This window comes from Streptomyces purpureus, from assembly GCF_014648195.1.
In the GTDB taxonomy this organism is placed as follows: domain Bacteria; phylum Actinomycetota; class Actinomycetes; order Streptomycetales; family Streptomycetaceae; genus Streptomyces; species Streptomyces purpureus.
In genome coordinates, this window is record NZ_BMQQ01000002.1 from 343,063 (window position 1) to 400,733 (window position 57,671).

Genomic DNA, 57,671 nt, shown 5'->3' on the forward strand with positions numbered 1-57,671 from the left:
CCCCGTCCAGACCGAACGCGGCCGGGTCGAAACGGAACCGCAGGATGTGCCAGGCGTGGGTGGTGTCCGGCAGTGCGGTCGGCACCCGCAGACCGGGCAGCTGGGCGAGCCGCGCGAGGAACGCGGTGACGTTGCCCTGCCGCGCCTGCTCGTACGCGTCGAAGCGGGCGAGCTGCGCGTCGGTGAACGCGGCCTGGAGGGCGTTCATCTTGTGGTTCCAACCCAGGCCGTAGGAGACGTAGTCGCGCTCGCGACCGCTCTCGATCACCTCGCCGAACTGCCTGCCCCGGCGCATCGCCTCGGCCAGCTCGGCGTTGCGGGTCACCAGCAGGCCGCCTTCCCCACAGGTCGGGATGTTCTTGCTGACCTGGAGGCTGAACGCACCCGCGTCGCCGATCCCGCCGACCGGCCGGCCCCGGTGGGTCGCCCCGGGAGCCTGCGCGGCGTCCTCGATCACCGCGATGCCGTGCTTGCGCGCAATCTCGGTGATCCGGTCCATGTCGGCGGGCGCGCCGTGCAGATGCACGGGGATGATCGCCCTGGTCCGATCCGTGATGCGGCGTTCCACGTCGTCCGGATCGATGTTGAAGGTGACCGGGTCGATGTCGGCGAACACGGGCACGGCCATCTGGTGCACCGGTGCAAGCCCCGTGGCGATGAAGCTGAGTGCGGGCACGATCACTTCGTCCCCCGGTCCGACGCCGAGCGCGGCCAGCGCGAGGGACAGTGCCGCGGTTCCGTTGGACACCGCGATGCAGTGCTCGAAACCGAAGCGACGGGCCCAGTTCTCCTCAAGCGCGGACACGGGGTTCACACCGTCCGTGTCGGACACCAGTCGCGCGCCGTCGAGCGCGTCGAGGACGGCCTTGCGGTCCTCGTCCTGGACCAAGGGCCACTGCACGTGGCGCCGGTCCTTCGGCACGGCCGCCGTGCCGCCGAACGCTGCCAGCTTGCTCATTTCTCCCCACTCCACAGAGTCACGGTGGTCGATGCGGGTGCGGTCACAGCAGCGCCGCCGCCGCGCCCACGGCATCGACCGCACGTGCGTACGTGCCGCGCAGCACCGTGGCGTGGTGCGCGATGTCGGCCTCGACCGCGCGCGGGTCCGCGAGCCCGTGCGCGCCGGTGAACCGCAGTCCGGTCCACGCGTGGGCGACGGCCTCGACGGCACGTCCCGCTCCGGCGAGCGCCGGATCCTCCCATCGGCGGCCACAGCGGCGCAGCAGTTCACCGTGGAGTGACGCCTGCGCCTGCATGGCCCAGCCGAACGGGTACAGCTCGCGCAGCGCGCCGGCGTCCCCGGCCCGGCACCGGTCGAGGAGTTCCGCGGCGAACTCGTCGTATCCGGCGAGTCCGGTACGGGCCGAGCCGACTGTGGTGAAGCCGTCGACGTCGGTGCGCAGGAAGCCGCCGAGCAGCGCCGGGGTCAGGGGCGGGGGCGGGGCGTCGAGGCGGACGTCGAGGCAGCGCCGGTCGATCCGCGAGTCGCTGAAAAAGGCGTCCTGGACATCGGTCGGGTTCGCCGAACCCCAGCTCCGCAGGAACTCCTTGATCGGGACGGCACCGCGGAACGAGGGCGGCATCGCGTCCGAGACGTGGACCACGCCGCGGGTCTCGTCGAGGCCGTAGACCACCACGAGGTGTGCGGCGTGCACGTCTCCGTACGCCGGCCGGAACGGCAGGTGGTAGTTGTCCACGGCGGCGATGACGAGCCGGTCCTCGGCCAGCGTCTCGCGCACCTCCCGCCAGACGTCGTTCTCGTCGGCGGGCTGCCACCACCGCGCGTGCAGTTCGTGGTGCGGGGCCAGTGCGGCTCCGAGGTCGGCGGCCTCGGACTCGCCGGGCGGGCAGGGGTAGTAGAACTCCTCGGACCGCACGTCGCCCGGCAGGTGCAGAAAGCGCCAGCCCGCTCCGAGCACCTCCAGCGGATCGGCGCCCGCCCGGGTCAGCACCGAGCCGAACGTGGCCTGGAGACAGCTGATGAGGTCGCGGTACCACAACTCGGGTTCCGGACCGATGATCATGTATGTGCGTGCCGTCGCGTCGACGGTCATGTCTCAGAGCTCCGTCCGCTGGAGGGTGACCGCGAAGACATGCACCGCGACGTTGCGGGGCAGCAGGATTCCGGTCAGGTCGGCGCGCCGGGTGACCGGCACCCGCTGCGCCCACATGACCGCGGGAATGCCTCGTTGCACGTGGTGCGGGTAGTGCATGACCAGGCTCTCGAACGCCCTGACCTCGCCGAACCAGGCGGGTGCCGCCCAGAAGTCGGAGATCCGCAGCGATTCCGCGTCGACCGAGCTGTCGGCGAAGTTCAGCTCGACGGTGTCCTCGCAGCGCCGTTCGGACGCCGCCAGGACATGGATCCAGTCGTAGCGGCCCACGGGGACGCGAATGAACTGTCCGGCGCAGCGCACGTTGTCCGGTCCGTCGCAGACCGGAGGAAACTCGAAGGGAACACCGTCCACGTGGACGAGACTCTGGCCCGCCGGCAGGTATTCGGCCGCAAACGAGTTTCTCCATACATTGAACGCCCCCGCCCTGGTCTCCGTCGCTGCGGAGATGGCTGTGTTGTTGCGATGGTCGGATATGTCGACCGGATCGCACAGTCTGCCTCTGGCGGAGGACACCGAAATGCCCGTCAAGTGACCCACCTCGCTGGAACGGCAATTTACATTTCAAACCTAGCCCGCTGATTCGCCCGCCTCGTCCGCATGGCGATTACCTTGAGAGCCCGAATTCTGGTCCGGCGTACTCGCCGGGTAATCATGCTGACGATTCCGCTGGGCCTCACGGCCGGAGCGCGGCGGCGCGCAGCTTCTCGTAGTACGGCAGGTGGTAATCGCGGTAAGCCCGCAGCACCGGGTCCGCCTCGACCGCCGCGGCTCCGCCGCTCCTGCCGCGCGTGAAGCCGGCGGTCTCACTGGTCGACTTGTGCCACTTGCTGGTCGACTGCCATTCCGACCGCATGCCCGGCTCCCAGCTCAGCGCATCCGGGAGGAAGGGAATGCCCACCGCCGAGCAGTACGCCCGAACGGTCTTCGCCGGCCGGTCGAGCAGGTCGTCGGAGTCGACCACGACGGGCGTGGTGCCGGTGGCGGCCTGTACGGCGGTGAAGATCTCGTACAGCCGGGCGAAGCCGATCTCGTCGCGGCCGAGGTCCGGGTTGAGCGCATGGTGCGACGCGATGGCCTCGGACGGGTCGCGGATGATGAAGGTGTGCGTCGCCGCCGAGAGGAAGGCCTCGTCGGCGAGGAGCGCCGGGTAGTGGAAGTCCGTGGTGTCCTTGAAGAACACCGGCTGCCGATTCGCCATGGCGCGCAGCGTCGCGAGCACGTCCTGCTCGCTGCGCGCGACCCGGTCGCCGACCTCCACCTCACCGAAGTCGACGACGCGGGAGAACGGTTCGTGCACGACGACCCGGTCGCCCCGCTCCGTCATCATCCGCGCGAACGCGGTGGAGCGGCAGCGCGGCGCGCTCCACATGGCGATCACCGGAATCCGCTCCTGTGTGTGTCCCACGATTTCCCCCTCTTCGCCGGCGGCAGTGAGCTGTTGCGGCAGATATTCGAATCCGGTCAAGAATGACACGATGGTTGCCGGATTCGGGTAATCAGAATTCGCAGCCGGAAGGGGGAAAAATGTCAACGTAATGCGTCCTCGCAAATGAACTTGTCGCGGACGCGCCAGGCTCCGGCGTGCTCGTAGTTTCTTTTCCACTCGGCGGGCCGGCTGTGCCGTCCGTCAACCAGTGGTCCTATGACGGAGGTCACGTGTCAGCGACACCATTGCGCTCAGGTGACGGCAGGATCGCCGTACTCGCCAGCAGGATCGGTGCGGACGAGAAACGACTCTTCGACGCATTCGACCGGCGCGGTGTCCCCTTCGAACATGTTGATACGCGCCGGCAGTGGTTCCTGGCCGGGCAGCGTGACCTGCCGTGGAGTCTCGCCCTGAACCGGGAGATCGGTCAGGTGCGCGCGGCGTACGCGGCCCGCTGTCTCGCTTCGGTCGGGGTCGACGTGGTCAACAGCGCGGACGCGACCGAGGTGTGCGGCGACAAGTGGCGCACCACGCTTGCCCTGGAGGCGGCCTGGGTGCCGACACCGCGCACCGCGCTCGGTCTCACTCCGCAGGCCGCGCTGACCGCCCTGGACTCCATCGGCTACCCGGCGCTGATCAAACCGCTGGTCGGCTCGTGGGGCCGGCTGGTGGCCCACCTGCCCGACCGCGCCGCCGCGGAAGGTGTGCTCGAGTACGCCGCGGCGCTGTCCGGGCCGCAGTCCCACCTCGGGTACGTGCAGGAGCTGATCGACAAGCCCGGCAGGGACATCCGGGTGATCGTGGTCGGCGGTCAGGTGCTGGGCGCCGTCTACCGGACCAGCGAGTCCCTGCGTACCAATGTGGCACTCGGCGGGCAGGTCCGGCCGTGCGAGGTGACACCGGAGATCACGAAGCTCTCCCTCGACGCCGCCGCCGCCGTCGGCGCCGACATCGCCGGTGTCGATCTGATCGAGGACCTCGAGGGCCGGCTGCTGGTCCTGGAGGTCAACCACCGGGTCGAGTTCACCGGTTTCCAATCCGCACTCGGCGACCAGGTCGATGTCGCGGACCTCATCGTCGACCACCTACTGGAACGAGCGCAACGATGAACTGGGCGTTCACCTCGTCCGGCAACGTCACCGAGACGTACGCCGTCGGACTGCTGCGCAAGATGCTGGAAATCCCCTCCTCGTCCTACCAGGAGCGCGCGCTGGCCGACTACTTGGCCGAAGTGCTGACGGACCTGGGCTTTCAGGCGCACATCGACGGCGTGGGCAACGTGATCGGCGTGATCGAGCGCGGTGCCGGTCCGACCCTGATGCTGCTGGGGCACATGGACACCGTCTCGGGCCACCTCCCCGTCCGCTCCGAGGACGGCAGGCTCTACGGCCGCGGCGCGGTGGACGCGAAGGGACCGCTCGCCGCGATGATCTGCGCCGCGGCCGGCGCGGTCGACTTCCCCGGCCGGATCGTGGTGATCGGCGTCGTCGAGGAGGAGACCCCGCGCTCCCGTGGAGCGATGGCGATCCGCGCCACGCATCAGCGGCCGGACGCCCTGATCATCGGCGAACCGAGCGGTTGGTCGAGCGTGGTGCTCGGCTACAAGGGCAAGCTCGACCTGCGCTACACCGTCAAGTGCCCCGCCACCCACCCGAGCAACCCCGTGCCCAAGGCGTCCGAACTGGCCGTCGCCTGCTGGGACGCGCTGGTCGAGCTGCTCGGGCCGGACGCGAGCCACGGCGTGTTCGACCAGCCGGGCGCGACCCTGTGCCGACTGAACGCCGATCTGACCACGGCTACGGCGGACCTCAGCGTCCGCATCCCACCGGGGTTCGACGTCGACGAGCTGGTGCGCGAGCTGCGCGACCGCCTGCCGGCCGGCAGCCTCGACGTGCTGAACTCGGTGGCGGCCTGCCGGGTGGGCAGGGCCGACCCGGCGGTTCGCGCGCTGGTGTGCGGCATCCGGCAACTGCACGCCAGGCCGCGGCTGGTGGTGAAGACGGCCACATCGGACATGAACACCCTCGCCGAGGTCTGGGACATCCCGATGGCGACCTACGGCCCGGGCGACAGCACTCTCGATCACGCCGACGACGAGCACATCGTGCTGTCGGACTACCTGCGCGGCATCGACGTGCTGACGATCGCCATCTCGGAGCTGGCACACCTGCCCGTGCGCGCGGACGACCGGGTGAGCGACGCGCCGCTGCGCGTGAGGAGTCTCAGGTGACCGACATGACCCAGCGTCTCGCCGCGCTGCCCGCGGAACGCCGCACGCGGTTCCTCGTACGGCTGAGGGAGCACGCGGAAGCTGTGGCGAGGCGCGGTCCGACGCCGCGCGGTGACACCGGTCCGACGCCGCTGTCGCACGCGCAGGAGAGCCTGCGCTTCCTCGACCGCGCGGCGCCGGGCAGCCCCGCCTCCGGCACGCCGCTGTGCCTGCGTCTGCGGGGCGGACTGGACGCGGACGCGTTGCGCTCGGCGCTGGCCGCGGTCGTCGCCAGGCACGACGCGCTGCGGACCGCGATCGTGGCACGCGAGGGCGGCCCGATGCAGGTGGTCGCGCCCGAGGTACGGATCGACCTGCCGCTGGTCGAAGCGGAGGGCGACGACCACGAGAAGCGGCTCGCCGCCGCACGGGCCCTGGTCGAGCGGCAGGCCCGGGAGCCGTTCGACCCGAGCAGAACGCCGATGTGGCGCGCAATGCTGATCAGAGTGGCGCCGGACGACCACCTCTTCCTGTTCGACGTACCCCCCGTCCTCTGCGACGCCTGGTCGCGCGGACTACTGCTGCGTGACCTCGGCGAGTTCTACCGGTCGTCGATCGAGGGCGACGCACCGCGGTTGCCCGCCCTGCCTGTGCAGTACCCGGACTACGCGGTGTGGCAGCGCGACCGGCTCGCCGGCGGCGACCTGGACAGGCTGGCCGCATACTGGCGGGAGAGGCTGAAGGGCGTCGAGGTACTGGAGTTCCCGACCGACCGGCCACGTGGTGAGACCCGGACCTTCGCGGGCGGCAGCGGCAGCTTCACCGTCGGGCACGAGGGCCTGGAGCGGGCTCGGGAGCTGGCCCGGGAGGATGGCGCGAGCCCGTTCGACGTCCTCGCCGCCGCGTTCTTCACCCTGCTGCACCGCTACTCCGGCCAGGACGACCTGGTGATCGGCGCGCCGGACGCGAACCGGCGGCACGACGCCGTGTCCTCGGTCGTCGGACTCTTCGCCGACCTGCGCGTCCTGCGTGCGGACCTCTCCGGCGACATCACGTTCCGCGAGCTGGTCCAGCGGGTCGGGCGCGTGTCGTCCGAGGCGTACGAGCACGGCGGCCTGCCCTTCGACAGACTGGTCGACGCGGTGGATCCGGTCGTCGACCCGTCGCACTCGCCGATCTTCCAGATCGTGTTCGGCGTGACGAACGCGGACCTCACGACCGGCCTGCCCGGCGTCGCCACCACGCACGAGGCCGTACGGACCGGCGCCTCCCGGTTCGACATGAGCTGGAGCCTGGCGGAGCCGACGGCTCCCGGCGCCGACGCGTCCCTGGCCATCGAGTTCGACACCGACCTGTTCGACGCCGAAAGCATCGCCAGATTCGCCCGGCACTACGACGAGCTCCTGCGCACCCTGACCGCCGCCCCTGACGCTCCGTTGTCCGCCGCCGAGATGCTGAGCCCGGCGGACCTGGCGTTCCTCACCGAGGTCGCCGAGGGACCGATGCGACCGATACGCGAATCCACCGTCGTGGCGGAGTTCGAGGCGCGCGTCCGGGAGTTCCCGGACAACGTGGCGGTCGTCGTCTCGGGTGTCGAGACCAGTTACGCCGAACTCAACGTCCGGGCGAACCGGCTCGCCGCCCTGCTGCGCGAGCGCGGCATCGAACCGGGCACGAGGGTCGGCCTGTGTCTGCGCAGGAACGTGGACCTGCCGACCGCGATCCTCGCGGTGCTGAAGACCGGCGCGGCGTATGTGCCGCTCGACACGGGGCATCCGCCCGCGCGGGTCGCGGAGATCGCCGGCGACGCGGGGGTGTGCGTCGTGATCGCGCACACCGAGGCAGGCAAGGCCTTGGGCGAGGTCGCCGCGCCCGTCGTGGCGCTGGACGACGTCCGCGAGGAACTCGCGGCGATGCCCGCCCACGACCCGCCGCTCGCGGCGCGGCCCGGCGACGTCGCCTACGTCATCTACACCTCCGGCAGCACTGGCAAGCCGAAGGGTGTGCTGCTCGAACACCGCGGCGTGGTCAACTTCATCGACTCCACGCGCGACCTGTTCGGTCTGGTACCGGCCGACCGGGTGCTCGGCTTCGCTTCGGCGACCTTCGACGTCTCCGTGTTCGAGACGTTCTCGGCACTGCTCACCGGAGCCCGCCTCTGCCTGGCGACCGACGGCGAACGGCTCTCCGTCGACCGGCTCCAGTCGCTCATGGAGCAGGCCGGCATCACCGTCGTCGACCTTCCCCCGACGGTGATGCCGCTGCTGACGCCCGAGAAGTTCACCGACCTGCGGATCGCGTTCGTCGGCGGCGAGGCCTTCAGCGGTGAGCTGGTGAACCGGTGGAACCCGGGCAGACGGCTGTTCAACGGCTACGGTCCGACCGAGTGCACGGTGACGATGATCGTGGAGGAGTGTCCGGGCGCCTGGGACACCTCGCCGCCGATCGGCCGGCCCATGGCCAACCATGTGGCGCACGTGCTGGACCGCGACCTGCGCCCGGTGCCGGTCGGTGTGCCGGGTGAACTGGTCATCGGCGGTGCCGGGTTGGCGCGCGGCTACCTCAACCGGGACGAGCTGACCGCGGAGAAGTTCATCGCCGACCCGTTCGGCACCGCGCCCGGCGGGCGGTTGTACCGGACCGGAGACCTGGTGAAACGGCTGGCGGACGGACGGCTGGTCTTCGTCGGCCGGCTCGACCAGCAGGTGAAAATCCGCGGACTGCGCATCGAACTGGGCGAGGTCGAGTCTGCGTTGACCGGCTTCGAGGGAGTCGGACCGGTCAGCGTGCAGCCGTGGGCCGACGACAATGGGGACAGGCACCTGGTCGGCTATGTGACGGGCGTCGCCGAGCAGCAGGTGGCCGCGGTGCGCGAGCATCTCGGCACGCTCCTGCCGACGTACATGATCCCGTCGTATTTCGTCGTCCTCGACGAGCTTCCGCTCACCAGCAGCGGCAAGATCGACCGGCGCAGGCTGCCCGCGCCGGACCTGAGCCGGGCGGGCGAGGGGGTCGGCGACGAGTCGCTCACCGCGACGGAGCGCGGACTGCTGCGCGACGTGCTCCGTCCCCTGCTGCACAACGACCGGCTCGGCGTGCGCGACGACTTCTTCCTGTCAGGCGGCAACAGCCTCCAGGTCGTTCGGCTGCTGTCGGCAATCAACCGCAGGTTCGGGGTTGAGATTTCGCTGACCGACTTCTTCGTCTCCCCCACCGTCGCGCACCTGGCCGCCACCGTCGACACCGTCCGCGCCGCGCGGCGCGACCACGACGATCCGCTCGACGCGCTGGCGAGCCTGTCCGCGCGGGACACCGCCCCGACCGGCTCGCCCGGTGACGACCGGCCGCCGGTGGTGATGCGGGCGTCGGGCCCGGCGCAGGTGATCCTGCTGCACCCGTCGGGCGGTGCGCTGTTCTGCTACATGCCGTTGATCAGGGCGCTGCGCGCGGACCTCGGTGTGATCGGCTTCGCCGCCGATCCGCGGGACGCCGCCGCGGCTCCGCGGGACGGGATGGCGGCGACCGCCGCCAGGATCGCGCGGACCCTGACAGAGAGCGGCCTGCCGGAGTCGTGCTGCCTGGCCGGCTGGTCCTACGGGGGTGTGCTCGCCTTCGAGGTGGCCAGGCAGATCGAGCGGAGTACCGGCCAACGGCCGCCGGTGGTCCTGCTGGACGCCGCCCACGACGAGGACACGGTCCCGCTCGACGAGCCGACGGTGCGGCAGCGGTTCGTCCACGACGTCGCCAGGCTGACGGGACGGGACGGCCGGTCGGTGCGCACGGCCCTCGACGACCCGGCTGCCGGGGTGGCCGACGTCAGGGAGACCCTGACCGGTCTGGGCGTCGAACTGGAGCTCACCGAGGAAGAGTTGACTTCGCGCTTCCAGACCTTCCGAGCCGCCGCCCTGTCGATGCAGGCCTACCGGCCGGGGCCGTACGGCGGACCGGTCACCGTCCTCACCGCCTCGCCCCACATCGCCATGGAAGAGCAGTGGCGGAGGGTCTGCACGGGTCCGTTCCGGGCCGAGAGCGTGCCCGGCGACCACTACACCCTGTTCACCGAACCGGCATTGAGCCGGGTCGTCGCAGCGATCGAAGAGACGCTCGCGTCGTGAGGAGACGTACATGCGGTTCGGATTCACCGAGGAACAAGAACGGTTCCGGGCGAGCGTGCGGAAGATGCTGCGCTCCGCCGAGGTGCGTGCCGCGGCGGCGGAGGCCACCGGCGCGGACGGTGTCGAGCCGGACGCCCGCCCGCTCTACCGTCTGCTCGGAGAGCGGCGACTGCTCGCCGTGCACTGGCCCGTCGAGTACGGCGGAGAAGGCCGCCCGCTCACCGACGCCGCGATCGTCGCCGAGGAGCTGGTCCATGCGGGAGTGCCGGACACCCTGCACGTCAACACCATTCAGATCGTCGGCCAGTTCCTGCTGATGGCGGGCAGCGACGAGCAGAAGCGGCGGTACCTGCCCGCGCTGGCCCGTGGTGAGGGTTTCGCTTCGGTGCTCTACACCGAACCGGACGCGGGATCGGACCTCGGTGAGCTGCGGGCCGTGGCCGAACCGGACGGCGACGGCTATCGGATCACCGGCACGAAGGTGTTCAGTCTCAAGACCCGGTTCGTCGACCTCGGACTGTGCGCGGCCCGGACGACCCCGGGTACCGGGAAGTACCAGGGAATCAGTCTGTTCCTGGTCGACATGGCCGCTCCCGGGGTGACGGTGTCGGTGATCCCCAGTGTTGGCGACGAGCACTTCCACCGGGTGGACCTCGACTCGGTCCCGGTGTCGGGCGACAGCCTCCTCGGTCCGCGCGACGAGGGGTGGCCGCTGCTCAACGAGGCACTGGCCATCGAGCGCACCGGTCTCGACTACCACCTCAAAGCGGAGCACTGGCTCAAGGCCGCGCTGGACGCGCTGATCGACGGCGACCAGGACTCCGCGCACGACGCCCACCTGGAACGGATCGGCCGCTGGCACGGGGCGCTGGCGGCCGACCACGTCCTCGCCTGGGAGGTGCTCACCGGGCTGGCCACGGGCCAGGTCGATCAGGTGTCGGCCGCCGTCGCCAAGTACCACAGCAGCGAACTCGCCCAGTCCATCGCGGTGTGGGCTGCCGACGTCCCCAGCCCCGGGCAGCGGGCGCACCGCAGCCGGGCGGCTCTGACCTTGGACTCCGCCTACCGGGAGGCGCCGGGACTCACGCTGTCGGCCGGTACCTCCGAGGTGATGCTCCAGATCATGGCCGCCGCGTTCGACTCCATCGGACAGGAAGAGCATTGACATGGACCTCACCCCCGATCCACTCGTCATCCAGTTGCGCAAGGCACTTCGTACGGGCCTTGCCGGCGTCCCCTCCCGGATGGACCTGCACGGCGCGCCGGTGGCTGACGGAGCCTTCGGTCCCACGCGGGCGGTACTCGACGAGCTGGGCGCGGCCGACTTCGAGCGGCCCGTCTCCTCCGGCGGCCTCGACCTCGGCCTGACGGCCGGAGTGCTCGTCAGCGAGGAGCTCGGTCGCGCGGCACGCGGCAACTCCTACCGGGCCGACGCGCTGGCAGCCGACATGGGCGGTCCGGCGGGCGCGGCACTGGCCGGACTGGAAGTCCTGCCGATCGGCCACGGGGTCACCGCCGCCCCTCGAACGGGTGGCTGGGAGCTGACCGGCACCGTCACGGTCGACGCCGCTGACGCCGGGACGCTGCTGGTGGCCACCAGGACAGGCGGCGCGCCGGTGCTCGTCGCCGTAGCGCGCGGGACGGCCGACCGCGTCACGGTGAGCGGGTGCTGGCCGCCGGTCGTCCGGTTCGAGGCCACGCCGGTCTCCGCGGCGGATGTGATCGGGACCCTGGGCGGCTCGCCCACCGGTCCGCTCGCCAGGGCGCGGCTGCGGCAGGCCGCCTACCTGCTGGGCATCGCCGACGGCGCGCACCGGATTGCCCTGGGATACGCCGGATTCCGGAGGCAGTTCGGCGCCAGGTTGCGCGATCTGCCCGCGGTCTCGTTCCCGCTGGCGCGAGCCCTGGTGGCGCTGCGGGCGACCAGGGGGGCGGTGTACCGGGCGGCCTGGCTGGTCGACTCCCGGCCGGACGCAGTCGGCACCGCGCCGGTCGAGGCGCTGGCGATGGCCGCCGAGACCGCGCGCACCGTGGTGCGGCTGAGCATGCAGAGCTGCGGGGTGCGCGCGATGACGGCGGAACTGGGCCTGCACCGGTACTTCCGGCTGACCGCGGCCGAGTCCGCCCGGTATGGCGACCCCGCCGCGCTGTGGCGGATGGTCGGCGCCGATCGCATCCGGACGGCCCGGCACGCCGCCGCCGCCGACACGGAGACTCCGGTCGCGGCGACGACCCGGTCGTAGGCGGTCAGCTCGCCCGCAGGCCCTTCCCCGACACGACCCGCTCGTCGCCCAAGGGCTGTCCGGCCGAGTGGATGAGTCCGGTCCGGTAGGCCAGTGACACGAGCTCGGCGCGGTCGCGTACACCGAGCTTGGTGCGTACGCGATAGAGGTGGGTGCGGACCGTGGCCTCGCCGATGATCAGTTCGCGGGCCACCTCCTCGGTGGACATACCCCGTGCCACCATCTTGGTCACTTCCCGTTCCCGCGGGGTCAGCTCGGTCACCTCCGGGCACGCCGCGGCGGCCTGGGGCTCGGGCTGCGCGCGGAACCAGGTGACCAGGCGTTGGGCGATGTTCGGCGCGAGCATGGTCTGCCCGGCGGCTGCCGCCTGGATCGCGGTGATCAGCTCCTGCGGGCTCGCGTCCTTGCCGAGCAGACAGCTCGCCCCGGCATGCAGCACGTCGCTCACCGTCTTGTCGGCGTCGGACGCGGTGAACACGACGACGTTGGGCGGCTCGTCCTCCTTGCCGAGCCGGCGGATCATCTCAAGTCCGGATATTGTCTGGAGGTTCAGGTCCGTGACCACGACATCGGGCCGCGTGGTCCGCACGAGAACGATGGCTTCCATGCCGTTCTGGGTCGTACCGATCACGTCGATGTCGGGCACCGCGTCGAGGAGGGTCTTGAGACCGGCCGCGATGACGGGCAGATGGTCACAGATGAGCACCCGGATGGGCATGGTGTTCCCCTCGATGAGGATTGGGCGGAAGGGACGCGAGTCCACCGCCCGATGCGGTGTCGACTCTCAGCGGTGACTCTTGCGGGCTGCTGGACTGCTGGACCGCAGCCGGTGGCTGCGGCCCACCGGCTCAGCCGTTGCCGTTGTTGTCACCCGGCCCGCCGGTCTCCTCGTCCGTCGAAGAGGCGAAGGCGACTATGCGCGGCTGGACCGTGTCCGAGGCGCCGGCATCGGCGGTGGCCGCGAATCCTCCCAGAACTGCCCCGAGAGCGATGGCAGCGGCGGCGACAGGAGTGAAGCGCATGAGTGAACTCCTCCGGAAAGACAGATCATTTCGACTCCGCTGATGCTCCCGATCCGTCTTCCCGGTCCGTTCCCCTCTGGACACCCGCCCGGTCCCCGAGGCGTGGACCGGCCGACGACCGGGAGTCACCGTGCAGAATCCGGCACGTTCATGAGAGCGAAGAGCTCCCCCGCGGCCGAGCGGTGCTGCCGGGCCACCTGCGGAAGTCCCTGAGCCTCGGTGGTACGGGCGAGACCCCACAGCGCGCTCGCCTCGTCGTAGCGCAGCTCCATACGGCAGGCGATCTCGTGGGCCAGGAGCTGCTGAGCCTGTGCGCTGTCCAGGTCCCCCTGCGCGTACAGCACGCGCCCGACCGAGAGGTGTACGGCGGCACGGTGGATGTCGTCGGTGCTGCTGGCGGCCTTGACGAGCGCGTGTCCCGCACTGTCCGCCGCCTCGTCCAGCTCACCGAGGCGCACCAGCACGTCGGCTCTGCGGGCGAGGACCAGCGGCAGCACGGAGGGCATGCTCATGCGCTGACACCGCTCCAGCGCCGCGTCGGCCCGGGCGAGCGCCTCTTCGAAGCGGCCCAGTCCTTCGATCGCCTGCGAGAGATTACTCAGCGCGTCCACGGAGAGCTGGATCTCCTTGATCGAGTCGAAGATGGCCACCGCCCGCTCCGCCGACTCGACGGCCTCCTCGAACCGCCCCAGCCGCACCTGGATCAGGCTCAGCGTGCTCAACGACGAGCCGTCGAGCCGGGTAAAGCCGAGTTCCTGCGCGACCGCGTTGGCCTCCTGACACAGCCGCAGCGCGCGCTCCAGCTCCCCCATGCTGTTGTACGCCTGTCCCAGCCGGGCCCGGCACTCCGCCTCGCTGTGCACGTCCTCCATCAGCCGGGACAGCTCGACGGCCTCCTCCAGCCGGTCGACCGCGTCGCGCAACTGCCCCAGCCGCCACTTGCCCATGGCCAGGTTCATCAGATTCAGCCGGGTCAGGGAGCGGTCTCCGAGCTGCCGTGACGCGCTGACGCCTTTCTCCAGAGCCACGTTGGCACTGGCGTCGTAGCCGCGAATGCTGGAGTGGAAGCCCAACTCACGAGGCAGCCGTGCGGCATGCCACAGCAGTCCCGCGTCGTATGCGGCGTCCACCGCCGCCAGCAGGCTCTCGCGATGCTGGTCGAGCCACTGGAGCGCCTTCTCCTTGCGGTCGAATTCGTCACGGACCCGGCCTTCTCCGCCGTCCTCCCCGAAGCGGCGCCGTCCGGGGAACAGCGTGTCGCAGGCACGTTCCGCCGTGCTCAAGTAGTGATCCAGCAGTCGCCGCACCGCCTGCCCGTCCTCCGGCGCCCGCTGCCCCTGCGCGACACGTTGCACGAAGCTGCGCACCAGATCGTGCAAGGCGTACACCCCCGGCTCCCGGGCCTCCAAGAGCCGTACGTCGACAAGTTCTTCGAGCACGTCCTCGGCCGTCATGACATCGGTGTCCAGCAGCGCGGCGGCTTCCTCGGTGTCCAGATAGCGTCCGGGGTGGTGTCCCAGAAGCCGGAAGGCAGTCCGCTGGTCGGGTGGCATGGACTGGTACGACAGCAGCAGCGCGCCCGCGACTCCGCGGCCCTCGCTGGTGAGCTCGTCCAGGCGCCGGTCGTGGTCCCGCAGCCGTTCGACGAGTCGCTGGACGGTCCAGTGGGGACGGTTCGCCAGCCGGGCGGCGGCGATCCTGACCGCCAGCGGGAGTCCTCCGCACAGCCGCAGCAGCTCACGGGCCGCCTCCGGCTCCTTCGCCACGCGCGCGGCGCCCAGGGTGTTGCGCAGGAGCTGGTGGCTGTCCAGCTCCGGAAGGGCGCCCACGGAGTGCCACTCCACACCGTCCAGTCCGGTCAGCCGTGGGCGGCTGGTGATCAGGACCAGGCTGTCGGACGAGGCGGGGATCAGCTCCCGCACCTGCTCCGAGGCGGCGGCGTTGTCCAGCACCAGGAGCATGCGACGGCCTCGCATGTAGGACTGCCACCGCGCGGCACGTCCCGCCGGCACCGTGGGTATCTCGTCGCTGGGGGTGCCGGCTGCGGCGAGCAGGTCTCCTTGCGCCTGGAACGCGCTGAGCGGCGTCTGGCCGGGGGTGAAGCCGTGCAGGTCGATGAAGAGGCTGCCGTGCGGATACCGCTCGGCGAGCTGATGGGCGGCCCGGACGGCGAGGGCCGTCTTGCCGCCACCGCCCATGCCGTCGAGTGCCAGGACCGTCGGCGCGCCCTCCGGGGTCCGTCTGGCCGCTTCGCAGATCCACTCCAGCTCGGAGCTGCGGCCGGAGAAGTCGGGCACGTCGAACGGCAGCGCGTGCGGAGCCTCGGTCACCTGGCGCGCGACACGGGACACGGCGCGTTCCGGGCGGGTGAGCGAAGGGTCCTGGCGCAGGATGCGTTCGTGCAGTCCGGTCAGATCGACGCCGGGATCGATGCCGAGTTCGTCCGCGAGGTAGCTTCGGGCGCGGACGAACTCGTCCAGTGCGGCGGCCTGTTGCCCGGAGTGGTAGAGGGCGAGCATCAGCCGGCTGCGCAGGGTCTCGCGCAGCGGGTGCTCGTCGACGAGCACCCGCAGCTCACCGGTGATCTCGGCGGCCTCGCCCGCGTCGATGCGCAGGTCGTAGAGCTGCTCGGCAGCGGTGAGCCGTTGCTCCTCCAGAGCGGTCGAGGCGGCGTCGACCACACGGCCGCCGGAACCGGCCAGCACCGGCCCCCGCCACAGGGCCAGCGCCTCACGTAACTGTGCGGCGGCCCGCTGCGTCTCCCCCGCGTCCAGTGACGCCCTGGCCTGTTGCAGCAGTACCTGGTAGCGCAGCAGATCAAGCTGCTCGGTGTCCACGACCGCGCGGTAGCCGGGCCCGTCGGTGACGATGATGTCGGGACCGCACGGAAGGCGGCTGCGCAGCTTGGCGACCGTCTTTCGCACCTGATGCTCGGCGCTGCCCGGCGGCTCTTCGTTCCATGCCGCCGCCACCAGACGGGAGACGGGGACGACGCGTCCGGCCTCCAGAAGCAGCATCACGAGAACGCGACCTTGGAGAGCTCCGTTGACCGATATGCGTTCGCTGCCGCAGCGGACTTCCAGAGATCCCAGAACCGCGAATTGTGGTCTGGGACTTGTGTGGTCCTGATTATGGCTTGATATCGCAGCCCTCACCTGATCCTCCCCCGCCAGCGATGAGATGGACACACACCACTGCGAGAGTAGGTCATCTCGTGCAGCACAGGCACCAGGCATGCTCAGTCACGCGTACCGCCCCCGGTCTCTTACCAGTTCCAGACCGAACATATCCACCAGGAGCACGTCATCGGGCGGTTAGCCGGATATCGGCGACAAGGTCCTGTCGCGCTTTGGCGACTCGTTCGCGGGTGAGTTCCGGTGTGGCCCCCTCGACCACCACGTAGGCGCGACGGGCGCGCGGATCGCCGACGGGGGCGATCCAGTCGCCGACGGTGTAGGGGAATCGGGCGCCGCACACCCACGGGGTCACGGCGATGTCCTCCGTGCCGGTGTACGTCTCCAGCCGCCCCTCGGGCAGCAGGAAGAAGCCGACCTCGGCATACCGGGAAGGGCTCGGCACGACGGGGCGGTCCCCTCGAAGGGCCGTGAACACCGCCGCCTCCAGGTCGAACCCGCGCGCGATCTCGATGAGCAGGGGGATTCGGTCGGCGCCCGGACGCGCGCGGCAGGACACGATCCGGGGCCCGGCGGGCAGCAGCGCCACCTGCGTGCTGGCCAGGCCGAAGCGGTATCCGCACGCCGTCAGCCGCTCGTCGACCACTGCCTCGATGATCTCTTGCTCGTCGTCGGCCAGAGGCGCCGGATGGAGATGGCCCGTGACGAGGAAGTGCGGTGGCCCTGTGGTGCGTTCGGCCGTCATGCCCACGACATGATGGGCCCCGTCCAGGGTCAGCGTCTCGACGCTCACCCGGGGGGCCTCGGCAGGGGCCCAGTCGTCCCGTTCGCAGACCTGGAACCGTTCGTACACCGCCGGAGGGTTCGGGGACAGGCCCAGCCGCCATGCCTCCCGGACCACCGGCAGGACGGAACCGCCGTGTCCGCAGTGCAGCACGGTGTCGATGCCATGGCGCCCAGCGGTCCGCGCGACGGCATCACGCAGCCCGGCCTCGTCGGCAAAGTCGGTCAGCAGCAGCTGCTCGGAGACCTCTTCGATGCGTGGCTCGAAGTCGACCTCCAGCTGCGACGGATCCCAGACCGACCAGATGCGGAACCCCAAGTCAGCGCCCTTCCGCACAAGTTGATGACTTGGCATGATCAGGAGCAGCCTGAACTGCGATTTCCGCGCGGAGTATGCACACATACACGCCACTGTGTACGGCGGTCTTCCCGCCCGGTTCCCCTTCCCTTCCCCCACCGGGCCGATTCGGCCACCGACCGGCTCAGTAAGCGAGATGCGCAGCCGCGGCGGCGGAAGGTCAACGCCAGGCGTCCCGGCGGATGAACCTCACGCGGAGGCGCTGAGCGCCGGTGCGTCCGTAACGTCCGTTGCAGTCGCCGGCAGGCCGCCCAGTCAGGGAGATGCCGTTGTACACCCTGTGAGACCTCCCGAGCGCTGATTTGTCGCGCGTCGCGCAGATGCGCCGCGCTGCCTTTTGCCGAGGACTTTCTCACTGAATCGGGTGTACCTCTGTGCTCAAAACCTGGGTAGTCGAACCCGTCTGTCTTCCGCTCATTCGCCGCCGTTGCCACGCATGCGCGTCCGAAAGCTTTCGGACAAGCGGCAAGTTCCGCGTCAACGCGAACCACAAGCGCCTCGACGTGTGGCTCCTCGCACTCTGTACCGCCTGCGGGGAGACGACGAAGCTCACCATCATGGAGCGGATGAACGTGCGCTCGGTACGTCCGGATCTGCTGGACCGGGCGCATGACAACGACCTGTCTCTGGCAGCCGAGTTGCTCCAGGATCCGGCCGTGCGGCGCCGGAACCGCATCTCCCTCGACTGGGACGACGCCTGGCGTCTCGACACCGGCGGATCGGCTCACCTGGACCGCGAAGTGATTGACGTCTCGGTCCGCTTCGCGGCGCAGATCCCGGTCCGGCCGGTGCGACTGATCGCCGAGGGGTGCGGCCTCTCGCGGTCCGAGGTCGAGAGACTGCTCACGGAGGGGAGTCTCGTGTCGGCGGTCCGGCTGGGCGGCAAGCTCTCCAGCGACTTCGCCTTCACTCTCAAGCGCTGAACCTCCGATCGACCGCCGCACGGCTGGTGAGCGCGTCGGTCCCTGTCCGGCCGCGGCATCCGCGCCTGCCGTTGGTAAGCGGCCGCATAGGATCGCCGGCATGGCACTGCGACCTGCTCATGTGAACATCAAGGCTCTCGATCCCTCGGCGGTCGGCCGGTTCTGGGCGGCGGCGCTCGGCTGGACCGCGTACAGCCCCGGCGTGACCACCTACATCGGACCCGAGGGCGGCCTCGTCTGGCCTGACCCGGTCGTCCTCGGCATCGACGTCGTTCCCGTCCCGGCGCTCAAGTCCACGGCGAAGAACCGTGTGCACCTCGACCTCGCGACCACCTCCGCGGACCATCAGGCGGAGCTGGTCGCGCGTCTCCGGGCCCATGGTGCGACGCCCGCCGACGTGGGTCAGGGCGACGTACCGTGGACGGTCCTCGCCGACCCCGAGGGCAACGAGTTCTGCGTGCGGGAGCCGCGGGAGGTCTACCGGGACACCGGCCCGATCGCCGCGGTGGTGGTCGACTGCGCCGATCCGCGGGTCATGGCCCGGTTCTGGGGCGAGGCGATGGACTGGACCCTGCACGAGGTGACCGGCGAACGCGCGGTGCTGCGCTCCGCCAAGGGTGTCGGCCCGTATCTCGAGTTCCTCCGCACACCCGGCGCGAAGACCGCGCCGGACCGCGTCCATCTCGACCTGCTGCCGTACCCCGGTGACGACAAGGCGGCGGAGGTGAACCGGCTGCGGGCCCTCGGCGCCACCGACCTCGACCTCGGCCAGGGCGACGTTCCGTGGACGTGCCTGACCGACCCCGAGGACCACGAGCTCTGTGTCCTGGCCGTGTCCTCCTGACGCGGCGACGGGGGTTCGGGGGGCGTACGTGCCCACGGGCGCTGCACCCCATGTGCTGCCGGAGGACCCCGCCCGGCCGCCACCGCGAGGGCGGCGAGCGCGGAGATCAGCCCGGCGGGGGCGTCCGATCCGGTGTCGGCGAGGCCGCAGTCAGGATCCGGGGCGCTGCACCCCGGCCTGCCCCGGACGGTCGTCGTCGGGTCCGGGGCACCCGGCCCGGTCGCGGACGGGGTGGGATCCGGCTTCCCGGGGGCCGCCGGCGAGCGCGGCCGCCAGGACAGGTCCGATCTGGGCCAACGCCGGGGGGCGCATCATCCGGAGATGTGTGGTGGCGATCTCGTGGGTCGTGATGCGGCCGCCGATGTGCTGACGCCAGGCGTCGGCCAGTGCATTCGGCCCGGCCGTGCACAGCAGCAGATCGCCGCCGAACCGGCCGGGGGTGAAGCGGTCACGCAGCAGGCTGCTGTGCCCGACGGTGGCGGCGATCCGGGCGATCGTCTCCTCCGGCAGGCAGGCATCGCCGATCTCCTCAGCGAGGGCCTCGTCGAGGGCGTTGTCGGTGAGACCCTCCGCCTGCATGCCGTCGGTTTCCGCGGCCACCGGCGACACGTCCAGAACGGCAAGCAACGCCACCTGCTGCCCTTGCCGCTCGAGTTGGACCGCGATCGCGTGGGCGACCAGACCACCGAACGACCAGCCGAGCAACCGGTACGGTCCACTCGCTTGTACCGTACGGATGCGGCACAGATAGTCCGCCGCCAGCTGCTCGATGGTCTGCGGCAGGACGGAGTCGCCGCTCAAGCTCGGTGCCTGCAGTCCGTACAGCGGCGTCTGAGGATCGAGGTGGTGCAGCAGGCCGGCGTAGGACCAGCTCATCCCGCTGGACGGATGAATGCAGAACAGCGGTGGCTGGCTGCCGTGCCCGCGCAGCTCGAGCAGTACGTCATGGGCCCCGCCCTCAGTGGTTTGCCCCGCGACCAGCCGCGCGAGCGCGGCCGGTGTCGGTGCCTCGAACACGGCGCTGACTCCCAGCTCCACCCCCAGCGCGGTCCGCACCCGGCTCACCAGACTCGTCGCCACCAACGAGTGACCGCCGAGGTCGAAGAACCCGTCGTCCGGGCCGACTTCGTCGATGCCGAGCACGTCGGCGAACAACGTGCACAGCACCGCCTCCACCGGCGAGCGCGGGCGACTGGCCGACACCTCGAACGTCGGTGCGGGAAGCGCCCGCCGGTCGACCTTGCCGGTGGGCGACAACGGGAACTCCGTGGAGACCATGACCACCGCCGGCACCATATGGGCGGGGAGATGCCGGGAGGCGAACTCCCGTGTGATCACGCCGAGCTGTGACGGGTTCACCGAACCGGTCGCCCTGCCCGGCGTGACATGCCCGACCAGGCATGGCTCGCCCCGACCGTTCGTGCCGGCGACGACGACTGCGTCCGCCACACCAGGGCACCGGGCCAGCACCGACTCGACCTCGCCCAGCTCGATCCGGAACCCTCGGATCTTCACCTGGTCGTCCATCCGCCCCGAGTACTCCAAACCCCAGCGCCCCCAGCGCACGAGGTCGCCGGTCCGGTACAGCCGCTCGCCGGCACCACCGAACGGATCCGGTACGAACCGGTCGGCCGTCAACCCGCCACGACCCCAGTAACCCCATCCCACGCCCACGCCACCCACGTACAGCTCTCCCACCACACCGGGCGGTACCAGGTTCAACCCGTCGTCCAGGACGTAGCATCGAACGCCGGGGAGCGGCCGGCCGACCAGGCCGGTCGCGGCAGTCCGGTCGGGTTCGAGGGCGGCGTGGGTGACATGCACCGTGGTCTCGGTGATTCCGTACATGTTCACCAGCTCGGGCTTGCCCGGACCGTGCCGCCCGTACCACTCCTCCAGCCTCGCCAGATCGAGCGCCTCGCCGCCGAACACCACGTAGCGCAGAGCCAATTGGCTGGAGGTGACCGCGTCCTCGGCATCGGCTCGTGCCAGTTCGTAAAACGCCGACGGGGTCTGGTTGAGGACGGTGACCCGCTGGTCGGCCAGCAGCCGCAGGAAGTCCGGCGCGGATCGGGCGGTGTCGACCGGAACCACCACCAGCGTGCCGCCGTGGAGGAGCGCGCCCCACAGCTCCCAGACCGAGAAGTCGAACGCATAGGAGTGGAACAGTGTCCAGACGTCGTCCTGGCCGAAGTCGAACAGTTCGCGGGCGGCGGCGAACAAGGCCATGACGTTGGCGTGTGCGACGACGACTCCCTTCGGTCGTCCTGTCGACCCGGAGGTGTAGATCATGTAGGCGGCGTCGCCAGGATCTCGCACGACCGACGGAGCGCCGTCAGAGGTGTCCGCCAGCCGGGCCGCCACGGCCGGATCGTCCAGCAGGAGCACGGATTCCCCGGACCGGAGCGCCTCCGACGTGCCGACGACCACGACCGGGTCGGCGTCCCGCACCATCCACGCGACACGTTCCTCGGGATAGCTCGGATCCAACGGCAGATAGGCCGCGCCGGTCTTCACCACGGCGAGCAGCGCCACCGGCAGGTCAACGGACCTCGGCAGGCACACCCCGACGAACGCGCCGGGGCGGGCGCCGGACCCGGTCAGCAGGTGGGCCAGCTGGTTCGCCCTGCTGTTCAGTTCCCGATAGGACAGGGACCGTTCACCGCACACCACCGCGACGGCGTCCGGTCGTCGGCGCGCCTGCTCCTCGAACAGGTCGATCAGGTTCGTAGTCACGATGGAAGGCACTCCCTTTTCCTCGGCGCCGGATCGGAAGAAGCACTGAGCCGGACCCAGGTGGCCTCCGCCCGGCCGAACTCGGTGCCGTCAGGACCGAACAGCGCGCTGGCCACCCGCGCGGTCCGTCCGACGGTCGCGATGTGCTGGGCCACGACGATCGTTGGCTCGCCGGACGGTGGGACCGCGTGGACGCGCGCGGACATCCTGCCGAGCACGTACGGAGAACCGCTCTGGTCGAGGGTCCAGCCGCCGGGGCAGTCCAGCACGGCCCACATGGTGTCGAGGTCCGGGTCACCAGGGGTCCAGGTGCACGCGACGACACCCGGAAGACCGTCCACGCCCCCAGGAGTCAGGTGCAACGCAGCCGGGTCGGTCCTGGCGGTTCCACACACCAGGCACTCCGGGAACGGGTGCGCCGCCGCACCCTTGAAGAACGCGCTCGCTCGTTCCGCGGCGGCGACGGCGACGAACGGTGCCACTGCCGGCTGGTCGTGCCTCGCAGCGGAAACCGTCGCGACGAGCTCGTCCTCGTGCCAGACGAGTGCTCGCCCGCGATGCGCGCGGACGGCCAGCTCGGTGTCGAGTGGTGGGGCCGCGTGCAACTGGACCACCGCGGCCGTCCCGACCACATCGACGGCGATCCTGGCGAACATCCCACAGGCGTATCCACCGTTCGCGCTGCCGGGTGGACCGTTGTGAGTTCCGGCGATCCGGCAGGTCCGCAGCTCAGTCATCCGAGGCCATTCCCTCGGCGAATTGCGTCAGCAGCGCGGCCGGGGCGTCGAGGAACGTATGGTGCACGCCCGGCAGCACCACTCGGTGGACCTTCTTGGAGTACTCCTCCCACCCGCTCATGAGCTCGGGAGCGACCTCCTGGTCGGCCGACCAGCCGATCGTGGTGATCGAGGTGTCCAGCAGCACCGGCTCGACCCGCTGGTAGGCCTTGTTGGCCTCGACGTCCGCTCTCAGCACCTCCGTGACAAGGTCCAGAACGGTGTCGTCGAGCTCGCTGTCGCTAAGTGCGAACAGCTCCGCTCGAAGTTGTTCATCCGTCATCGTCAAGTAGCTGCCGTAAGGGCCTTCGTGAGGTGCGACCTGGGAGGAGCAGAACAACTGCCGTGGCATCGGCAACCCTTCGCGGTGCAGCACAGCGGCGATCTCGAACGCGATCAGCGCGGAACTGCAGTGCCCGAAGAGTCCGAAGGGACGGTCCATGACGGGCAGCAGCGCCTCGACCACGTCCTCCGCCAGCTGTTCGTAAGTCCCGAAGTGCGGCTCCCGCAGCCGGTTCTCCCGGCCCGGCAACTGCACCGGGCAGAGTCCGGTAACGCCCGCGACGTCCGGCCATCGGCTGAACATGGAGGCACCCGCGCCCGAGTAGGGCAGGCAGAAGATCCGCGACGGAGTCCCCGGCAGCGGCCGGGGCAGCCACCTGCGCAGAGGAACAGCCGATCCGTTCACCATGGCCGTACTCCTCGTGCCGTCACCGGCAGACTGGTATATCCCGCAATGAAGTTCGACCGCAGCCGCACAGGTTCGCCGACGACCTCGATGTCGGCGAAGCCGGTCAGCAGCTCGTGGAACAGGACCCGCAGCGCGACCCTGGCGACGGTGTGCCCGACGCAGTAGTGCGGGCCGACGCCGAAGGCAACGTGCTTGTTGGGGCGCCTGCGGATGTCGAACGTGTCGGGCCGCGAGAACACGGCCTCGTCCCGGTTGGCCGAACCCAGCCACGCGACGACCGCGTCGCCCGCGTGCACCGTGACCTCACGGATCCGCACGTCCCGCGTGGCGTAGCGCATGAAGTGCTGCGCGGGCGAGGACCAGCGCAACGCTTCTTCCACCCCGCTCACGAGCAGGTCCGGATGCGCCGCCCAGTCGGCCAGCGCGTCGGTTCCGGCGAGCTCGAGCAGTACGGCGCTCGGTGGCTGGGCGGTGGTCACGTTGGCACCGAGCAGCAGGCTGTAGCAGTTGGACACGATCTCACCCGGTGTGAGCCTCGCTCCGTCGACACGCATGCCCAGCAACACGCCGATCAGGTCGTCGCCGGGGGCGGCGCGCCGCTCCGCGACCACGTCCTGGAAGTAGGCGAACAGCTCGCGGTGTGCTCTGACGAGTGTCCTCTCCGGACCGCCCGGGCCGACGAAGGCCGGGTCGTCCGGAGCGATGGACGCGGCCGTCAGCCGGGTCAGCTCGGGCCAGTCCGACCGGGGAAGCCGCATCCACGAACCGATGACCGCCATCGGCATGGCCGCCATGGCCGCAGCGAAGTCGAACACGCCGCCGTCCTTCATGGGGGCGAGCAGTTCCCGGATCAGGGACCGGATACGCGGCAGGTCGCGCTCCACCTCCTTGACCGACAGGGCGCGCTGCAACGGTTCCCGGAGCCTCGCGTGCCGGGGTGGGTCGGTGACCGCCATCTGCCGGCCACCGGCCGGGTCGCCCTTGCCGAGGAGGGTGAGCAGCGATCCCTTTTCGGAGGTGAACGTGGCGTGGTCGCGCAGAACGTGTTGTACGTCGTCGTACCGGGTCACGGACCAGAACCCGTCGTCGCCGACCGGATGCCGGCTGACTGGCGCCTCCCGTCGCAGGGTCCGCCAGACGGCGTGCATGTCCGTCGTGGCGAACGTGCCCGGCTCGAACAGATCGATCTCCGGGCCGGCGTGCATCGGGCACCGGCCCGCCTCTACGGCGACGGTCATCGCGGCGCTCCGCTCCGCATGGCGGTTTCCAGCTGTTCGCCGAGCTCGCCGAGGGTCGGCTGCAGGTAGAGGACGCGCGCCGGAATCGTGACACCGAATTCCGCCCGCACCGCGCCCAGCAGTTCCGTGGCGTTCAGCGAATGGCCGCCGAGGTCGAAGAAGTCGTCGTCGGCGCCGATCGGCTCCACACCGAGCACGCCTTCCCACAGCTCGGCCAGACGGTGCTCCACGTCGGTCCGCGGCGCGACGAAGTCGTTCGGCACGTTGCGTGCCATCAGGTCCGGAACCGGCAGCGCGCCACGGTCGATCTTCCCGTTGCTGGTCAACGGCAGGTTGTCCCGCACCAGAACGGCCCACGGGATCATCGGCGCCGGCAGGATCGCACGCAACTGTTCGCGCAGTTGCTCGCCCCAGTGTGGCGGTGGTGCGTCCTCCGGTACGACGTAGGCCACCAGTCGTTTCGTGCCGTCTGCGGCGGTCCGCACAACGACGGCGGTTCGGCTGACCCCTGGCAGGCGGTGCAACGCGGTTTCGACGGACCCGGGCTCGACCCGGTGGCCGAGGATCTTGACCTGGTCGTCGACCCGACCGACGAACTCACAGGCGCCGTCGGGCCGCAGCCGGACGATGTCGCCGGTGCTGTACATCCTCGCCCCCGGCTCACTCGTGAACGGGTCGGGAACGAACCTGTCGGCCGTGGCACCCGGCTGACCGAGATAACCGAGAGCAAGCCCGGCTCCCGACACGTACAGCTCGCCGCAGGCTCCTGCCTCGACCGGCTGCAGTTCGGAGTCCAGCACCGCTGTCCGCGTGCCGTTGACGGGCGTTCCGATCGGAATCGTGTCGAGGCCGTCCCCGGCAGCGGCGCTGGTCGTCCAGGTCGTGGTGAAGGTCGTGTTCTCGGTCGGACCGTATCCGTTGGTGAACGTGATGTTCGGATGCGCCGCGAGCAGACGCGCGACCGGACCTGGCTGGATCACGTCGCCGCCCGCGACGAGGTGACGCACGCCGGCGAACCCGCCGATGTCGTGCGCGACCATCTCGTGGAACAGGCCGGCCGTCAGCCACATCACTGTCACACCGTGCTCACGAACGGCTTCCGCCACCCCGTCCAAGGTCATCCGGCCGGACGGCGCCACCACGAGGTGGCAGCCGTGGGTCAACGGTGCCCAGATCTCGAAGGTGGAGGCGTCGAACGCCAGTGGAGCCGCCTGGAGGAACACGTCGTCCTGGCGGACGGTCATCCAGTTCATGTCCGTGACGAGTCTGAGGACCGCGCGGTGCGGGACCATCACGCCCTTGGGCCGCCCGGTCGAGCCGGACGTGAAGCTGACGTAGGCGAGGTCGTCGGCGGTGGTGCTCGCCGGAGCGCCGGAGGACCGGCTCACGGCCGACGGCGAGAGCGTGGTGAGCCGGCTGGGAACGCACCCGCGCAGCTCGTCGTCCGCCACGACGAACTCCACGCCGGCGTTCATCAGCAGGTCGTTCCGCCGCTGTGGCGGGTCGTCGGGGTCGATCCCGACGTAGGCGGCGCCGGCCCGAAGGATCGCCAGCAGCGCCGAGATCATCCCGGTGGACCGCCTCATCAGGACGCCGACGACGTCGCCCCGCCGGACCCCGGCCGTCGTCAGCGCGTCCGACAGCCGGTCTGCCCGGCGAACGAGCTGGTCGTAGGTCAGCGTCTCGCCGTCGAACGTGACCGCGGGAGCCGAAGGATTCCGAAGGGCCTGCCGGACGACGCGTTCGTACAGCATTCTTAATTCCCTTCCATTCGCCTGCGGACACTCAGCGGCCTCATGTCGGTCCACACAAGGTCGATGTGGTCCAGGCATTCCTGCCGAGACCCGCGGAATCCTTCGGCGACCCACCCTGCCGGAACTTCGCGGTCGGCCAAGAGAATTGAGTACTGTTCCTCACCGTTGAGTACGACGATGCAATCGACGTTGTCGTCGATGTCCACCATGATCGACCTCCGCATTTCGTCGACAAACAATGTTGACCGTTGCGAGACACCGTCCGACCGCATATTTCTCTGCGATCGGACCTTTCTATTTCTTGCTGCCGCGAGCCGTCACCACCACCACGACCGCGACCAGTGGTGCCAGTCCCGCCAGGAGCAGACCCGCCCCGGCGCCGAATCGCGTCACGAACCAACCGGTGACCGGGCTGGCGAGCGCGATACCCACGTAGCCGATGGCGGAGAAGTATCCGAACGCCTCCGCCAACCGCTCCGGCGGAGCCTGTTCGGAGACCAGCAGAATGACCGCGCTGTCGCCCGGTGCGAAGGCCAGTCCGGCGACCAGAAGGCAGCTGACGGAAACCCACAACTGAGGTGTCGCAGCAGCGCTTGCCATGAGGGCGCCGTACGCGGCCATCAGTACGCACGCCACCGTGCGGGTCTTCACCTTCCGCAACGGGTTCGTCGACGGCAGGGCGGCGTAGACCGAACCACTGATCGCGCTGGTGGCGAAGAGCCCGGCGAGCACGAGGCCGCCGTTCGTCGCGGCCTCACCGTGATCAGTCATCAAGGCCGGCAGCGCCACGTCGAGCGCGCCGAGGTTGATCCCGATCCCCGCGTTGAGCACGAGCGGCGCCCACAGCCACCCGAGCAACGCGCGTACCGAGGAGTGCTGCCGCGTCGGGCTGCCCGGTTCCCTCCTCGGCAGCGTCCAGCTGAGCAAGGCTCCCCCGGCCGTCACCGCGGCCACGACGCCGACGCATGCCTGCGGTCCGACCGCGGCAGCCACCACGGCCGCCAGCGCTGGACCACCGATCCACGCGACCTGCACCGCGACCGCGTCGACCGCATATGCCTGTGTGAGCTGTGTGGAGTGGAGGAAGTGGGGCAGGACCGACCGGTAGGCCCCTCCCACCCCGGAGCCGGCGCACGCGGCCAGGACGACGAACACCAGCAGCAGCCACAAGGGAGCACCCGCGGCCGCCGCGATCGACGTGGCGACGAGTCCGGCGGCCGCCGCGAGCAGTGACCACCCGAGGGCGTTGGGCAACAAGGCCCGGTCCATCTGCCGGCCCCGCCACGGAGCGCACAGCGCGTAGGTCATCGCACTCGCGCCGCTGAGCAGTCCACTGCCCACGAACGACCCGGTCGCCTCGTGCGCGGTGAGCACCAACGCGACCGGAAGCGAGGTCTGCGGCAGCCTGGCCAGAGACGCCGCAGCCAACCACCGCAGCCAGATCGGCTGGTGCCGCAGCGGCTTGGTCGGCGCGTCCATCGGTGGACCGACAGTGTCCTGCACGTGGTGACTCCTCATCTCAGATGGGCATCGCGCCGCTGAGCAGCGCTTCGCGCTCGCTGGGCAGCAACACGTCGGCCGTGTCGAGCCGGGCCGCCGGATCGGCCACCGCGGCACGCATCACCTGGACCAGACGCTGGGTCAGCGCGACGACCGTCTCCCGGTCGAAGATGTCGGTGGCGAACTCGACCAGGCCGGCCATACCTTCCGGACTGCCGTCGGCGCCGCGCCGTTCGGTGAACGAGAACGACAGGTCGAACTTGGCGGTCTGCACATCGATCTGCCGCCTGGTCGCCGCGACGCCGGGGAGGTCGAGCGCGGCCTCGCCCGCACCTTGCAGCGTGAGCGTCACCTGGAAGAGCGGGTTGTGACTCAACGAGCGGGTCGGCTTGAGCGCCTCGACCAGTCGCTCGAACGGCACGTCCTGGTTGGCGTACGCGGCCAGGTTGGTCTCGCGCACCCGCGCCAACAATTCGGTGAACGTCGGATTGCCACTGGTGTCGGTGCGCAGTACCAGAGTGTTGACGAAGAAGCCGACCAGATCGTCGAGGGCGTCATCGTTGCGACCGGCGATCGGCGCGCCAAGCGGGATGTCGGCACCGGCGCCGATCCGGGTGAGCAGACCAGCCAGAGCCGTCTGAAGTGCCATGAACAGGCTGGCGCGTCCAGCGCCGGCGAATTGCGCGAGACCGGCGTGCAGGTCGGCGTCCACTTCGAAATGGACGGTCTCGCCCCGATGACCGCGCACGGCCGGGCGGGGCCGGTCCAGCGGCAGCTCCAGTGGCTCGGGCAGGCCGGCCAGCTGCTCGGTCCAGTACTCCACCTCGGTCGTGACGGCCCCGCCGTCTGCGCCGAGGATCTCCCGCTGCCACAGCGTGTAGTCCGCGTACTGAACCGGCAACGGCGTCCACTCCGGTGCGTTGCCCCCACGCCGGGCCGCGTATGCGGTGGACAGGTCCCGCAGCAACGGCCGCATCGACCAGTGGTCGGTGGCGATGTGGTGCAGGCAGATCAGCAACACATGCCGGTTCGGGCCGAGCCGGAAGAGCACTGCCCGCATCGGCGGCGTTCCCGCGAGATCGAACCGACGCTCCACTTCGGACCTCATCGCGTCGGCGATCTCGGACTCCGAGGAGTCCACCGTGGTCAGAACAGGGCTCCCAGGGTCGAGGATGCGCTGCCACGGCTCGTCGCCGGACACCGGGAACGCGGTCCGCAGGGTTTGGTGTCTGGTCATCACGTCACCGAACGCCGCTCGCAGTGCGGCCACATCCAGCTCACCGGTCAGTGAGAAGGCCGACGGGATGTGGTACGCGGAACCATGCCCCGCCGACGTCTCCAGCTGTTCGACGAACCACAGTCGGCGCTGCGCGAAGGACAACGGCACCCGCTCCGGGCGGCGCACGACCCGGACGGGCGGCCTGCTCGGCGCCAGGTCGTCGATGGCGTTGGCGATACCTGCGACGGTCTGTCGTTCGAAGATCACTCGCACCGGCAGGGCCACGTCCAGCACCGAACGCACCCGGCTCGCCAGCCTGGCGACCTGCAACGAGTGACCACCGAGCTCGAAGAAGTCGTCGTCGACCCCGACCTCGGCGATCTTCAGCACATCGGCGACCAGCCGACACAACAGCTCTTCCTGAGGGGTGCGCGGGGCGCGGCCGCCGGCCGTCCATTGTGGTGCCGGCAGCGCCGAGACATCCACTTTCCCGTTCGCGTTCACCGGCATCCGGTCCAGCACGACGAACGACGCCGGGACCATGAACGCGGGAAGAGTGTCGGAGAGGTACCGCCGCAACCGCGCCGGTACGAGCCGTGTGCCGTCCACTCCCACCGCGTACGCCACCAGCCGGACGTCCCCCGGCACCGGCTCGACCGCGGTCACGACCGCACGTGCCACGTCGGGGTGCTTGAGCAGAGTCGCCTCGACCTCTCCCGGCTCGACCCGGTAACCCCGGATCTTGACCTGGTGGTCGGCCCGGCCGGCGAAGACCAGGGTGCCGTCGCTGGTCCACCTCGCCAGGTCGCCCGTGCGGTACATCCGCCCACCGGTGCCCACGAACGGATCGGGCACGAACCGCTCCGCGGTAAGTCCCGGCCTGGCCAGGTAGCCGCGGGCGACGCCCGCACCGGCGACGAATATTTCGCCGACCACTCCCGGCGGGACCGGCCGTAACTCGTTGTCCAGCAGGTAGATCCGCTGGTTCCACACCGGACGGCCGATCGGAACGGCCGCGGACCGCGCCCCGGCGGCCACCTGCCCGGACTGGACGAGCATGGTCGCGGCGTGCGTCTCGGTCGGACCGTAGTAGTTGAGCAGCCTGCGCTCCACGGGGCCGCTCAGCAGCGAACGAATGTCATCGCTCAGCATCAGGGGCGACCCCGCCTGCGCGACGTCGGTGAACGCGGGCAGTTCGAGGCCCTCGGCGACAGCGGCCGAGCAGATGCTGTCGATCATCAGTGTCGGCGCAATGACCATGGTCACCCGGTGCCGGTCCATCCAGTGCACCAGCCGTACCGGATCGGTGCGCACATCCGGTTCGGGAATCGCGATCGTGCCGCCGCTGACCAGGGCGGGAAGGATCTCCTCCAAGGACACGTCGAACCCCACGCTCGCCAGCTGCGCGATGACGCCGCTGGAGCTCCCCGTGTCGCGGTCCGCCTGCCAGCACACCATGTTGAGCAGACCGGCGGCCGGCATGACCACGCCCTTGGGCACGCCGGTCGAGCCGGACGTGTAGATCAGGTAGGCCGCGGCGGCAGAATCGCCGGTATGGCATTCGTCCTCGGTGAGGGCCGTCGACGGGTGCCGCTCGATCCGCGCCATGTCGCCAGGGGAGTCGACGACCAGCGCGCCGGGCACCCGGTGTGCGTGCTCGCGGTGGGTCACCACGACCACCGGCGCCGCATCCTCGATCATGAAACCGAGCCGTTCGTCGGGGTAGTCCGGATCCACCGGCAGGTAGACCGCGCCGGCCTTGACCGTGGCCAGCAGCGCGACCAGGAGGTCCACGGACCGGTCAAGGAGCACCGCAACAACGCGCTCCTGGCCCGCGCCCCGGCTGATCAGCTCTCTGGCCAGCTGGTTGGCCCTGGCGTGCAGCTCCGCGTATGCGACGCTGCTCGTGTCGGTGACGGCGGCGATCGCCGATGGCGTTCGCCTGGCCTGCTCCTCGAGCAACGTCACCAGGTCGGCAGCCGGAAGGCGCCGGGTGGAGTCGTTCCACTCGGTCAGCACCCGATGCCTGCCGGTCGCGGACAGCAGTTCGCCCCGCGACACCGGCCGGTCCGGATCGGCGACGGCCTGTGCCAGCACCAGGCAGAACTGCTCGGCCATGGCCTCGACGGTGCCCCGGTCGTACAGGTCGGTGGAGAACTCGACCACTCCGTCGATTCCGCACGGCGTGCCGTCGGCGGATCGCCGCTCCTGTATCGAGAAGAACAGTTCGAACCGGGACACCCCGATGTCGACGGGGTCGAACCGGGAAGTGATGCCGGGCGCGTCGATCGCGGGATCGACGTGCGTCTGCACCGCGAGCATCACCTGGAAAAGTGGGTTCAGGCCGGACGAACGAACCGGGTTGAGCGCTTCGACCACCTGCTCGAACGGCACATCCTGCGCGTCGAATGCCGCAAGATCGGTCGCCCGGACGCGCTCGATCAACTCTCGGAAGGTCGGCTCACCAGAGGTGTCGGTGCGCAGCACCAGCGTGTTGACGAAGAAGCCGATGACGTCGTCGAGCGCCGCGTCGGTGCGCCCGGCGACAGGTGCCCCGATCGGCAGGTCGGTGCCCGCGCCGAGCCTCGTCAGCAGAGCACCGAGGCCCGCATGCAGAAGCATGAACAACGTCGCCTGGTGCTCCCGACCGAGATCGGTGAGCCGCTGGTGCTGTTCCGCGTCGAGGTGGAAGGGCACTCGTCCACCGCGGTAGCTGGTGCTGGAGGCGAAACGAGGGCGGTCGGCGGGCAAGGCGATCTGCGCAGGCAGGTCTTCGAGCTCCGTCAGCCAGTAGCTCAGCTGCTTGGCCAGCATCCCGCCGGCGTCGTCGTCGGCAAGTTTCCGCTGCCACTGGGCGTAGTCGGTGTACCGCACCGGCAGGTCCGGCCACGTCGGAGCTTCACCAGCCAGCCGAGCACGGTAGGCGGCGGACAGGTCGTGCCGCAACGGCTCGAACGACCAGCCATCGACCGCGACGTGGTGGAACGAAAGCAGGAGCACGTGTTCCTGCGGGCCGAGGACGAACAGGCACGTCCGCAGTGGCACGTCGACGGTCAGGTCGAAGCCCTCGGCCGCACGCCGCCGGACCGCCTCTGCCGCCTCGCCGGGCTCGACGTGGACCACCGACATGACGGTTGCCAGGTCAGGAACCTCCAGGACCTGCTGTCTCGGCGTGCCCGACTCGGACGGGAAGATCGTCCGGAGCGATTCATGCCGGGAGATCACGTCGCGCACCGCGTGCCGGAGTGCGTCGCGGTCCAGCTCGCCCGACAGCCACAACGCCACCGGGATGTTGTAGCCGGACCCACCGTCGGCGACCTGGTTGAGGAACCACAGTCGTTGCTGCTCGTACGACAAGGGGACCTGCGCGGGCCGTTCCTGCGGTTCGACGGACGGACGTGTCGTCCGGTACGAGTCGAGCTTGCCCGTCAGACCGATCGGAGTCGGCGAAGCGAAGAACTCTCGCGCCGTGATCTCAACCCCGAAGGCGGAACGCAGCCGGGCGAGAACGCGGGAGGCCAGCAGCGACTGACCGCCCAGTTCGAAGAAGTCGTCGTCCGGAGCCACCGCAGGCAGACCGAGGAGCTCGGCGAATATCGACCGGACCAGGTCGCTTCTCGGATCCGTTCCCGATCGCTCCCGAGTGGAGTCGTGATACACGGACATTGACGCCCCCTTGTGCGGCAACACAGCGCTGGCCAATGTCCAGCAACTGTTCAGTTTCCGGCCAGTTGAAAGTGCGTTAAAAGAGGTCGATCGAGCTGGACAGTTCCGATCACTCGGAATAGAACGCGAGGGGTAAATACTCGAGACTATTGGTGACGTAGGACGGTGTGCGCCGCGGCTCACCAACCTGCTCGATCCTCGCCACACTGCGCATTGTTTCTTCGAGGAAGACCCTGATCATCAGCCTGGCCAGCGGTGCCCCGATGCAGAAATGGCGACCGCCGCCGAAGCTCACGTGCCGGTTGGGGCTCCTGTCCAGCCGGAGCTCCATCGGCCGGTCGAACACGTTCTCGTCCCGGTTGAGCGACGACAACCACACACTCACCGCCTGGCCTGCCTTGATCTCGACGCCACCGAGAGGCGTGTCGGCGACAGCTGTGCGCATGAGGTGGGTCACCGGCGCCGTCCAGCGCACGAGCTCCTCGATGGCCGACTTGAGCGGGACCGTCCCGGAGCGCAGCGCGTCCAGCTGTGCCGGGTCGGCGAGGAGCGCGAGCAGCCCGCCGCTCAGCACCTGACGCGTCGTCTCCCCGGCTGCCACCGCCAGGTTGTCGCAGGTCAGGATGATCTCGTCGTCAGTGATGTCCAGCCCGTCCGCCTGCGCGAGGACGAACGCCGACACCACGTCGCCCGTCGGTCGCGCCCTGCGCTCCTCGATCACCTCGGCGTAGTAGGCGAGCACCTCGAGGTGCGCCTGCTGTGCGGCCGTCCCGTCAAGGTCCACGATGTTGCCCACGGCCGCCTCGGCGTAGGCGGCGACCCGCTCCACATCCTCACCCTCGACACCGAGCAGACCGGCGATGACCTGGAGCGGGTACGGCGCCGCGACGTCGTTGACGAAGTCGTGGGGACCGGCGTCGACGACACCACGCAACAGAGACCGCGACACCTCTGTCGCCCTGCCCCGAAACCCGGCGGCCGCCTTGGGCGTGAAAAGCGCGGCTGCCGCCTTTCGGAGCACATCGTGCCGCGGCGGGTCGGAAAGCGTCATCATCACGCCCGCGCCTGGGTACGGATCCGAGAGATTGGGCCGCAGGAACGTTCCCTTGGCCGAGCTGAACCGCTTCCAGTCGCTCAGTACAGCAAGACCCTCGTCATAGGTCGTGACAGCCCAGAACGGTTCATGATCCGGTTCGTCCTGCCAGGAGACCGGGCATTCTCTGCGTAGTCGTGCCCAGGTGGCATGCGGATCCCCATGGGAATAGAGATGCGGATCGGTCAACCTCGTTATGGCGGGGGCGGTCACTTGTCAACTCCTTCGCGTGGTGAGCGTCAGTCGCCTTCTTCGGCAGAGACCGCATTGGCCACTGAGAACTCCCTTTGTCGAACCGGACTGTTCGCACCAGCGCTCAACGACCATCGCCTTTATCCCGCCCGCCGGCATCGTCCATCGGGAGCCGACCAGTCGGACGGCTCGATGGATCAGCACTCGGCGAGCAGCCTGGACGTGTCCTCAGGATCGTCCGGAAGGCACGATCGTCCCGGTCTCGATGGCCAGTCGGTCGAAGAACGCGGTCCAGTGACGCCACATCTCCTCGGCCGAGTCGAGGACCGCCCGTTCCTGCTCCAGGGTCAGTCCCGAGAACAGGGCGTTGGTCGCCTGGTCGACGTGGTCGGGTTCCTGTGTGACATGGATGTCGACCCACGCGTTGCGCTCCGTGCCGGACTCCCGCCTCACCGCCTCGCCTATCGCCGAGACCATCAGCAGGTCCGTGACCTCGGTGGCAAAGATGCCGCCGAGCGCGGAACACCGGTCCGCCGAGCACTTCTCGTACCAGGCCACCAGTTGGGCGGTCTCCGCGAACGGCGCGGATCCGGTCACCGTCCGGCGGTCGTATCCCGCCTTCTCCATGCTGTCGGCATAGATTGCCTCGTGGGCGGCCTTGGCTGACCGGACACCGACTTCCTGCGAAAGAATCCGTGTTATCGCGCTCTTGGACTCGATGTCAGGCAGGACCGAGACGCAGCGCGCGAGGAAGGTCGGGAAGTAATGCAGCGGGTGCCACCACTGGCCGAGGAACATCCCCACATGCTCGTGCGAAAGTTCGCGGCTGCGTACCTGCTTGAAAAACTCGTGGTCGACGAAGGCGCGGTGCGCCTCGGTTCCGGTGAGCCGATCGGATATCGATCCAACGATTTCGACTGTCATGATGTTCGTCCCTTCTCGAGGTCGGCCCGCACCGTCCGAGATTCCAATAAAGTCCCCTGCACCGAGGACCAGTATCAGGGCGCTGGCTGAACGAAGGCAGAAACATCAGGCTTATCAAGTGCAGTCACCACGACTACCGGCAGTGCGCACTCCAGCTACGATCAGGGTTCGGGCTTACCCGTATCGACGGTGACGCTTAGTGACCAATGGCTGTCTGACCGTCCCGCGCTGCGTCGGCATCACCGTCCAAGCCGCCGGCACCGGCAACGGCGCGAAGGTCCAGATCTACAGCTGCTGGGTGGCGGCAACCAGCGCTGGACCCGCACCTGACCTGACGCAGTGACACCCGCACCACGGAGGGGAGCCAGGGCGATCCTGGCTCCCCTCGCTGTGGTCAGACCGAGGGAGGGTTGCCGTAGTAGGCGTCCGGGCCGTGCTTGCGTGTGAAGTGGCGGTCCAGGACGTGCTGCGGGGGTTCGACCGTGCCCAGGGCGATGGTGTGGAGGGCCATCTCGGCCACCGCCTCGCAGATGATGGCGTGTTCCAGGGACGTGGTGGCGTCGGCGCCCCAGGTGAAGGGGCCGTGGTGGGCGACCAGCGCGCCGGGGACCTCCTGGGCCCGAGTGTCGTCACGGTCCAGCAGGTCCACGATGACCTGGCCGGTGTTGTACTCGTAGTCCGTGGCGCACTGCTGGGGGGTGAGGGCCGCGGTGACGGGGACGGGTCCGTTGAAGGTGTCCGCGTGGGTCGTGCCGAGCACCGGTATCGGACGTCGTGCCTGGGCGAAGGCGACGGCGTGGGTGGAGTGCGTGTGGGTCACGCCTCCGATGGAGGGGAAGGCCAGGTAGAGGCTCCGGTGCGTCTCGGTGTCGGTGGACGGTCGCAGGTGGCCTTCCACGACGCTCCCGTCGGACAGGGAGACGACGACCAGGTCCTCCTCGCTCAGTACGTCGTAGGCCACACCCGAGGGCTTGATGACGAAGACGCCGGCCTTTCGGTCCACACCGCTCACATTGCCCCAGGTGAGGGTGGCCAGGCCGGCTCGGGGGATGCGGAGGTTGGCCTCGAGTACCTCTCGGCGCAGCTCCTTGGAAACGGCGGCGCTCACGGAGGGCTCCGTCCTGGTGGGGGTGGGGGTGGCAGCGGAGGTGCTCACAGGCTCTGGGCCAGACGGTGGTACGCCTGGTTCCAGCGCAGCTCGCGCGAGAAACGCCGGACGGTGGTGTCCTCGTCGATGACGGCGAGTTCGGTCCGCAGCATCTCGGCGAGGTCTTCGAGCTCCTCGCCGCCGAGAGCGGTGGTCAGGACGGTGTGGTGCGGTGCTCCGGCCGTCAGCCATGCCTCGGTGGAGGTGCGCAGGTCGGGGCGGGGCTGCCAGACGGCTCGGGCGACGGGGAGCTGGGGCAGCGGCTCGGGCGGGGCGACGACGTCGATGCGGTTGGCGACGAGGCGGAACCGGTCGCCCAGGTCGGCGAGACCGACGACGACGGCCGGACCGGGATCCGCGTCGAAGACGAGGCGGACAGGGTCCTCGCGTCCGCCGATGCCGAGCGGATGGATCTCGCAGGTGGGCGTCGCCGTCGTGAGCGAGGGGCAGACCTCGAGCATGTGGGCGCCGAGGATGAGTTCCTGGCCGGGCGTGAGGTCGTAGGTGTAGTCCTCCATGAAGGAAGTGCCGCCGGGCAGGCCGTGGGCCATCGCCTTCAGTGTGCGCAGCAGGGTGGAGGTCTTCCAGTCTCCTTCGCCACCAAAGCCGTAACCGTCCGCCATCAGGCGCTGCACGGCGAGCCCGGGCAGCTGGCGCAGGCCCCCGAGGTCCTCGAAGTTGGTGGTGAAGGCGCGGAACCCGCCTTCCGTGAGGAAGGTACGTAGACCGGCTTCGATGCGGGCGGCGTGGCGCAGGGAGTCGTGGCGCTCACCGCCGGGCCGCAGCTCGGGCGCGAGGGCGTAGAGGTCCTGGTACTCCTTGACGAGGTCGGAGACGGCGTCCTCGGGGGCGGCGTCGACCGCGGCGACAAGGTCGTTGACGCCGTAGGTGTTGACCGAGACCCCGAACCGCAGCTGCGCCTCGACCTTGTCGCCCTCGGTGACGGCGACGTCGCGCATGTTGTCGCCGAACCGGGCGAGTTTGAGGGTGGTGAGTTCGGAGCGGCCGAGGGCGGCGCGGGCCCAGCCGGCGATGCGGTCGACGACGTCGGGAGTGGAGACGTGGCCGGCCACGGTCTTGCGCGGGACACCGAGGCGGGTCTGGACGAAGCCGAACTCGCGGTCGCCGTGGGCGGCCTGGTTCAGGTTCATGAAGTCCATGTCGATGGTGGACCAGGGAAGTTGACGGTTGGCCTGGGTGTGCAGGTGCAGCAAGGGCTTGCTCAGGGCGTCGAGGCCGGCGATCCACATCTTGGCCGGGGAGAAGGTGTGCATCCAGGCGATCAGGCCGATGCACCGGTCGTCGGCGTTGGCCTCCAGGCAGACCGCGCGGATGGCGGCCGCGTCGGTGAGGACCGGCTTCCACACGAGGCGGACGGTCATCTGGGGCCGGCCGGCGAGGGTGTCACAGATGGCACGGGACTGGTCGGCGACCTGGGCCAGGGTGTCGTCGCCGTAGAGGGCCTGGCTGCCGGTGAGAAACCAGATCTCGCGGTCGGGCTGGGCGAGCGTCATGTCGGGTGTGCTCCTCGGAGGTGCGGGGCGGAGAGGTCGGGCCGATGGAGGCTGGGGGCGGGCAGGCTTCCCGGTCAGCCGGTGGTCGCGACGCTTGCGGTGTTGCGGATCCGTCGCAGGCGGTGCAGGAGGAGGTCCGCGCCGGTACCGAAGTGCTCGTGCAAGGCGCGGTACTCGCCGAACAGCGCGTCGTAGGCGTCGGCCCGTGCGGGGTCGGGCACGTACGCGTAACGCTGGACGCTCCCCATGACGGAGGCGGCTGATCGGACGTCGGGGTAGGCGCCCGCGGCGACGGCGGCGTGAATGGCCGAGCCGAGCGCCGGCCCCTGCTCGGATATGCCGACGGAGACGGGGCGTCGGAGCACGTCGGCGTAGATCTGCATGAGCAGCGCGTTCTTCTTTAGTCCTCCGGTGACGATGAACTCCTCGACGGGGATCCCGCCGCCCTCGAAGGTCTCGACGATCACCCGGGTTCCGTAGGCGGTGGCTTCGAGCAGAGCCCGGTAGACGTCTTCGGGCCGGGTGTCGAGGGTGAGGCCGGCGATGACTCCGGAGAGGTGGTGGTCGACCAGAGGGGAACGGTTGCCGTTCATCCAGTCCAGGGCGATCAGACCGTGCGCGCCGACCGGCTGGTCGGCGGCCTTGCGGGTCAGGAGCTGGTGCAGGTTCTCGCCCGATGCCTCGGCCTCGGCGCGGTAGTGGTCCGGGACACCCTGGCGGAGCCACCAGGCGAAGATGTCGCCGACCGCGCTCTGGCCGGCCTCGTAGCCGTAGGCGCCCTCGACGATGCCGCCGTCGACGACCCCGCAGATTCCGGGGACCTCGGCGAGGGCGGTGCTGTTGAGGACGTGGCAGGTGGAGGTGCCCATGATGGCGAGCATCCGGCCGTTCTCCACGGCGCCCGCCGCGGGTGCGGCGACGTGGGCGTCGACGTTGCCGGCGGCGACGGCGATGCCTTCGGGCAGGCCGGTCCAGTGCGCGGCCCGGCTGCTCAGGGTGCCGACGCGGGAGCCCAGTGGGGACAGCGGGTGCTCCAGGCGGGTGGCGGGGAAATCGGCGAAGTCCGGATGGAGGCGGGCGAGGAAGTCGGGCGAGGGGTAGGCCCCGTCCTGGTGGATGCCCTTGTAGCCGGCGGTGCAGGTGTTGCGGGACTCGGTGCCGGTCAGCTGCCAGACGATCCAGTCGGCCGCCTCGATCCAGCGGGCGCAGGCGGCGTAGACAGCGGGGTCCTCCTCCAGGACCTGCAGGGCCTTCGCGTACTGCCACTCGGCGGAGATCTTGCCGCCGTACCGTGCGATCCACTTCTCGCCGTGTGCGTGGGCGAGGGCGTTGATGCGGTCGGCCTGGGCCTGGGCCGCATGGTGCTTCCACAGTTTGGGCCAGGCGTGCGGGCGGTCGGTCCACTCGAGCGTCAGGGCGAGGGGGATGCCGTCCGCGGTGGTCGGCAGGACCGTGCAGGCCGTGAAGTCGGTGGCGATGCCGATGACGCGGGCCGGATCGACTCCGGCGTCGGCGAGCGCCGCCGGAACGGCCGTACGCAGGACGTCACGCCAGTCCTCGGGGTGCTGCAGGGCCCAGTCGGGAGGCAGGGGGGCTCTGGTGGAGGGAAGGTGGTCCTCGATGACGGCGTGGCGGTACTCGTGGACCGACGAACCGAGTTCGGCGCCGTCCCGGACTCTGACCACGACGGCACGCCCGGAAAGAGTGCCGAAGTCGACTCCGATCGTGCACGCCTCGGAATGGTGACGGGCTGCGGGGTCGGAAAGGGTGTGTGTGGTCACGATGTGGTCTCTCTCGTCATGAGCGGGGCCAGAGGAGCGCTCTGATTGTTAACGCTCACAATTGGGTTGGACAAGAGCTGGACGCACTTCGATCGAACATCGAGCAACGAATGAAGCCCCTTGGGTGAGCGCTCACTTGCACACCGGGGAAGCCCCGGGAGACGCGACCAGCCTGGCGGGAGGCAGGGAGGGCCGTAGCGGCCGATGGAGCGGAGCAGCGGGCGGGGCACCGACGCGAGCGGTTCGGCGCCGTGCGTCGGCCAGACGCCGAACGGCCGGTAGGAGGCCCGCGACCGGCGGCCAGGAGGCGGCGGTCAGGGGGTGTCCGAGAGCCGCCCTCCGCGTCAGGCTTCGTTCAGGGGGCGCGTGCTCGCGCGCATGATGAGCTGCGGTTCCACCAGGAGGTGCTCGGCCTTCCGGGCGCGACCCTCGATGTGGTCCACCAGGAGCCCGATGCTCCGGCGTCCGATGGCGGCGAAGTCCTGACGGACCGTCGTCAGCGGCGGAGGGAAGAACTCGGCCTCCGGGATGTCGTCGAAGCCGGCGACGGCCACCTGCGCGGGGGTGCGGATCCCGCCCTCGCGCAGCGCCCGCAGGACGCCGAGCGCCATCTGGTCATTGGCGACGAAGACGGCCGTGACCGGTGTCGCCCCACGGCGGGCCAGGGCGAGTCCCGCGAGTTCCTGTCCCGCCCGGTACCCGGACAGCGGGCTCCAGTCCCCCGTCAGGACGCGCGGAGGCCGGATGCCGCTCTCCTCCAGCACCGCGCGCCAGCCCGCGGTGCGGGCCTCGCTCTCCAGCCAGTCGTCGGGACCCGCCACATGCCAGACGTTGCCGTGCCCGGCGGCGAGCAGGTGCTCGGTGACCATGCGGGCGCCGAGTTCCTGGTCGAGGGAGACCCCGGGCAGGTCGAGCTGATGACCGCCCTCCACGGTGACCACGGGGAACGGCGCGTCCAGTTCGGCGAGCGCCTGCACGTGCGAGCGCTGCGGAGTGATGGCTACGACACCCTCCACACCCCAGGCCGCGAGGTGGTCGATGGCATCCTTGAGCCCCTGGCCCCCTCCGGTACGCAGGCTGACGGTCGAGACGAGGTAGCCCTCCTCACGAGCCGCCTCCTCCAGGCCGGTCAGGGTGCTGGCAGGCCCGTACAGGGCGGTGTTGACGGCGATGACACCCAGCGTCCTCGTACGGCGCGTCACCAGGGCACGTGCGGCGGAGTTGCGGCGGTAGCCGAGCCGCTCGATGGCCAGGGTGACCTGTTCCCGGGTGACCGCGCGCACGTTGGGGTGGCCGCTCAGCACCCGGGAGACGGTCTGATGGGAGACCCCCGCCTCCCGTGCGACGTCGGCCATCGTCGGCGGGCGGACGTCTTCCGCGGGATGCGCCACGTTTGCCTCCCTTCTCCCTGCTTGCGGCTGTGTATCGATACGAGAAAAACCTTAGCGCCTCTTGTATCACGCTGTTGTGAGCGCTAACAATCAAGCTCGACCGGGGCGCCGAGCCCCGGCGACCCAGCCGGAACGGTGCCGTCCCGGTGGTGCGAGGACACGCGCTGCCGTCGAGCCCGTCCCCGGTCGGAGCCGCCCTCGACGACGGGATGGGTAACGCCCATGAAGAAGTTCCGATCCGTATCCGCCCTCCTGGCCGTGACCACCGGCTGCGCCCTGCTCCTGACCGCCTGCGGACAGAACAGCGAGGGCGGCAGCCAGGAGTCGAAGGACAAGAAGGACCTCACCATCGGCATCGCCATGCCCACCAAGTCCTCCGAGCGGTGGATCGCCGACGGCCGCAACATGACCGAAAGCCTGAAGAAGGCCGGCTTCTCCACGACCCTGCAGTACGGCGAGGACGACCCCGACCAGCAGGTCGCCCAGATCGAGAACATGATCACCCAGGGCGTCGACGCCCTGGTCGTGGCCGCCATCAACGGCGAGGCCCTGTCCAATGTCCTGCGGCAGGCGGCGGACGCCGACATCCCGGTGATCTCCTACGACCGGCTCATCCTGGGTTCCCCCCACGTCGACTACTACGCCTCCTTCGACAACGAGAAGGTCGGCGAGCTCCAGGCCACGTACGTCGTCGAGAAGCTGGGGCTGAAGTCCGGCTCGAAGAAGGGGCCCTTCAACATCGAGCTGTTCGCCGGGTCCAACGACGACAACAACACCAAGTACTTCTTCAACGGCGCCATGAAGGTGCTGAAGCCCTATCTCGACAAGAAGCAGCTGGTCGTGCGCTCCCAGCAGACCCAGCTCAACCAGGTCACCACACTGCGCTGGGACGGCGGGACGGCGCAGAAGCGCATGGACGACCTGCTGACCTCCTCGTACTCCACGGCCCGGGTCGACGCCGTCCTCTCCCCGTACGACGGCATCTCCATCGGCATCCTGTCCGCGTTGAAGTCCGACGACTACGGGAGCGCCGCCAAGCCGCTGCCGATCGTCACCGGCCAGGACGCGGAGGTCGCATCCGTGAAGTCGATCATCGCGGGCGAGCAGACGCAGACCGTCTACAAGGACACGCGCGCACTCGCGCAGGTCGCCTCGGACATGGTGGCCGCCGTCCTCGCCGGCAAGAAGCCCGAGATCAACGACGACACCACCTACGACAACGGAAAGAAGGTGGTTCCGGCCTTCCTGCTCGACCCGGTCAGCGTCGACAAGTCGAACTACCGGAAGGTCCTGGTCGACTCCGGCTACATCGACGCCGGCGCCCTGCGGTGACGCCCGCCGCGCCCCCTTCCCCCGGCGCTCCCGCTTCGTCCCCGGCCGGCCCCATCCTCGAGATGCGGTCCATCGTCAAGACCTTCCCCGGAGTCAGGGCACTCTCCGAGGTGACCCTGTCCGTGGAGCGCGGCGAGGTGCACGCCCTGTGCGGAGAGAACGGTGCCGGGAAGTCGACCCTCATGAAGGTCCTGTCCGGCGTCCACCCGCACGGGACCTACGAGGGCGAGATCCTCTTCGACGGCGAGCCGTGCCGCTTCAAGGACATCAGGGCCAGCGAGCAGCACGGCATCGTCATCATCCACCAGGAGCTCGCGCTCGTCCCTTACCTGTCGATCGCCGAGAACATGTTCCTCGGCAACGAACCGTCCCGGCACGGGATCATCGACTGGCACGAGGCGCTGCGCCGTGCGTCCGAACTGCTCAGGCGGGTCGGGCTCGACGAACACCCCGAGACCCGGGTCGCCGACATCGGTGTCGGCAAGCAGCAGCTCGTGGAGATCGCGAAGGCGCTGGCGAAGGACGTCCGCCTGCTGATCCTCGACGAGCCCACCGCGGCACTCAACGACGAGGACAGCGCGAAGCTGCTGCGGCTGATGCGGGAACTGAAGAGCCAGGGCATCACCTCGATCATCATCTCGCACAAGCTGAACGAGATCGCCCGGATCGCCGACTCCGTCACCATCCTGCGCGACGGGCGCTCCATCGAGACCCTCGACGTCACCGACCCGGCCACCACCGAAGAGCGCATCATCCGCGGCATGGTGGGACGGGACCTCGACAGCCGCTTCCCCGACCGCACGCCGTACGAGGGCCCGGCCGACGCCGAGCCTGTCCTGGAGATCCGGGACTGGACCGTGCGTCACCCGCTCGACCGCGGCCGCAAGGTGGTCGACGGGGTCTCGCTCCAGGTCCGACGCGGGGAGATCGTCGGGGTCGCGGGACTCATGGGGGCGGGCCGGACCGAACTCGCCATGAGCGTCTTCGGCCGCTCCTACGGCCACTACGAGCGGGGCACCGTGCTCAAGGACGGCCGCGAGGTACGGACACGTACGGTCCCCGAGGCGGTCGCCCACGGCATCGCGTACGTCACCGAGGACCGCAAGCACTACGGGCTCGACCTCGGGGACTCAGTGAGCCGGAACATCTCCCTCGCCTCCCTCGGCGCGCTCGCCCGCCGCGGAATCGTGGACGGGCACGAGGAACGCAAGGTGGCCGAACGGTTCCGGCGGACCATGAACATCAAGGCTCCGAACGTCCTCGAACCAGTCGGCCGCCTTTCCGGCGGCAACCAGCAGAAGGTCGTCCTCAGCAAGTGGATCCTCGCCGGACCGGACGTCCTCATCCTCGACGAACCCACGCGCGGAGTCGACGTCGGAGCCAAGTACGAGATCTACACCGTGATCGACCGGCTCGCCGCCGAGGGCAAGGCGATCCTCCTCATCTCCTCCGAACTGCCCGAACTGCTCGGCATGTGCGACCGCATCTGCACCATGGCCGCCGGACGGCTGACCGGCGAGGTCACCCGCGAGGACGCCACCCAGGAAGCGCTGATGCGGCACATGACACAGGACACCCCCGCACCGCCGGCGGTCACCGCAGACTCCGCCTCCAGCGAAGGACACCAGGCATGAGCACCGAAGTCGGCACGACAACGACCGCCCCGGCGCCCCCGGGCAGCGGGTCCCCGTCCACCGGGACACCGGTGGTCCGGGTACTCCTGGACGGCGTCCGGCGGAACATGCGCCAGTACGGGATGCTCTTCGCCCTCGGCCTGATCGTGCTCCTGTTCCAGATCTGGACGGGCGGCGACCTCCTGCTGCCGCGCAACGTCTCCAATCTGGTGCTGCAGAACAGCTACATCCTCATCCTGGCCATCGGCATGATGATCGTCATCATCTCCGGGCACATCGACCTGTCGGTCGGCTCCCTGATGGCCTTGGTCGGCGGCATCGGAGCGGTGCTCATGGTCGAGCACCATGTGTCGTGGCCCGTCGCGGTGCTCCTCACCCTGCTGCTCGGAGCAGTCGCCGGCGCGCTCCAGGGATTCTTCATCGCGTACGTCGGCATACCGTCGTTCATCGTGACCCTCGCCGGCATGCTGCTGTTCCGCGGGCTCACGGAGATCTTCCTCAAGGGCCAGACGCTCGGCCCCTTCCCGGACGGACTGCAGAAGATCGCCAACGGCTTCCTGCCGGAGGCGGGGCCGAAGACCAACTACCACAACCTGACCCTGCTCCTCGGCGTGGGACTGATCGCCTACGTGGTCTTCCAGGAGGTGCGGGACCGTCGCCGTCAGCGGGAGTTCGCCCTGGAGACGCTCCCCACCGGCCTGTTCGCCCTCAAGGTGACGGCACTGGTCGCCGCGGTCCTGGTCACCACCCTGCTGCTCGCCAGCTACAAGGGCGCCCCCGTGGTCCTCCTGATCCTGGCCGCGCTGCTGGTGGCCTTCGGATACGTGATGCGCAACGCGGTGATCGGCCGCCACGTGTACGCGATCGGGGGGAACCTGCCCGCCGCGAAGCTGTCCGGGGTCAAGGACAAGAAGGTCACCTTCGCGGTGTTCCTCAACATGGGAATGCTCGCGGCGCTCGCCGGACTCGTTTTCGCGGCCCGCTTCAACGCGGCCTCACCGAAGGCCGGCGTGAACTTCGAACTCGAGGCCATCGCCGCCGCGTTCATCGGCGGGGCGTCGATGAGCGGGGGCGTCGGGACCGTTCTGGGAGCCATCATCGGCGGCCTGGTCCTCGGCGTGCTCAACAACGGCATGAACCTCGTCGGGGTGGGCACCGACTGGCAGCAGGTCATCAAGGGCCTCGTACTGCTCGCCGCGGTCGGCTTCGACGTGTGGAACAAGCGAAGGGCAGGCGCCTGACGCCGCTCCGGACATGGCTGTGCCCGCCGGTTCCACCCCCGGCGGGCACAGCCGTGTCGGCGTGTCCGTACGGGTCAGTCGCGAGTGCTGAACCGCAGGACCGTCCTCGACCGGTATTCGTCGCCGGGTCGCAGCACCGGGGACGGGTCGCCGGGGCGGTTCGGGGAGTCGGGGAAGTGCTGGGTCTCCAGTGCGATGCCGGCGCCCGCCCCGTAGGGCGTACCGCTCTTGCCCAGGACCGACCCGTCGAACTGCCCCGCGGTATAGACCTGGAGTCCGGGCTCCGTGGTCAGCACCTCCATGCGGCGACCGGTGGCCGGCGCGTGGAGGACGGCGGCCCGGCGCAGCGTCTCGTCGCCGTGCGGGCTCAGTACGAAGTTGTGGTCGTACCCGCCGCCCGCGTCGGGGCGGGCCAGGACTTGGGCGATCCTGAGTGGCCGGCGGAGGTCGAACGCGGTGCCGGAGACGTGGCGGTGGTCCCCGTAGGGGATGAGATCCCCGTCGACCGGTGTGTAGCGGGTGGCGTCGACGGCCAGGTCGTGGCCGAGGATGTCTCCGGTGCTCTCGCCTTCGAGGTTGTAGTAGGCGTGGTTGGTCAGGTTGACCAGGGTGGCCGCGTCGGTGACCGCAGCGTAGGAGAAGGCGAGTTCGTTGTCGCGGCCGATGAGACAGCTGACGGTGACGTCCAGGTTTCCCGGAAATCCCTGGTCGCCGTCGGGGCTGCGGAGGCGCATGAGCACACCGGTCCACTCCGGGGTGTGCACGCTCTCGGCTTCCCAGAGTCTGGTGTCGAAGCCGTCGGTTCCGCCGTGCAGGCAGTGGCCGTTCTCCTGGGTGGTCAGCTGGTACTGCTTCCCGTCCAGGGAGAACCGGCCTTGTGCGATGCGGTTGACGTAGCGGCCCACGGTGGCGCCGAAGTACCGGGCGGCGGTGGCCGTCTGGGCCGGGTCGCGGGGAGCGAGGACGACGTCGGCCGGGGTGCCGTACCGGTCCGGCACCCACAGTGCGTGGAGGCGGGCGCCGCGGGTGTGCACCTCCGCCGTGAGGCCGTCGGGAAAGCCGAAGATCCATCGTTGCCCGGAGTCCGTGCCGGGGTGGCAGGCCGGTGGGCCTCCGGTGAAAGGAGGGCGGGAGGACGGGGTCATGGGAGTTCCTTGTCCGGAGTACGGCACAGCCGGGAAAGAGGGCTGAAGGCCCCGCTTCCCCGGCCGCGGTCGCCGTGGTCGGTGATCAGTGGTCTGCTCGGGACCTGGGCCTGCCCGGGAGGTCTAGTGCGCCGGTCGGGATCCGCCGAAGAGCCGTTGGAGGAGGATGAAGACGAACAGCAGGCCGCCGATGACGATGCGCGTCCACCACGAGCTGAGCGTGCCCTGGAAGCTGATGATGGTCTGGATCAGACCGAGGACCGTCACGCCCAGCGCGGTGCCCAGGACGAAGCCGGAGCCTCCGGTGAGCAGTGTCCCTCCGATGACCACGGCCGCGATGGCGTCGAGTTCCATGCCGACGGCGTGCAGGGCGTAGCCGGACAGCATGTAGAAGGTCAACAGCAGACCGCCGAGGGCGGAGCACAGGCCGCTCACGGCGTACACCGCGACCTTGGTGCGTCCCACGGGCAGGCCCATGAGACGGGCGGAGGACTCGTTGCCCCCCAGGGCGTAGACGGTGCGGCCGAAGCGGGTGTGGTGGAGGACGACGAAGGCGAGCGCCAGCACGACCAGGGCGATGACCACGGCGGGTGAGATGAACAGCCCCCCGGGCAGGAGCACCCGCGTCTGGGCGATCCGCGTGGTCGTCGGGTCGGTGAGGGAGATGGACTCGGTGCTGATCATGTAACAGAGGCCGCGGGCGAGGAACATGCCCGCGAGGGTGACGATGAAGGGCTGGATCTCGAAGGTGTGGATCACCCAGCCCATGAGGGCGCCGCCTCCTGCTCCCACCAGCAGGACCAGCGGCACCGCAAGGGCGAGCGGCGCGCCGTTCTGTTCGACGAGCCAGGCCGTCAGCATGGTCGACAAGGCCACCATGGAGCCGACGGACAGGTCGATTCCGCCGGTGAGGATGACGAACGTCATGCCGATCGCCACGACGAGCAGGAAGCCGTTGTCGATCAGGACGTTGAGCAGGACCTGTGCGGAGAAGAAGCCCTCGTACTGCAGGGAGCCGATCGAGAACATCGCGACCAGCAGAGTGGCCGTCACCATGAGCGGCAGACGGACGGCATGCCGTACCGAGAACCGCTGGAGCGGCCTGGTGAGGGAGCTGAGGGTGGTGTTCACGGGTGGACCTCCTGCTGGCGGGCGCCCACGTCGCCGGCCGCGGGCGCCCGGTCCGGGGCGGTCGCTCGGCGACGGCGTGAGAGTCGCGCGCGGAACGCGGGCGACTGGACGAGACACACGACGATGACGACCAGGGCCTTGAAGACGAGGGTGGTCTCCGGCGGTACGCCGAGGGTGTAGATCGTGGTCGAGAGGGTCTGGATGATCAGTGCGCCCAGGACCGTACCGCCGAGGGAGAAGCGGCCGCCCGTCAGCGCGGTACCGCCGATGACCACGGCGAGGATCGCGTCCAGCTCGATCCACAGGCCCGCGTTGTTGCCGTCGGCACTGGACACGTTGGAGCTGATCATCAGGCCGGCCACCGCGGCGCACACGGCGCTCACGACGTAGACCATGACCAGGAGCCCGGCCGCCCGGATGCCGACGAGCCGGCTCGCGACCGGGTTGCCGCCCACCGATTCGATGAGCATGCCGAGCGCCGTCCGCCGGGTGACGAGGGAGGTGACGGCGACGAGGGCCGCGGCGAGCAGGACGGCGAAGGGGAGGGTGAGCCAGTAGCCGCCGCCGATCATCTTGTAGGCGCTGCTGGACACGCTGATGATCTGGCCGTCGGTGATCAGCTGGGCCACGCCCCGTCCCGCGACCATGAGGACCAGGGTGGCGACGATGGGCTGGACGCCGAGCCGGGCGACGAGGAAGCCGTTGAGCAGTCCGATCGCGGCGGCCACGCCGACCGCCAGCGCGATCGCCGACATCACGGTGGGCAGGCTTCCGGGGTCCTTGGCGGTGGCGATGTGCTCGCACGCGAGGGCGCCGGCGATGGCGACCGTCGAGCCGACCGAGAGGTCGATGCCCCGGGTCGCGATGACCAGCGTCATGCCGAGCGACACCAGGATCAGAGGGGCGCCGAACTGGAGGATGTCGATCAGGCTGCCGTACAGGTGCCCGTTCTGGACGCGGACGGCGAGGAAGTCATGGGTGAGCGCGACGTTCCCCAGCAGCAGGGCGGCCAGGACGGCGGCGGGCCAGAACAGGCGGTGCTCGGTGAGCTGCCGGGCGCCGGGCGCCCGGGCCGGACGCCCCCCGACGCCCGTGTCGTCGGGTGGTGTCATGAGGTGGCTCCGGTGGCGATGGTGCCCAGGATCCGGTCGGGCGTCAGGGTCGGGTCGTTGGGAAGGGTGGCGACGAGCCGGTGGTCGCGCAGGACACCCACGCGGTGGCTCAGCCGCAGCACTTCCTCGAGTTCGGCGGAGATGAAGAGGACCGCGGTGCCTTCCGCGGCCAGGCGGGTGACCAGTTTCTGGATCTCCGTCTTGGCACCGATGTCGATGCCCCGGGTCGGTTCGTCCAGGATCAGCATTTCGGGGTCGGTGAGCAGCCACCGCGCGAGCAGCACCTTCTGCTGGTTGCCTCCGCTGAGGTTGCGGACCTGCGCCTCGGGGGCAGCCGGACGGATGTCGAGGACCTCGATCCACCGGGCGGCGATCTCGTCCTGCCGGGTGCGGGAGAGGGGTCTGGTCCAGCCGCGTGCGGCTTGGAGGGCGAGCACGATGTTCTCGCGCACCGTGAGTTCGCCGGCCAGCCCCTCCTCCTTGCGGTTCTCCGAGCAGAAAGCGATCTTGTGGGCGATCGCGGCGCGCGGCGAGCGCAGTACGGCGCGTTCGCCGTCGATCCGGAGCTCTCCTGCGTCGGCGTGGTCGGCTCCGAAGAGCAGCCGGGCCGCCTCGGTGCGTCCGGAGCCGAGGAGCCCGGCCAGGCCGATGACCTCGCCACGGTGGATGTCCAGGTCGTAGGGCTGGACGGCGCCGGACCGGGCAAGCCCTCGGGCACTGAGGAAGGGGGTGTCCGCGGACTCGGGGGTGGCCGCGGTGCCGGTGTGGGACCTCTCGGCCAGTTCGTCGAGGGTGCGCAGTTCGCTGCCGACCATGCGGTGTACGAGGGTGACGGAGGTCAACTCGTCGACCCGGTACGCGCCTTCGAGCCGGCCGTTCCGCAGGACGGTCACCCGGTCGCACAGGTCGAAGACCTGGTCGATGAAGTGGGTGACGAAGAGGATCGCGACGCCCCGGTCGCGCAGCCGGCGCACCAGGGCGAACAGCTGGACGACTTCGTCCCTGTCGAGGCTGGAGGTGGGCTCGTCGAGGATGAGGACCTTCGCCTTGACGTCCACGGCCCGTACGATCGCGACCAGTTGCTGGACGGCGAGGGAGTGCGCGCTCAGCGGCAGGCGGACGTCGAGGTCGAGTTCCAGCTCGGTGATGAGCCGCTCCGCGCGTTCGTGGAGGGCCGACCAGTGGACCAGCCCCAGGCGCCGGGGTTCACGGCCGATGAGGATGTTCTCGGCGACCGAGAGGTTGGGGCACAGGTTCACCTCCTGGTACACCGTGCTGATTCCGGCGTGCTGTGCCTCCAGTGGTTCGGCGAACCACTGGAGGCTGCCGTCGACGGAGACCGTTCCTGCGTCGGGCGGGTGGACGCCGGTGAGTACCTTGATGAGGGTCGATTTGCCCGCGCCGTTCTCGCCCATCAGGGCGTGGACCTCGCCTGGGAAGAGGCTCAGGTCCACGCCGTCGAGGGCGAGGACTCCGGGGAAGGCCTTGCGGATGCCGTGGGCCTCCAGGACCGGCCGGTCGGCGCCGGTGGGTGTGCGGGGGGTGGGTGGGGCTGCCATCCGCCCTCCTCTCCGTAAGGGTCGGGGGCGGCGCGAGGGCCGCCCCCGGTCTGCTGCGGGCGGAAGGTCAGTACTGACGGCCGGGCAGGGCGGCCGCGGCCTCGTCCTGGGTGAAGACGCCCTCCTTGACCTCGACCCGCCGCGGGACGCTCTCGCCCGCCACGACCTTCTTGGCGAGTTCCATGAGCTGGCCGCCGAGGAGCGGGTTGCACTCGACCACCACGTTGATCTTCTTCTCCTGCATGGCGACGAAGGCGTCCTTGATGCCGTCGACGGAGATCACCTTGATGTCGACGCCCGGCTTCTTGCCCGCTTCCTCGATGGCCTGGATGGCGCCCAGGGCCATGTCGTCGTTGTGGGCGTACAGGACGTCGATGTCCTCGTGGGACTTGAGGAAGGCCTGCATGACCTCCTTGCCCTTGGCCCGGGTGAAGTCCCCGGTCTGGGAGGCGACGACCTTGAACTTGGGGTCGCCCTTGATGACGTCGGCGAAGCCCGCCTTGCGGTCGTTGGCGGGTGCGGAGCCGGTGGTGCCCTGGAGCTCGACGACGTTGACCGGCTCGGAGGTTCCCTCGTACTCCTTCACGAGCCACTTGCCGGCCTCCTGTCCCTCCTTGACGAAGTCGGAGCCGAGGAAGGTCCGGTAGAGGGAGGTGTCCTGCGAGTCGACCGCGCGGTCGGTGAGGATCACCGGGATGCCGGCGTTCTTGGCCTCCTTCAGGACGGTGTCCCAGCCGGACTCCACCACGGGCGAGAAGGCGATGACGTCGACCTTCTGCTGGATGAAGGTGCGGATCGCCTTGATCTGGTTCTCCTGCTTCTGCTGCGCGTCGGAGAACTTCAGCGTGATGCCGGCCTTCTCGGCCGCCTCGCGTACGGACTTGGTGTTGGCGGTGCGCCAGCCGCTCTCGGCTCCTACCTGGGCGAACCCGAGCACCAGCTTGCCGTCGGAGGAGCCCTTGCCGGTGGTACCGGTGGTCGCGGGCTCGGTGGTGCAGGCGCTCAGCACACCGCCGACCAAGGCGGCGGCGATGATGCGGAGGGCTCTGTGGGCCATGTCGTGGTTCCTCTCGGGACGTGCGTCGTACCAGGCGGAGCCCTGAAGGAGATGGGCCCAGCGAAGGCATGGCTGCGCAGCGGTGGTTGAGCCGGGCGGAGGCAGAGTGAAGCGTCGGCCTCCGACGACCGGCGAGCTGGCGAACGCGACACATTGTGAGCGCTAACAGACTTGTAACTCAAGGGCTCGTACGGCTGTTACCCGTTCTTGACGCTCAAGGGCGAGTCGGCGGAGAGTACAATGTGAGCGTTAACACCCATGGCCGTTCCGTACGCGCGCACCGGAGCAGGCCTCGACACGTGCCCTTCTCACGCCCGGACCCCCTGCCGAAGGGCCGCCGGAGTATCACCACGTTGATTGCGCCTCCCGCGAGCGGTTACGGCCGTCACGCCCTTGCAGGACAGCCCGTTCGGCCCCACGTGCACCTTCACCGGCCCCGGGGGCAGGGCGAACGAGTAGTCGGCGCAGGGGTGGGAGCGGCCGTGTCCCGGTCCGGTGGCCCGACCCGGTCACCGTCTCGGTCCTGCGACGGCGTAGGCCGCGGTGCCGGCGACCGCGAGGACCACGGCCGTCCAGGTGCCCGCTGCCGTACCGGGCGGCAGCAGCATCCAGGTCGCCACCTGCATCGGCACACTCGTCGGGGGCGGGGCGAAGAACGAGAACGCGAGCCAGGCGAACGGCAGCGTCCAGGCGTACTGGCCGCCCGAGAGCGCCGCGCCCAGGGCGGCCAGTCCCATCAGACCCTCCAGCCGAGATGTCGCTCCGGTCAGGAGGGCGGCTTCCTGTTACTGGCAGCGTGTCAGTTCATGCGTCACACGTGCGTCCGCTCCGGCGTCGGAGTCAGGACGGGTCGCCGTACTGGAGGCCGCGTCCGTTGGTGCCGACGTAGACGCGGCCGTAGGTGTCGGGGTCGCCGGTGATGACGCCGACGCCTCCGATGCTGCCCCACTGGTGGGCGTCGTCGTTGACGCGCAGCCAGGTGGCGCCCTTGTCGGTGGAGCGGAAGACGCCGGTGACGTCCCTGACGGTGCCGATCAGGTACAGGGCCTGGTAGGAGGCGCCGGGTGCGGCCTTGCCGAAGCCGAGGGCGGAGGCGGACTGCACCGCTTTGAGCGTGGTGAAGGTGCGGCCGCCGTCGGTGGAGTGCAGCAGTCCCTTGCCGCCGCCGGCGATCCACAGGTCCCTGGCGATGCCGGGGACGGCCGTGAGCCGGCCGGTGGGCAGGTTGGTGGCGCGGGCGGTGAAGGTCGCGCCGCCGTCGGTGCTGGCGTAGAGCGTGCCGCCGGCCAGTGAGTAGAAGGTCTTGGCCGAGGAGCGGTCGGCGACGACCACGGCGCCGGTGCCCAGGCCGCTGACCTTCGACCAGGTCAACCCCTTGTCGGTCGAGCGGTACGGGGCCTGGCCGGCCTGGGTCCAGACGATGGCGGAGCCGTCCGCCGCGAGCGCGATGTGGCCGTCCTGGGCGCCGGACACCGGCTCCGCCTTGAAACCGTTCCAGTTGCTGCCGCCGTCGGTGGAGTAGGCGCCGTCCTGCGCGCCACCACGGCCGACGCGGACCATCATCGAGGGCTTGGACTGGGCGAAATCGATGTCGGTGCTGTTGGTCATCATCGGGTCCTTCAGCCGCCCGGAGGGCACCTTGGTCAGGGAGTCGTGCCGGAAGCCGCCCTGGTCGCCCATGGCGGTGATGACGGTGGCGCCGCCGGGAGGGGCGATCGCGTCCATCAGTGCGGTCTCCTCCAGCCCTCGGGCGCCCATGCTCCAGTGGCTGGTGCCGCCGCTGTCGGAGGCATTGGCGTCCTTGCTGCGCAGGATGCCGTTGCCGGTGCCGTACAGCACATGCCCGGAGTTGAAGGGATCGATGGCCAGCGCGGTCATCCAGTGCCCGGTGTGGGTGCCGACGTAAGGAGCGGCGGAGGCGTCCCGCACCGACTTGTCGGCCAGTGCCTTCCAGGTCGTGCCGCCGTCCGTGCTGCGGTAGATCTCGTCCTCCGGCCACCAGCGGCCGAGGGTGGTGACCATCACCGTGGAGGGCTTGCGGGGGTCGACAGCCAGACCGGAGAACCCGTAGCTGCCCTGGGACGGGGAGATGTTCTTCCACGCCCCGGAGGCCGGCGTGTGCTTCCACACCGAGCCCGCCGTCACGCCGTTGGGTCCGAGGGCGTTGGTGTACGTCAGGTAGAGCGAGCCGTCGCCGGAGAGGACGCCGTGCTGCGGCAGCTGGCCTGTGGGCTGCCCGGAGACGGCCTGCCAGGTGCTGCCGCCGTCGGTGGAGCGATACAGGGAGGTGGACCTGTCGGCCACGCCGACGTAGATCGTCTTGCTGCCGGCCGGGCCGTACGTCACGAAGGAGATGCCCGCGCCGCTGCTCGCCCCGTCCTTGACGGGGAACGAGGAGACCTGCCTCCACGTCACGCCGTGGTCGGTGCTGCGCCACAGGCCGTTCTTGCGGGTGCCCAGCAGCAGGGTGCCGTTGTCCGCGGGGTTGATCGCGAGCCGTTCGCCCGCGCCGCGGCCGTCCTCGTTGGCGCCCAGCTTGAAGGGCAGATCGGTGCGCTGGAAGGTGCGGCCCCGGTCGGTGGAGCGCAGGAGTGCGCCGTTGCCGGCCCAGTTGTTGGTGTAGGTGCCCGCCGCCAGGTAGAGCCGCTTGGGGTCGACGGGGTCGGTGGCCAGCGCGTCGATGCCCAGCAGGTTCCAGTCCTTCTCGCCGACCCAGTCGGTCAGCGGGATCCACTGCTCGGCCGCGGTGTCCCAGCGGTAGGCACCGCCCATGTCGGTGCGCGCGTACAGCAGGCCCTTCTCCCGCGGGTTGAACACCAGCCCGGTCACGTAACCACCTCCCACCACCTGGGCGTTGTTCCACCTATACGGTCCGTTCCCGGCCGCCGGGTTCTCGGCCGTCCTCACCAGCTTCCACTGCTGATTGGTGCTGCCCCTGCCGGGATACTGGATGACTACCGCGCCGTCGGCAGTGGAGCCTCCAGAGACGTCCAGGACCTGGCCGCTCCTGCGGGAGGTGAGGGTGACGGCGCGGGAACCGCTCACCTCGTCGATCCGCCACTCCTGGGAGGTGGAGGAGCTGTCTGTCTGCTGCTCGGCGGCGGCCGCCTGGGCGGTCGAATCGCCGGCTATGCCCAGCACTTTGCCGCTGTTGCGGTTCACCAGCTCGTAGTAGCCGTCCCCGGTGGGGCGCAGCCTCCACTGCTGGTTGGCGGTGTTCTGGTCGGTCCACTGCTGGATGCGGGTGCCGTCGGCGGTGGAGAAGGCGTTGACGTCCAGCGCCTTGCCGCTGCGTACGGAGACCAGCCGGTAGTAGGCATTGCCGTCGACCGTCGCAGCCTGCGAGTCATCCTGCACGAACACGAGATACGGCACGAGGACCGCGGGCACACCGAGCAGCAGTCCGGTCGCGGTCCAGCGACGGCGGTGACGCGCGCGGCGCCCGCCGTTCTTGGGGTTCTTCATGGGGGGTTGTTTCTCCTTGCGTATGACGATGGATCGGGCAGTCAGCGCTGCAGGGTGAGGACACCTGGCCGGTACGGCAGTCGGTCGTAGTCGCCGCCCGCTGTGGGGGACTTGCCCTGGTAGAGGAACCGCAGGTTGCAGGTGTCGATGGTCATCGTCTGGTCGGGGTTGCTGCGGACCAGGTCACCGTGGCTGATGTCGTTGGTCCAGGTGGCACCGCTGTTCGCCTTGCCGGCGAAGGGGTTGCTCTCGCTGGCGGCCTGCGGAGTCCATGAACCGCTCAGGCTGGAGGCCGTGAACGAGCGGAAGTAGCGCTGCTCGTTCGCACCCCGAGCCTCAACGATCATGAGGTACTGGTTCTGGCCCTGGACCTTGTAGACCTGCGGCGCCTCGAACAGGTTCTTCACCGTGTCGCTCATGACCGTCGTGTACGACGAGCCGAAGTTGCCCGGGAAGTTCCCGATCGGCATGCTCGCCCGGTAGATCTTGCCGTTGTCACCGGCGAAGAACAGGTACATGTTCTTCTCGTCGGCGATCAGGGTCTGGTCGATCGGGCCGGTGCCGGATTCGGTGCGGGGAATGCTGCCGGTGAACAACGGCTGCGGCGCGGACCAGCCGTTGGGGTTGGTGGGGTCGCTCGACGTGCGGTAGCTGAAGGGCGATGCACCCCACTGGTACGCCAGCACCCAGACCTTCTTGGGCGCGAAGTAGAACAGTGTGGGCGCCACCGCGTTCTGGCTCATCTTGGTCTGGCCGGCCGACGCCATGTCCGACCAGTTCGTGAAGGGGCTGAACGCCATCGAGCCGTACGAGGTTCCCGACGCGCTCGACGCGTAGACCAGGTGCTTGCCGTTGTGAATCACGCTGGTGAAGTCCTTCACCGCGAGCCACCCGTTCGACGGCTGGGCAAGGGGGCCGGTCGACGTCCACTTGTACGTCGACGGAAGAGCGCACGTGCCGCCGCCCGTCCCGGAATGGGCGGTCCACTTCTGGTTGCTGCCGGACCAGCAGGCGTGCAACTGGATCTTGGTGCCGTTCGCGGTGGCCGCGCCGACGGCGTCGAGGCACAGCCCGGACTGGACGCCGGTGATCGTGCCGTTGGTGTTGATGTTCCACTGCTGGTTGGCGCCGCCGTTGCAGTCCCAGATGACCACCGTGGTGCCGTTGGTGGTGCCCTTGCTCTTGGCGTCCAGACACTTGTTGTCGTAGACCTTCAGCTGCTTGGCGGCGGTGTAGGTCCAGCGCTGGTCGGCTTGTCCGCTGCAGTCCCACAGTTGCGCCTGGGTGCCGTTGGCGGTGACGGAGTTGGGGATGTCGATACAGCGGCCGGAGGCCACGCCCTTGATCTGCCCGGTACCGTCGGCCGGCTTGGCCGGGGTGGTACCGGTGCCGGAATTGAGAGCGTTCATGACGGCGGTGTACGCGGGCTTGGGCTTGCCGTTGTTGTCGAACAGCAGGGGGCTTTCGCCGCTGCGCCAGGAGTCGCGGTCACGCACGCCCCACACCGTGATGCCGGTGCACCGAGCCACGGACAGGCAGGCGCTGACCGTGTTCGCGTAGTGGGTGGGTGATGCCTGGGCGATGTCCAGCTCGGTGATCTGGACGTCGACGCCCAGGGCGGCGAAGCTCGCCAAGGTGTTCTTGAAGCTCGCCGGCGGGCCGCCTGCCCCGAAGTGGCTCTGGAACCCGACACAATCGATGGGCACATCGCGGGACTTGAAGTCCTTGACCATGCGGTAGACGCCCTGGGTCTTGGCATCCGACCAGTTCTCGATGTTGTAGTCGTTGTAGCAGAGCTTGGCCGAGGAGTCGGCCGCACGGGCGGTGCGGAACGCTTCCTCGATGAAGCCCTTGCCCAGCACCTTCTGGAAGACCGAGCTGCGGAGCTGGCCGCTGGGGCCGTCTGCGAAGGCCTCGTTGACCACGTCCCAGGCGTAGACCTTGCCCTTGAAGTGGGTCATCGTGGTGGTGATGTGGCGGTTCGTCACGCTGCGCAGCGTGTTCGCGTCACCGATCGAGTTGACCCAGGCCGGGAGCTGCGAGTGCCAGACCGTGGTGTGGCCGCGCACGCGCTGGCCGTTCGCCTTCGCACGGTCGACGATCCGGTCGGCGGGGCCGAAGTTGAAGTTGCCGCGGGACGGTTCGATGGCGTCCCACTTCATCTCGTTCTCCGGGGTGATCATGTTGAACTCCCGGTCGGCGATCGCGGTGTACGCCGGGTCGCCGAGCCTGCCGGCGGCCACAGCGGTGCCGAAGTACCTGCCCGAGGGGGCCGCCTGCGTACCCAGGTTCGCGGCTCCGGCGGAGCTGGGGAGGAGCGTCACGACACCGGCCACCACCGCCGCGGCCGACAGTCCTACCGTCACTGTTCGGCGACGCCGGCTGAGCCGGTGCAGGCCCTTCATGATTCTCCTCGGGAGTCGCGGGTCACCCCGGGTGCCGTGATCGTGCGCGCATCGGCCAGTGCGGCCTGATCTGCCGCGGGGCGGGTGCGGTGCAGGATGCGGGGCCGTTCCTGCGTACCGGTCGCCCGGGGTTCGAGGGTGTGTCGCGTCATGGGAAGGCTTTCTTCAGGGGATACGTACGGGGAAGGCGGGAACCTGCCACGCCGGCACGTCATGGTGAGCGGCGGGAAGGGCACCCCCCGAAGTGGAGGCTTCCGGACTCGCGGTCGCGTAACAGAAAAGTCGCGCCGGCCGGACGATTGCTCGGTGATGCATCTCGCAGGCGGAAAGTGTTACGCCAAGCCCTGCGGTCTGGTCGTCCCTGTGGCAAGCGCGCCGAACTGCACAGCAGTGGGGGTCGCTTGAGTGGCATCGGTGGCGGCTGCGGTGATCAGCCTTCAGGCCGGTCACGGCGAGGCAGCCGTAGATGAGATGCGGATGGAAGCTGGATTCGGCGCACCACTCGGCTCACTGCCTTGAGAAAGACGTGGTGCGGTGAGCGACCCGGTCCGAAATGCTCAAGGAACGGTTCTCAGGCCCAGGCCCTGCGCATGATGAAGGAAGCCTGGCCGGCGAAGGCCCGAGTGCCGTCGGAGCCGTCGAGCCAGATGCCACCGTCGCGGTGGCGGAGGACCGATCCGGGATAGTTGTGCGCGTGCAGGGTCACCGACCCGGCGGCCGCCCCGGGGCGCGGACAGAAGGTGGCGTCTTCCCGGAACAGTTCGCTGCCGTCATTGGTGCTCAGCCGTAGCCGC

At 69.5% G+C, this 57,671-nt stretch carries 42 protein-coding genes and 1 pseudogene (2 of these 43 only partly in view); 11 read left to right on the top strand and 32 right to left on the bottom strand.

Features of this window, described 5'->3' with window-relative positions; genetic code table 11:
* The 4 genes from IEZ01_RS05285 to IEZ01_RS05300 form a co-directional block, all read right to left on the bottom strand.
* A protein-coding gene (locus IEZ01_RS05285) for a DegT/DnrJ/EryC1/StrS family aminotransferase (protein ID WP_189200136.1) crosses the window boundary here: on the bottom strand, positions 1-958 show its 5' portion. It extends 338 nt beyond the left edge of the window; only the first 958 of its 1,296 coding nucleotides appear in the window; its start codon is at positions 956-958; its stop codon lies off the left edge, out of view.
* A gap of 43 nt (positions 959-1,001) precedes the next feature.
* Positions 1,002-2,054, bottom strand: coding sequence for a BtrH N-terminal domain-containing protein (locus IEZ01_RS05290; protein ID WP_189200138.1), 1,053 nt, complete (start codon positions 2,052-2,054; stop codon positions 1,002-1,004).
* A gap of 3 nt (positions 2,055-2,057) precedes the next feature.
* Positions 2,058-2,654: a beta-sandwich domain-containing protein gene (locus tag IEZ01_RS05295; RefSeq protein WP_189200140.1), complete on the bottom strand. Its 597-nt coding sequence runs from the start codon at positions 2,652-2,654 to the stop codon at positions 2,058-2,060.
* Positions 2,655-2,790: 136 nt separating this feature from the next.
* Positions 2,791-3,522: a sulfotransferase-like domain-containing protein gene (locus tag IEZ01_RS05300; protein ID WP_189200142.1), complete on the bottom strand. Its 732-nt coding sequence runs from the start codon at positions 3,520-3,522 to the stop codon at positions 2,791-2,793.
* Positions 3,523-3,773: 251 nt separating this feature from the next.
* Between IEZ01_RS05300 and IEZ01_RS05305 the strand changes: the two genes are divergently transcribed.
* Genes IEZ01_RS05305 through IEZ01_RS05325 form a run of 5 tightly spaced genes read left to right on the top strand, consistent with a single transcriptional unit; the run spans position 3,774 to position 12,110 of the window.
* Positions 3,774-4,652, top strand: coding sequence for a RimK family alpha-L-glutamate ligase (locus IEZ01_RS05305; RefSeq protein ID WP_189200144.1), 879 nt, complete (start codon positions 3,774-3,776; stop codon positions 4,650-4,652).
* Positions 4,649-5,773: a M20/M25/M40 family metallo-hydrolase gene (locus IEZ01_RS05310; protein WP_189200146.1), complete on the top strand. Its 1,125-nt coding sequence runs from the start codon at positions 4,649-4,651 to the stop codon at positions 5,771-5,773. The genes IEZ01_RS05305 and IEZ01_RS05310 overlap by 4 nt, the downstream gene beginning before the upstream one ends.
* A gap of 5 nt (positions 5,774-5,778) precedes the next feature.
* Positions 5,779-9,867 (top strand): non-ribosomal peptide synthetase, encoded by a 4,089-nt coding sequence (locus tag IEZ01_RS05315; RefSeq protein WP_189200228.1) that lies wholly within the window; start codon positions 5,779-5,781, stop codon positions 9,865-9,867.
* Positions 9,868-9,877: 10 nt separating this feature from the next.
* On the top strand, positions 9,878-11,032 hold the full coding sequence (locus IEZ01_RS05320; RefSeq protein WP_189200148.1) for an acyl-CoA dehydrogenase family protein: 1,155 nt from the start codon (positions 9,878-9,880) through the stop codon (positions 11,030-11,032).
* 1 nt (position 11,033) lies between these two features.
* Entirely contained in the window at positions 11,034-12,110 is a 1,077-nt protein-coding gene (locus IEZ01_RS05325; protein WP_189200150.1) for an acyl-CoA dehydrogenase family protein, read from the top strand.
* A gap of 4 nt (positions 12,111-12,114) precedes the next feature.
* Here IEZ01_RS05325 and IEZ01_RS05330 read toward each other — a convergent pair whose 3' ends face one another.
* From IEZ01_RS05330 to IEZ01_RS05345, 4 genes are all read right to left on the bottom strand, one after another.
* On the bottom strand, positions 12,115-12,828 hold the full coding sequence (locus tag IEZ01_RS05330; RefSeq protein WP_189200152.1) for a response regulator: 714 nt from the start codon (positions 12,826-12,828) through the stop codon (positions 12,115-12,117).
* A 130-nt stretch (positions 12,829-12,958) separates the two neighbouring features.
* Entirely contained in the window at positions 12,959-13,132 is a 174-nt protein-coding gene (locus IEZ01_RS05335; protein ID WP_189200154.1) for a hypothetical protein, read from the bottom strand.
* Between the two features lie 125 nt (positions 13,133-13,257).
* Positions 13,258-16,149 (bottom strand): AfsR/SARP family transcriptional regulator, encoded by a 2,892-nt coding sequence (locus tag IEZ01_RS05340; RefSeq protein WP_229832716.1) that lies wholly within the window; start codon positions 16,147-16,149, stop codon positions 13,258-13,260.
* A 286-nt stretch (positions 16,150-16,435) separates the two neighbouring features.
* Positions 16,436-17,368 carry an ATP-grasp domain-containing protein gene (locus IEZ01_RS05345; RefSeq protein ID WP_229832702.1) on the bottom strand — a complete coding sequence of 311 codons (933 nt, stop codon included), beginning with the start codon at positions 17,366-17,368 and terminating at the stop codon, positions 16,436-16,438.
* Positions 17,369-17,781: 413 nt separating this feature from the next.
* Here IEZ01_RS05345 and IEZ01_RS05350 point away from each other — a divergent pair, with 413 nt between their 5' ends.
* Together IEZ01_RS05350 and IEZ01_RS05355 are read left to right on the top strand one after the other, a co-directional pair.
* Complete coding sequence (locus IEZ01_RS05350; RefSeq protein WP_189200159.1) at positions 17,782-18,330, top strand: DUF1062 domain-containing protein; 549 nt, start codon at positions 17,782-17,784, stop codon at positions 18,328-18,330.
* 100 nt (positions 18,331-18,430) lie between these two features.
* A complete protein-coding gene (locus IEZ01_RS05355; protein WP_189200161.1) occupies positions 18,431-19,174 on the top strand; it encodes a VOC family protein in 744 nt (247 codons plus the stop codon).
* A 150-nt stretch (positions 19,175-19,324) separates the two neighbouring features.
* Here the strand turns inward: IEZ01_RS05355 and IEZ01_RS05360 are convergent, their stop codons facing one another.
* From IEZ01_RS05360 to IEZ01_RS05405, 10 genes are all read right to left on the bottom strand, one after another.
* Complete coding sequence (locus tag IEZ01_RS05360) at positions 19,325-21,910, bottom strand: amino acid adenylation domain-containing protein (RefSeq protein WP_189200163.1); 2,586 nt, start codon at positions 21,908-21,910, stop codon at positions 19,325-19,327.
* Entirely contained in the window at positions 21,907-22,647 is a 741-nt protein-coding gene (locus tag IEZ01_RS05365) for a hypothetical protein (protein WP_189200166.1), read from the bottom strand. The genes IEZ01_RS05360 and IEZ01_RS05365 overlap by 4 nt, the downstream gene beginning before the upstream one ends.
* Complete coding sequence (locus tag IEZ01_RS05370) at positions 22,640-23,377, bottom strand: thioesterase II family protein (protein WP_189200168.1); 738 nt, start codon at positions 23,375-23,377, stop codon at positions 22,640-22,642. Before IEZ01_RS05370 ends, IEZ01_RS05365 begins: the two co-directional genes overlap by 8 nt.
* Positions 23,371-24,615, bottom strand: a complete 1,245-nt coding sequence (locus tag IEZ01_RS05375; protein WP_189200169.1) for a cytochrome P450 — start codon at positions 24,613-24,615, stop codon at positions 23,371-23,373. Before IEZ01_RS05375 ends, IEZ01_RS05370 begins: the two co-directional genes overlap by 7 nt.
* On the bottom strand, positions 24,612-26,423 hold the full coding sequence (locus IEZ01_RS05380; protein ID WP_229832704.1) for a non-ribosomal peptide synthetase: 1,812 nt from the start codon (positions 26,421-26,423) through the stop codon (positions 24,612-24,614). The genes IEZ01_RS05375 and IEZ01_RS05380 overlap by 4 nt, the downstream gene beginning before the upstream one ends.
* Entirely contained in the window at positions 26,372-26,578 is a 207-nt protein-coding gene (locus tag IEZ01_RS05385) for an MbtH family protein (protein WP_189200171.1), read from the bottom strand. The genes IEZ01_RS05380 and IEZ01_RS05385 overlap by 52 nt, the downstream gene beginning before the upstream one ends.
* Before the next feature lie 85 nt (positions 26,579-26,663).
* Complete coding sequence (locus IEZ01_RS05390) at positions 26,664-27,848, bottom strand: MFS transporter (protein WP_189200173.1); 1,185 nt, start codon at positions 27,846-27,848, stop codon at positions 26,664-26,666.
* A gap of 40 nt (positions 27,849-27,888) precedes the next feature.
* On the bottom strand, positions 27,889-32,754 hold the full coding sequence (locus tag IEZ01_RS05395) for a non-ribosomal peptide synthetase (protein WP_189200175.1): 4,866 nt from the start codon (positions 32,752-32,754) through the stop codon (positions 27,889-27,891).
* A gap of 109 nt (positions 32,755-32,863) precedes the next feature.
* The gene (locus IEZ01_RS05400) at positions 32,864-34,060 is read right to left on the bottom strand and encodes a cytochrome P450 (protein WP_189200177.1); all 1,197 of its coding nucleotides are present in this window, start codon (positions 34,058-34,060) and stop codon (positions 32,864-32,866) included.
* A gap of 207 nt (positions 34,061-34,267) precedes the next feature.
* Positions 34,268-34,963 (bottom strand): iron-containing redox enzyme family protein, encoded by a 696-nt coding sequence (locus IEZ01_RS05405; RefSeq protein ID WP_189200179.1) that lies wholly within the window; start codon positions 34,961-34,963, stop codon positions 34,268-34,270.
* 199 nt (positions 34,964-35,162) lie between these two features.
* Here IEZ01_RS05405 and IEZ01_RS05410 point away from each other — a divergent pair, with 199 nt between their 5' ends.
* Positions 35,163-35,306, top strand: a complete 144-nt coding sequence (locus IEZ01_RS05410; protein ID WP_158685716.1) for a hypothetical protein — start codon at positions 35,163-35,165, stop codon at positions 35,304-35,306.
* Positions 35,307-35,357: 51 nt separating this feature from the next.
* On the opposite strand, the gene araD is transcribed toward IEZ01_RS05410, so the two are convergent.
* The 4 genes from araD to IEZ01_RS05430 all read right to left on the bottom strand — a co-directional run bounded on the left by araD (position 35,358) and on the right by IEZ01_RS05430 (position 40,796).
* Positions 35,358-36,071 (bottom strand): L-ribulose-5-phosphate 4-epimerase AraD, encoded by a 714-nt coding sequence (araD, locus tag IEZ01_RS05415; RefSeq protein WP_189200181.1) that lies wholly within the window; start codon positions 36,069-36,071, stop codon positions 35,358-35,360.
* Positions 36,072-36,115: 44 nt separating this feature from the next.
* Positions 36,116-37,624, bottom strand: coding sequence for an L-arabinose isomerase (araA, locus tag IEZ01_RS05420; protein WP_019890073.1), 1,509 nt, complete (start codon positions 37,622-37,624; stop codon positions 36,116-36,118).
* Positions 37,625-37,698: 74 nt separating this feature from the next.
* Complete coding sequence (gene araB / locus IEZ01_RS05425; RefSeq protein ID WP_189200183.1) at positions 37,699-39,405, bottom strand: ribulokinase; 1,707 nt, start codon at positions 39,403-39,405, stop codon at positions 37,699-37,701.
* Between the two features lie 344 nt (positions 39,406-39,749).
* Positions 39,750-40,796, bottom strand: a complete 1,047-nt coding sequence (locus IEZ01_RS05430) for a LacI family DNA-binding transcriptional regulator (RefSeq protein ID WP_019890070.1) — start codon at positions 40,794-40,796, stop codon at positions 39,750-39,752.
* A gap of 222 nt (positions 40,797-41,018) precedes the next feature.
* On the opposite strand from IEZ01_RS05430, the gene chvE reads away from it, so the two are divergent.
* From chvE to mmsB, 3 genes are all read left to right on the top strand, one after another.
* Positions 41,019-42,128, top strand: coding sequence for a multiple monosaccharide ABC transporter substrate-binding protein (chvE, locus tag IEZ01_RS05435; RefSeq protein ID WP_019890068.1), 1,110 nt, complete (start codon positions 41,019-41,021; stop codon positions 42,126-42,128).
* Between the two features lie 62 nt (positions 42,129-42,190).
* Positions 42,191-43,762, top strand: a complete 1,572-nt coding sequence (gene mmsA / locus IEZ01_RS05440) for a multiple monosaccharide ABC transporter ATP-binding protein (RefSeq protein WP_189200185.1) — start codon at positions 42,191-42,193, stop codon at positions 43,760-43,762.
* The gene (gene mmsB, locus IEZ01_RS05445) at positions 43,759-45,003 is read left to right on the top strand and encodes a multiple monosaccharide ABC transporter permease (protein WP_019890066.1); all 1,245 of its coding nucleotides are present in this window, start codon (positions 43,759-43,761) and stop codon (positions 45,001-45,003) included. The genes mmsA and mmsB overlap by 4 nt, the downstream gene beginning before the upstream one ends.
* Before the next feature lie 74 nt (positions 45,004-45,077).
* Here mmsB and IEZ01_RS05450 read toward each other — a convergent pair whose 3' ends face one another.
* From IEZ01_RS05450 to IEZ01_RS05495, 10 genes and pseudogenes are all read right to left on the bottom strand, one after another.
* Positions 45,078-46,148, bottom strand: coding sequence for an aldose epimerase family protein (locus IEZ01_RS05450; RefSeq protein ID WP_189200187.1), 1,071 nt, complete (start codon positions 46,146-46,148; stop codon positions 45,078-45,080).
* A gap of 123 nt (positions 46,149-46,271) precedes the next feature.
* Entirely contained in the window at positions 46,272-47,279 is a 1,008-nt protein-coding gene (gene yjfF / locus IEZ01_RS05455; protein ID WP_019890064.1) for a galactofuranose ABC transporter, permease protein YjfF, read from the bottom strand.
* Positions 47,276-48,391, bottom strand: a complete 1,116-nt coding sequence (locus IEZ01_RS05460; RefSeq protein WP_189200189.1) for an ABC transporter permease — start codon at positions 48,389-48,391, stop codon at positions 47,276-47,278. The genes yjfF and IEZ01_RS05460 overlap by 4 nt, the downstream gene beginning before the upstream one ends.
* Entirely contained in the window at positions 48,388-49,950 is a 1,563-nt protein-coding gene (locus tag IEZ01_RS05465; protein ID WP_189200191.1) for a sugar ABC transporter ATP-binding protein, read from the bottom strand. Before IEZ01_RS05465 ends, IEZ01_RS05460 begins: the two co-directional genes overlap by 4 nt.
* 67 nt (positions 49,951-50,017) lie before the next feature.
* Positions 50,018-51,007, bottom strand: a complete 990-nt coding sequence (locus IEZ01_RS05470; RefSeq protein ID WP_189200193.1) for an ABC transporter substrate-binding protein — start codon at positions 51,005-51,007, stop codon at positions 50,018-50,020.
* 509 nt (positions 51,008-51,516) lie between these two features.
* Positions 51,517-51,750, bottom strand: a pseudogene (locus IEZ01_RS05475) (hypothetical protein); the annotation flags it as partial.
* Between the two features lie 97 nt (positions 51,751-51,847).
* Positions 51,848-54,472, bottom strand: a complete 2,625-nt coding sequence (locus IEZ01_RS05480; protein WP_189200195.1) for an RICIN domain-containing protein — start codon at positions 54,470-54,472, stop codon at positions 51,848-51,850.
* Positions 54,473-54,513: 41 nt separating this feature from the next.
* Positions 54,514-56,877 carry a non-reducing end alpha-L-arabinofuranosidase family hydrolase gene (locus tag IEZ01_RS05485; RefSeq protein ID WP_189200197.1) on the bottom strand — a complete coding sequence of 788 codons (2,364 nt, stop codon included), beginning with the start codon at positions 56,875-56,877 and terminating at the stop codon, positions 54,514-54,516.
* Positions 56,874-57,029 (bottom strand): hypothetical protein, encoded by a 156-nt coding sequence (locus IEZ01_RS05490; RefSeq protein WP_189200199.1) that lies wholly within the window; start codon positions 57,027-57,029, stop codon positions 56,874-56,876. Before IEZ01_RS05490 ends, IEZ01_RS05485 begins: the two co-directional genes overlap by 4 nt.
* Positions 57,030-57,448: 419 nt before the next feature.
* Positions 57,449-57,671: the 3' portion of a sigma-70 family RNA polymerase sigma factor gene (locus IEZ01_RS05495; RefSeq protein WP_189200234.1), read on the bottom strand. The gene runs 1,328 nt beyond the window's last position; only the last 223 of its 1,551 coding nucleotides appear in the window; its start codon lies off the right edge, out of view — the gene reads right to left on this strand; its stop codon occupies positions 57,449-57,451.

Excerpts from the sequence above, each read along its gene's own strand:
- IEZ01_RS05390 (WP_189200173.1), bottom strand. The coding sequence starts at position 27,848 with ATGGACGCGCCGACCAAGCCGCTGCGGCACCAGCCGATCTGGCTGCGG.
- IEZ01_RS05320 (WP_189200148.1), top strand. The coding sequence starts at position 9,878 with ATGCGGTTCGGATTCACCGAGGAACAAGAACGGTTCCGGGCGAGCGTG.
- IEZ01_RS05465 (WP_189200191.1), bottom strand. The coding sequence starts at position 49,950 with ATGGCAGCCCCACCCACCCCCCGCACACCCACCGGCGCCGACCGGCCG.
- IEZ01_RS05450 (WP_189200187.1), bottom strand. The coding sequence starts at position 46,148 with ATGACCCCGTCCTCCCGCCCTCCTTTCACCGGAGGCCCACCGGCCTGC.
- IEZ01_RS05385 (WP_189200171.1), bottom strand. The coding sequence starts at position 26,578 with ATGGTGGACATCGACGACAACGTCGATTGCATCGTCGTACTCAACGGT.
- IEZ01_RS05355 (WP_189200161.1), top strand. The coding sequence starts at position 18,431 with ATGGCACTGCGACCTGCTCATGTGAACATCAAGGCTCTCGATCCCTCG.
- IEZ01_RS05375 (WP_189200169.1), bottom strand. The coding sequence starts at position 24,615 with ATGACCGTCGCCGTAGAGGCGGGCCGGTGCCCGATGCACGCCGGCCCG.
- IEZ01_RS05310 (WP_189200146.1), top strand. The coding sequence starts at position 4,649 with ATGAACTGGGCGTTCACCTCGTCCGGCAACGTCACCGAGACGTACGCC.
- mmsA (WP_189200185.1), top strand. The coding sequence starts at position 42,191 with ATGCGGTCCATCGTCAAGACCTTCCCCGGAGTCAGGGCACTCTCCGAG.
- IEZ01_RS05330 (WP_189200152.1), bottom strand. The coding sequence starts at position 12,828 with ATGCCCATCCGGGTGCTCATCTGTGACCATCTGCCCGTCATCGCGGCC.
- IEZ01_RS05460 (WP_189200189.1), bottom strand. The coding sequence starts at position 48,391 with ATGACACCACCCGACGACACGGGCGTCGGGGGGCGTCCGGCCCGGGCG.
- IEZ01_RS05490 (WP_189200199.1), bottom strand. The coding sequence starts at position 57,029 with ATGACGCGACACACCCTCGAACCCCGGGCGACCGGTACGCAGGAACGG.
- mmsB (WP_019890066.1), top strand. The coding sequence starts at position 43,759 with ATGAGCACCGAAGTCGGCACGACAACGACCGCCCCGGCGCCCCCGGGC.
- araA (WP_019890073.1), bottom strand. The coding sequence starts at position 37,624 with ATGACGCTCGCCCAGCCCGACCGCGAGATCTGGTTTCTCACCGGCAGC.
- IEZ01_RS05480 (WP_189200195.1), bottom strand. The coding sequence starts at position 54,472 with ATGAAGAACCCCAAGAACGGCGGGCGCCGCGCGCGTCACCGCCGTCGC.
- IEZ01_RS05395 (WP_189200175.1), bottom strand. The coding sequence starts at position 32,754 with ATGTCCGTGTATCACGACTCCACTCGGGAGCGATCGGGAACGGATCCG.
- IEZ01_RS05290 (WP_189200138.1), bottom strand. The coding sequence starts at position 2,054 with ATGACCGTCGACGCGACGGCACGCACATACATGATCATCGGTCCGGAA.
- IEZ01_RS05405 (WP_189200179.1), bottom strand. The coding sequence starts at position 34,963 with ATGACAGTCGAAATCGTTGGATCGATATCCGATCGGCTCACCGGAACC.
- IEZ01_RS05365 (WP_189200166.1), bottom strand. The coding sequence starts at position 22,647 with ATGACTGAGCTGCGGACCTGCCGGATCGCCGGAACTCACAACGGTCCA.
- IEZ01_RS05470 (WP_189200193.1), bottom strand. The coding sequence starts at position 51,007 with ATGGCCCACAGAGCCCTCCGCATCATCGCCGCCGCCTTGGTCGGCGGT.
- IEZ01_RS05325 (WP_189200150.1), top strand. The coding sequence starts at position 11,034 with ATGGACCTCACCCCCGATCCACTCGTCATCCAGTTGCGCAAGGCACTT.
- IEZ01_RS05335 (WP_189200154.1), bottom strand. The coding sequence starts at position 13,132 with ATGCGCTTCACTCCTGTCGCCGCCGCTGCCATCGCTCTCGGGGCAGTT.
- chvE (WP_019890068.1), top strand. The coding sequence starts at position 41,019 with ATGAAGAAGTTCCGATCCGTATCCGCCCTCCTGGCCGTGACCACCGGC.
- IEZ01_RS05370 (WP_189200168.1), bottom strand. The coding sequence starts at position 23,377 with ATGGTGAACGGATCGGCTGTTCCTCTGCGCAGGTGGCTGCCCCGGCCG.
- IEZ01_RS05315 (WP_189200228.1), top strand. The coding sequence starts at position 5,779 with ATGACCCAGCGTCTCGCCGCGCTGCCCGCGGAACGCCGCACGCGGTTC.
- IEZ01_RS05485 (WP_189200197.1), bottom strand. The coding sequence starts at position 56,877 with ATGAAGGGCCTGCACCGGCTCAGCCGGCGTCGCCGAACAGTGACGGTA.
- IEZ01_RS05340 (WP_229832716.1), bottom strand. The coding sequence starts at position 16,149 with ATGCTGCTTCTGGAGGCCGGACGCGTCGTCCCCGTCTCCCGTCTGGTG.